The organism is Streptomyces sp. NPDC001970 (assembly GCF_053594115.1).
Genome location: NZ_JBSFDW010000026.1, coordinates 55,582 through 110,274, shown reverse-complemented (window position 1 = coordinate 110,274; position 54,693 = coordinate 55,582). Strand labels below are relative to the sequence as shown.

General features: G+C 70.2%; 57 protein-coding genes and 1 pseudogene (1 of these 58 only partly in view). 28 read left to right on the top strand and 30 right to left on the bottom strand.

Translation table 11 applies throughout. The annotated features are described in order from the left end of the window. The 3 genes from ACWCP0_RS27830 to ACWCP0_RS27820 all read right to left on the bottom strand — a co-directional run. Window positions 1-52 carry the 5' end (the start) of an SRPBCC family protein gene (locus ACWCP0_RS27830; protein ID WP_451081519.1) on the bottom strand. Its footprint begins 407 nt before the window's first position, so 52 of the gene's 459 nt are visible here — the first part of the coding sequence; the start codon lies at window positions 50-52; the stop codon falls past the left edge of the window. A gap of 143 nt (window positions 53-195) precedes the next feature. Beyond that, a complete protein-coding gene (locus tag ACWCP0_RS27825) occupies window positions 196-1,131 on the bottom strand; it encodes an SRPBCC family protein (RefSeq protein ID WP_451081518.1) in 936 nt (311 codons plus the stop codon). 4 nt (window positions 1,132-1,135) lie between these two features. Next, window positions 1,136-1,981 carry a histone H1-like repetitive region-containing protein gene (locus ACWCP0_RS27820; protein ID WP_451081517.1) on the bottom strand — a complete coding sequence of 282 codons (846 nt, stop codon included), beginning with the start codon at window positions 1,979-1,981 and terminating at the stop codon, window positions 1,136-1,138. A 149-nt stretch (window positions 1,982-2,130) separates the two neighbouring features. Between ACWCP0_RS27820 and ACWCP0_RS27815 the strand changes: the two genes are divergently transcribed. From ACWCP0_RS27815 to ACWCP0_RS27780, 8 genes are all read left to right on the top strand, one after another. After that, window positions 2,131-2,424, top strand: coding sequence for a gas vesicle protein GvpO (locus ACWCP0_RS27815; protein WP_451081516.1), 294 nt, complete (start codon window positions 2,131-2,133; stop codon window positions 2,422-2,424). A gap of 31 nt (window positions 2,425-2,455) precedes the next feature. Continuing rightward, on the top strand, window positions 2,456-2,929 hold the full coding sequence (locus tag ACWCP0_RS27810; protein ID WP_451081515.1) for a gas vesicle structural protein GvpA: 474 nt from the start codon (window positions 2,456-2,458) through the stop codon (window positions 2,927-2,929). A 3-nt stretch (window positions 2,930-2,932) separates the two neighbouring features. Further along, window positions 2,933-3,646, top strand: coding sequence for a GvpL/GvpF family gas vesicle protein (locus tag ACWCP0_RS27805; protein WP_451081514.1), 714 nt, complete (start codon window positions 2,933-2,935; stop codon window positions 3,644-3,646). A gap of 10 nt (window positions 3,647-3,656) precedes the next feature. After that, entirely contained in the window at window positions 3,657-3,914 is a 258-nt protein-coding gene (locus ACWCP0_RS27800; protein WP_451081513.1) for a gas vesicle protein GvpG, read from the top strand. Further along, complete coding sequence (locus ACWCP0_RS27795) at window positions 3,907-4,356, top strand: gas vesicle protein (RefSeq protein ID WP_451081512.1); 450 nt, start codon at window positions 3,907-3,909, stop codon at window positions 4,354-4,356. Before ACWCP0_RS27800 ends, ACWCP0_RS27795 begins: the two co-directional genes overlap by 8 nt. Then, complete coding sequence (locus tag ACWCP0_RS27790; RefSeq protein WP_451081511.1) at window positions 4,349-5,167, top strand: GvpL/GvpF family gas vesicle protein; 819 nt, start codon at window positions 4,349-4,351, stop codon at window positions 5,165-5,167. The genes ACWCP0_RS27795 and ACWCP0_RS27790 overlap by 8 nt, the downstream gene beginning before the upstream one ends. Before the next feature lie 74 nt (window positions 5,168-5,241). Continuing rightward, window positions 5,242-5,415 carry a gas vesicle protein gene (locus tag ACWCP0_RS27785; RefSeq protein ID WP_451081542.1) on the top strand — a complete coding sequence of 58 codons (174 nt, stop codon included), beginning with the start codon at window positions 5,242-5,244 and terminating at the stop codon, window positions 5,413-5,415. Next, a complete protein-coding gene (locus tag ACWCP0_RS27780) occupies window positions 5,405-5,821 on the top strand; it encodes a gas vesicle protein K (protein ID WP_451081510.1) in 417 nt (138 codons plus the stop codon). Before ACWCP0_RS27785 ends, ACWCP0_RS27780 begins: the two co-directional genes overlap by 11 nt. Window positions 5,822-5,871: 50 nt before the next feature. Here the strand turns inward: ACWCP0_RS27780 and ACWCP0_RS27775 are convergent, their stop codons facing one another. Further along, window positions 5,872-6,930, bottom strand: a complete 1,059-nt coding sequence (locus tag ACWCP0_RS27775) for an NAD-dependent epimerase/dehydratase family protein (RefSeq protein WP_451081509.1) — start codon at window positions 6,928-6,930, stop codon at window positions 5,872-5,874. Between the two features lie 169 nt (window positions 6,931-7,099). On the opposite strand from ACWCP0_RS27775, the gene ACWCP0_RS27770 reads away from it, so the two are divergent. Next, on the top strand, window positions 7,100-7,276 hold the full coding sequence (locus ACWCP0_RS27770; RefSeq protein ID WP_451081508.1) for a CsbD family protein: 177 nt from the start codon (window positions 7,100-7,102) through the stop codon (window positions 7,274-7,276). A 143-nt stretch (window positions 7,277-7,419) separates the two neighbouring features. On the opposite strand, the gene ACWCP0_RS27765 is transcribed toward ACWCP0_RS27770, so the two are convergent. Next, a complete protein-coding gene (locus ACWCP0_RS27765; RefSeq protein WP_451081507.1) occupies window positions 7,420-8,217 on the bottom strand; it encodes an STAS domain-containing protein in 798 nt (265 codons plus the stop codon). Between the two features lie 144 nt (window positions 8,218-8,361). On the opposite strand from ACWCP0_RS27765, the gene ACWCP0_RS27760 reads away from it, so the two are divergent. Beyond that, on the top strand, window positions 8,362-8,727 hold the full coding sequence (locus ACWCP0_RS27760; protein WP_451081506.1) for a helix-turn-helix transcriptional regulator: 366 nt from the start codon (window positions 8,362-8,364) through the stop codon (window positions 8,725-8,727). 127 nt (window positions 8,728-8,854) lie between these two features. Here the strand turns inward: ACWCP0_RS27760 and ykgO are convergent, their stop codons facing one another. From ykgO to ACWCP0_RS27715, 9 genes and pseudogenes are all read right to left on the bottom strand, one after another. Continuing rightward, on the bottom strand, window positions 8,855-8,977 hold the full coding sequence (gene ykgO, locus ACWCP0_RS27755) for a type B 50S ribosomal protein L36 (protein ID WP_336554702.1): 123 nt from the start codon (window positions 8,975-8,977) through the stop codon (window positions 8,855-8,857). An 80-nt stretch (window positions 8,978-9,057) separates the two neighbouring features. Then, entirely contained in the window at window positions 9,058-9,318 is a 261-nt protein-coding gene (locus ACWCP0_RS27750) for a type B 50S ribosomal protein L31 (protein WP_451081505.1), read from the bottom strand. A gap of 94 nt (window positions 9,319-9,412) precedes the next feature. After that, window positions 9,413-9,577, bottom strand: coding sequence for a 50S ribosomal protein L33 (gene rpmG, locus ACWCP0_RS27745; RefSeq protein WP_451081504.1), 165 nt, complete (start codon window positions 9,575-9,577; stop codon window positions 9,413-9,415). Window positions 9,578-9,824: 247 nt separating this feature from the next. Next, entirely contained in the window at window positions 9,825-10,781 is a 957-nt protein-coding gene (locus tag ACWCP0_RS27740; RefSeq protein WP_451081503.1) for an aldo/keto reductase, read from the bottom strand. 92 nt (window positions 10,782-10,873) lie between these two features. Beyond that, a complete protein-coding gene (locus ACWCP0_RS27735) occupies window positions 10,874-12,058 on the bottom strand; it encodes an MFS transporter (protein WP_451081502.1) in 1,185 nt (394 codons plus the stop codon). Window positions 12,059-12,229: 171 nt separating this feature from the next. Then, window positions 12,230-13,435 (bottom strand): macrolide-inactivating glycosyltransferase, encoded by a 1,206-nt coding sequence (gene mgt, locus ACWCP0_RS27730; protein ID WP_451081501.1) that lies wholly within the window; start codon window positions 13,433-13,435, stop codon window positions 12,230-12,232. 185 nt (window positions 13,436-13,620) lie between these two features. Continuing rightward, a pseudogene (locus ACWCP0_RS27725) lies at window positions 13,621-14,334 on the bottom strand (extracellular solute-binding protein); the annotation flags it as partial. An 81-nt stretch (window positions 14,335-14,415) separates the two neighbouring features. Beyond that, the gene (gene aspA, locus ACWCP0_RS27720) at window positions 14,416-15,864 is read right to left on the bottom strand and encodes an aspartate ammonia-lyase (protein WP_451081500.1); all 1,449 of its coding nucleotides are present in this window, start codon (window positions 15,862-15,864) and stop codon (window positions 14,416-14,418) included. Between the two features lie 233 nt (window positions 15,865-16,097). Then, window positions 16,098-17,120, bottom strand: coding sequence for an asparaginase (locus ACWCP0_RS27715; RefSeq protein WP_451081499.1), 1,023 nt, complete (start codon window positions 17,118-17,120; stop codon window positions 16,098-16,100). A 208-nt stretch (window positions 17,121-17,328) separates the two neighbouring features. Here ACWCP0_RS27715 and ACWCP0_RS27710 point away from each other — a divergent pair, with 208 nt between their 5' ends. Then, window positions 17,329-17,784 (top strand): Lrp/AsnC family transcriptional regulator, encoded by a 456-nt coding sequence (locus ACWCP0_RS27710; protein WP_451081498.1) that lies wholly within the window; start codon window positions 17,329-17,331, stop codon window positions 17,782-17,784. Window positions 17,785-17,959: 175 nt separating this feature from the next. Here the strand turns inward: ACWCP0_RS27710 and ACWCP0_RS27705 are convergent, their stop codons facing one another. After that, window positions 17,960-18,802, bottom strand: a complete 843-nt coding sequence (locus ACWCP0_RS27705; RefSeq protein WP_451081497.1) for an SMP-30/gluconolactonase/LRE family protein — start codon at window positions 18,800-18,802, stop codon at window positions 17,960-17,962. Further along, window positions 18,799-19,569: an IclR family transcriptional regulator gene (locus ACWCP0_RS27700; protein ID WP_451081496.1), complete on the bottom strand. Its 771-nt coding sequence runs from the start codon at window positions 19,567-19,569 to the stop codon at window positions 18,799-18,801. Before ACWCP0_RS27700 ends, ACWCP0_RS27705 begins: the two co-directional genes overlap by 4 nt. Window positions 19,570-19,768: 199 nt before the next feature. Between ACWCP0_RS27700 and ACWCP0_RS27695 the strand changes: the two genes are divergently transcribed. The 6 genes from ACWCP0_RS27695 to mmsB all read left to right on the top strand — a co-directional run bounded on the left by ACWCP0_RS27695 (window position 19,769) and on the right by mmsB (window position 27,018). Beyond that, window positions 19,769-20,932: a mandelate racemase/muconate lactonizing enzyme family protein gene (locus tag ACWCP0_RS27695; protein WP_451081495.1), complete on the top strand. Its 1,164-nt coding sequence runs from the start codon at window positions 19,769-19,771 to the stop codon at window positions 20,930-20,932. Beyond that, window positions 20,929-21,966 (top strand): zinc-dependent alcohol dehydrogenase, encoded by a 1,038-nt coding sequence (locus tag ACWCP0_RS27690; protein WP_451081494.1) that lies wholly within the window; start codon window positions 20,929-20,931, stop codon window positions 21,964-21,966. The genes ACWCP0_RS27695 and ACWCP0_RS27690 overlap by 4 nt, the downstream gene beginning before the upstream one ends. 92 nt (window positions 21,967-22,058) lie before the next feature. Next, entirely contained in the window at window positions 22,059-23,045 is a 987-nt protein-coding gene (locus ACWCP0_RS27685) for a hypothetical protein (RefSeq protein WP_451081493.1), read from the top strand. 5 nt (window positions 23,046-23,050) lie between these two features. Next, a complete protein-coding gene (gene chvE, locus ACWCP0_RS27680; RefSeq protein ID WP_451081492.1) occupies window positions 23,051-24,157 on the top strand; it encodes a multiple monosaccharide ABC transporter substrate-binding protein in 1,107 nt (368 codons plus the stop codon). 42 nt (window positions 24,158-24,199) lie between these two features. Beyond that, window positions 24,200-25,774, top strand: a complete 1,575-nt coding sequence (gene mmsA, locus ACWCP0_RS27675; protein ID WP_451081491.1) for a multiple monosaccharide ABC transporter ATP-binding protein — start codon at window positions 24,200-24,202, stop codon at window positions 25,772-25,774. A gap of 5 nt (window positions 25,775-25,779) precedes the next feature. Further along, entirely contained in the window at window positions 25,780-27,018 is a 1,239-nt protein-coding gene (mmsB, locus tag ACWCP0_RS27670; RefSeq protein WP_451081490.1) for a multiple monosaccharide ABC transporter permease, read from the top strand. A 289-nt stretch (window positions 27,019-27,307) separates the two neighbouring features. On the opposite strand, the gene ACWCP0_RS27665 is transcribed toward mmsB, so the two are convergent. Next, the gene (locus tag ACWCP0_RS27665) at window positions 27,308-27,754 is read right to left on the bottom strand and encodes a nitroreductase family deazaflavin-dependent oxidoreductase (RefSeq protein ID WP_451081489.1); all 447 of its coding nucleotides are present in this window, start codon (window positions 27,752-27,754) and stop codon (window positions 27,308-27,310) included. Window positions 27,755-27,890: 136 nt separating this feature from the next. After that, a complete protein-coding gene (locus tag ACWCP0_RS27660) occupies window positions 27,891-28,379 on the bottom strand; it encodes a carboxymuconolactone decarboxylase family protein (protein ID WP_451081488.1) in 489 nt (162 codons plus the stop codon). A 128-nt stretch (window positions 28,380-28,507) separates the two neighbouring features. On the opposite strand from ACWCP0_RS27660, the gene ACWCP0_RS27655 reads away from it, so the two are divergent. Both ACWCP0_RS27655 and ACWCP0_RS27650 read left to right on the top strand, forming a co-directional pair. After that, on the top strand, window positions 28,508-29,497 hold the full coding sequence (locus ACWCP0_RS27655) for a pirin family protein (protein ID WP_451081487.1): 990 nt from the start codon (window positions 28,508-28,510) through the stop codon (window positions 29,495-29,497). 26 nt (window positions 29,498-29,523) lie between these two features. Then, entirely contained in the window at window positions 29,524-29,874 is a 351-nt protein-coding gene (locus tag ACWCP0_RS27650) for a GNAT family N-acetyltransferase (RefSeq protein ID WP_451081486.1), read from the top strand. A gap of 324 nt (window positions 29,875-30,198) precedes the next feature. On the opposite strand, the gene ACWCP0_RS27645 is transcribed toward ACWCP0_RS27650, so the two are convergent. The 5 genes from ACWCP0_RS27645 to ACWCP0_RS27625 all read right to left on the bottom strand — a co-directional run bounded on the left by ACWCP0_RS27645 (window position 30,199) and on the right by ACWCP0_RS27625 (window position 34,131). Beyond that, window positions 30,199-30,714 carry a PepSY domain-containing protein gene (locus ACWCP0_RS27645; RefSeq protein ID WP_451081485.1) on the bottom strand — a complete coding sequence of 172 codons (516 nt, stop codon included), beginning with the start codon at window positions 30,712-30,714 and terminating at the stop codon, window positions 30,199-30,201. Between the two features lie 451 nt (window positions 30,715-31,165). After that, the gene (locus tag ACWCP0_RS27640) at window positions 31,166-31,855 is read right to left on the bottom strand and encodes a DivIVA domain-containing protein (protein WP_451081484.1); all 690 of its coding nucleotides are present in this window, start codon (window positions 31,853-31,855) and stop codon (window positions 31,166-31,168) included. A gap of 137 nt (window positions 31,856-31,992) precedes the next feature. After that, window positions 31,993-32,790 carry a hypothetical protein gene (locus tag ACWCP0_RS27635; protein ID WP_451081483.1) on the bottom strand — a complete coding sequence of 266 codons (798 nt, stop codon included), beginning with the start codon at window positions 32,788-32,790 and terminating at the stop codon, window positions 31,993-31,995. 275 nt (window positions 32,791-33,065) lie between these two features. After that, window positions 33,066-33,389 carry a cation transporter dimerization domain-containing protein gene (locus tag ACWCP0_RS27630; protein WP_451081482.1) on the bottom strand — a complete coding sequence of 108 codons (324 nt, stop codon included), beginning with the start codon at window positions 33,387-33,389 and terminating at the stop codon, window positions 33,066-33,068. A gap of 271 nt (window positions 33,390-33,660) precedes the next feature. Further along, window positions 33,661-34,131: a hypothetical protein gene (locus ACWCP0_RS27625; protein ID WP_451081481.1), complete on the bottom strand. Its 471-nt coding sequence runs from the start codon at window positions 34,129-34,131 to the stop codon at window positions 33,661-33,663. A 359-nt stretch (window positions 34,132-34,490) separates the two neighbouring features. Between ACWCP0_RS27625 and ACWCP0_RS27620 the strand changes: the two genes are divergently transcribed. From ACWCP0_RS27620 to ACWCP0_RS27610, 3 genes are all read left to right on the top strand, one after another. Next, entirely contained in the window at window positions 34,491-35,354 is an 864-nt protein-coding gene (locus tag ACWCP0_RS27620; protein ID WP_451081480.1) for a universal stress protein, read from the top strand. Between the two features lie 694 nt (window positions 35,355-36,048). Beyond that, window positions 36,049-36,498, top strand: a complete 450-nt coding sequence (locus ACWCP0_RS27615) for a DUF5709 domain-containing protein (protein WP_451081479.1) — start codon at window positions 36,049-36,051, stop codon at window positions 36,496-36,498. 293 nt (window positions 36,499-36,791) lie between these two features. Further along, window positions 36,792-37,433 (top strand): RraA family protein, encoded by a 642-nt coding sequence (locus ACWCP0_RS27610; protein ID WP_451081478.1) that lies wholly within the window; start codon window positions 36,792-36,794, stop codon window positions 37,431-37,433. Window positions 37,434-37,481: 48 nt separating this feature from the next. On the opposite strand, the gene msrA is transcribed toward ACWCP0_RS27610, so the two are convergent. Beyond that, entirely contained in the window at window positions 37,482-37,994 is a 513-nt protein-coding gene (msrA, locus tag ACWCP0_RS27605; protein ID WP_451081477.1) for a peptide-methionine (S)-S-oxide reductase MsrA, read from the bottom strand. A gap of 434 nt (window positions 37,995-38,428) precedes the next feature. Continuing rightward, window positions 38,429-39,424 (bottom strand): thioredoxin-disulfide reductase, encoded by a 996-nt coding sequence (gene trxB / locus ACWCP0_RS27600; RefSeq protein ID WP_451081476.1) that lies wholly within the window; start codon window positions 39,422-39,424, stop codon window positions 38,429-38,431. Window positions 39,425-40,426: 1,002 nt separating this feature from the next. On the opposite strand from trxB, the gene ACWCP0_RS27595 reads away from it, so the two are divergent. The 5 genes from ACWCP0_RS27595 (at window position 40,427) to ACWCP0_RS27575 (ending at window position 47,286) form a co-directional block, all read left to right on the top strand. After that, entirely contained in the window at window positions 40,427-40,795 is a 369-nt protein-coding gene (locus tag ACWCP0_RS27595) for a peptidoglycan-binding domain-containing protein (protein WP_451081475.1), read from the top strand. A 278-nt stretch (window positions 40,796-41,073) separates the two neighbouring features. Next, window positions 41,074-41,295 carry a hypothetical protein gene (locus ACWCP0_RS27590; protein ID WP_451081474.1) on the top strand — a complete coding sequence of 74 codons (222 nt, stop codon included), beginning with the start codon at window positions 41,074-41,076 and terminating at the stop codon, window positions 41,293-41,295. 284 nt (window positions 41,296-41,579) lie between these two features. Next, the gene (locus ACWCP0_RS27585) at window positions 41,580-43,649 is read left to right on the top strand and encodes a DUF4139 domain-containing protein (protein ID WP_451081541.1); all 2,070 of its coding nucleotides are present in this window, start codon (window positions 41,580-41,582) and stop codon (window positions 43,647-43,649) included. 8 nt (window positions 43,650-43,657) lie between these two features. Beyond that, the gene (locus ACWCP0_RS27580) at window positions 43,658-45,229 is read left to right on the top strand and encodes a DUF4139 domain-containing protein (protein ID WP_451081473.1); all 1,572 of its coding nucleotides are present in this window, start codon (window positions 43,658-43,660) and stop codon (window positions 45,227-45,229) included. A 665-nt stretch (window positions 45,230-45,894) separates the two neighbouring features. Next, entirely contained in the window at window positions 45,895-47,286 is a 1,392-nt protein-coding gene (locus ACWCP0_RS27575) for an MFS transporter (protein WP_451081472.1), read from the top strand. A gap of 228 nt (window positions 47,287-47,514) precedes the next feature. On the opposite strand, the gene ACWCP0_RS27570 is transcribed toward ACWCP0_RS27575, so the two are convergent. The 4 genes from ACWCP0_RS27570 to lnt all read right to left on the bottom strand — a co-directional run bounded on the left by ACWCP0_RS27570 (window position 47,515) and on the right by lnt (window position 52,664). Further along, window positions 47,515-49,410, bottom strand: a complete 1,896-nt coding sequence (locus tag ACWCP0_RS27570) for a helix-turn-helix domain-containing protein (protein ID WP_451081471.1) — start codon at window positions 49,408-49,410, stop codon at window positions 47,515-47,517. A 148-nt stretch (window positions 49,411-49,558) separates the two neighbouring features. Beyond that, on the bottom strand, window positions 49,559-50,380 hold the full coding sequence (locus tag ACWCP0_RS27565; RefSeq protein ID WP_451081470.1) for a 3-hydroxybutyrate dehydrogenase: 822 nt from the start codon (window positions 50,378-50,380) through the stop codon (window positions 49,559-49,561). Between the two features lie 55 nt (window positions 50,381-50,435). Continuing rightward, window positions 50,436-50,918, bottom strand: coding sequence for an NUDIX hydrolase (locus tag ACWCP0_RS27560; protein ID WP_351224980.1), 483 nt, complete (start codon window positions 50,916-50,918; stop codon window positions 50,436-50,438). 141 nt (window positions 50,919-51,059) lie between these two features. Continuing rightward, a complete protein-coding gene (lnt, locus tag ACWCP0_RS27555) occupies window positions 51,060-52,664 on the bottom strand; it encodes an apolipoprotein N-acyltransferase (protein ID WP_451081469.1) in 1,605 nt (534 codons plus the stop codon). A gap of 233 nt (window positions 52,665-52,897) precedes the next feature. Between lnt and ACWCP0_RS27550 the strand changes: the two genes are divergently transcribed. Continuing rightward, on the top strand, window positions 52,898-54,079 hold the full coding sequence (locus tag ACWCP0_RS27550) for an O-antigen ligase family protein (RefSeq protein WP_451081468.1): 1,182 nt from the start codon (window positions 52,898-52,900) through the stop codon (window positions 54,077-54,079). A 36-nt stretch (window positions 54,080-54,115) separates the two neighbouring features. Here the strand turns inward: ACWCP0_RS27550 and ACWCP0_RS27545 are convergent, their stop codons facing one another. Then, a complete protein-coding gene (locus ACWCP0_RS27545) occupies window positions 54,116-54,676 on the bottom strand; it encodes a hypothetical protein (protein WP_451081467.1) in 561 nt (186 codons plus the stop codon). Window positions 54,677-54,693 lie beyond the last annotated feature (17 nt).

Here is a 54,693-nt window from a genome sequence, read left to right as displayed (position 1 = left end):
AGGCAGTGCTGACGGGGACCTCGACCTCAACCGATTCCTTCACCGTGCTCATTGCTGCGCCTCCACTCGGTAACTGCCGCACGAGCAGCGGACTGCCGTACGGGACGGGCACAGTTCAGCGGGTACCCCGAACCGTCGGGATCACCGCCTCTCCTGAGGATTCACGGATCACTCCGGCCGCCCCCGCCGCGAGCGTCACTCTTCGTCCTCGTACTCGTCCTCTTCTTCGCCGCCCGCCACGGCCTCTTCCGCCTCGTCTTCGGGCTCCTCGTCGTATTCCTCCTCCTCGTCCCCCTCTTCCTCGCCCGTCTCCCCGCGGTATTCGCCCTCTTCTTCCTCTTCTTCCTCTTCTTCCAGCGCCTCTTCATGGCTGCGGACGACTTCGCCGTCGCGGATCTCTCCGCGCCATCCTTCGGGTTCCTCGTCGGCGAAGGTGACGTGTCGCTGGAAGTGCTTGAAGTCCAGCCGCAGACGTCGTCCTTGAGCCCGCCAGAGATTTCCTGTCTTCTCGAAGAAGCCCGAGGGGTAGTACTCGACGACGAGAACGATGCGGGTGAGATCGGGCGTCAACTCGTGGAAGCTGACACAGCCGCGCGTGGTGCCTTTGGCTCCCTCGGAGGTCCAGATGATCCGCTCGTCGGGCACCTGTTCCTGCACCGTGGCCTTCCAGCTCCGTGCCGAGGGACCGACCTTCACCTTCCAGCCACTGTGGGTCTCGTCTTCCTGGGACACACTGCGCACGCCCTTGGCGAAGTCGCTGAACCGCTCGTACTCCGTCCAGTGGTTGTACACCGTGCGGACCGGCAGGCCCACATCGAGGACCTCCACGATGTTCATGGACTTGCCGCCGCCGGACTTGCGGCCGCCCCCGCCGAAGAGGTTCTTCGTCTTGTCCAGCACGTTGTCCTTGATGCCTTTGACCTTGCCGCCGATGAGGGATTTCACCGCTCCGCCGGGAAGCGGCCCTCCGCTCTCGGCGGAATCGAGCAGTTGGTCGGTGAGATCGGCCACTCTGTCGCCGGCCTTGCCGGCGAGATTCTCGATCTGGGCACCGAGATAGTCCATGAGCTCGTCACGCAGCAGGTCCAGGCCCGAGGCTTCGTCGCTGGTGGCACGATCTGTCTTGGCCATGGCCCTACCTCCGGCGTCCGGCCGTCTTCTTCGCGGCCGTCTTGCGCGCCGTCGACTTCCGTGGCGCCGCTTTCTTGGCAGGGGCCTTCCTCGCGGCGGTCTTCTTCGCAGGTGCCCTCTTGGCGGCGGTCTTCTTCGCGGGCGCCTTCTTGGCGGCGGTCTTCTTGGCAGGTGCCTTCTTCGCGGGCGCCTTCTTCGCGGGCGCCTTCTTCGCGGCGGTCTTCTTGGCAGGTGCCTTCTTCACGGCCGCCTTCTTCGCGGGCTCCCTGGCGGCCCTCTTGGCGGCCTGCTCCCGCGGAGCGGGCTTCCTGGCGCCTCGCGCGGCTGCCCGGCGGCGTGGCGGTGGTTTCTCCTCTTCCTCTTCCTCCTCCTCGTCTTGTTCCTCTCCTTCCTCTTCGCCCTCCTCCGGCTCTTCTTCCGCTTCTTCCTCTTCTTCCGGCTCTACCTCTTCCGGCTCTCCCTCTTCTTCCGGTTCCTCCTCCGGCTCCTCCTCTTCCTCCTCCTCGTACTCTTCCTCCTCGCCCTCGCCCTCGCCCTTCCCCCCGAGGCGGAGCGTGCGCTCATGGAGAGAGTCCGCGAGATCGGCGAGCCGTCGGTCCGCCGCGGCAGTAAGGGCCTTGCGCCCCGCCTCCACCAACTCGCCCCGTATCTGCTCGTTCAGATCCGCGACTTGTGGCACGTCCTTCAGCCTGCGCAGGCCTTCCGTGGCCAGCTGCTGAGGATCGAGCCCGAAGCGGCGCCCCGCGATATAGGTCGCCATGGCGAAGGCGAGTCGCCCCTTCTTCGCGCGTCCGAGCACGTACCCACCCGCGACCGCAGCCGCGAGTGCGATCTTGGTCGTGTCATTCATGAACTGACCCCTTCGCAAAGGGCGTTGGGAAAGCTGGACTTCGCGACACAGTAAGACTGCCCGCGCAGATGGCGAGTATGTCCCTATATGATGAAATTGTAGATTTATGCCCGGCATGCGGCTTCCGTTCCGCTCCTCGGAGAACGACCATGGCCCCAGCAGAGCCCGCCAAGCGGCGGCGCAAGGACAAGGCCGCATGGGTCATGCGCTCCGCGGCGCAGCAGCTGGAGCTGTTGCTCGGCCGGCCGCCGGAATCGGTCTCGGCCCTGAAACCGACAGATGACGGTTGGGAGGCCCATGTGGAGGTAGTCGAACTGGAGAGGATCCCCGAGACCACCAGCGTGATGGCCAGCTACCGGGTGACTCTGGACAAGGAAGGTGACTTGGTCGCCTACGAACGGATACGCAGATACACCCGGGGGCAGATCGACCGCAGGCTGTGACATACGGGCTCGGTCGGCGAAGGGAGGCACCGTGACCGTGGTGCCGCAAGGCGGAGGCACCGTTTCCAGGGGCGGTGGCACCAGCAGCCTGTACGACGTCCTGGAACTCATTCTTGATCGCGGACTCGTCATCGACGTCTTCGTCCGTGTGTCCCTCGTCGGGATCGAGATTCTGAAGATCGATGCCCGCATCGTCGTGGCCAGCGTGGACACCTACCTACGCTTCGCCGAAGCCTGCAACCGCCTCGATCTCGAGGCCGGCCGCAAGGCACCGGCGCAGCTGACCGACATCGTCGGCGACTCGGTCGAGAGCGGAGCCCGCGGCAAGTCCAAGGGCGCGCTCACGGGCGCCGTGGACGCCGTCACCGAGACCCTCAAGGGCGGCGGACAGGAGGACGAAGCCGACGAGGACGACGAGGACGAGAAGGAGGAGCAACCTGTGGAGAGGCGGCGGCGAACGCCTCGGCGGACTTCCCGGCGTGCGAGGGAACGCGAGGAGGAGTGAGACATGGCTGTGTACGTCTACTCCATCGCCGACAAACAGCATCCGCTCCGGCTCGACGGTGTCACCGGGGTCGGGGAACCGCCCGCGAAGTTGCGTACGGTGAATAGCGGACCACTGACAGCGGTGGTCAGCGACGCACCTGAGGACCTGCGTCCCAAGCGCCGCGATCTCACCGCGCATCAGGCGGTCCAGGACAGACTCATGGCCGACGGCACGGTGCTGCCGCTGAAATTCGGTCTCACGGCGCCGGACGACGAGGCCGTCCGCACCGCCCTGGAGGACCGGGAGACTGAGTACACGGAGAAGCTCCAGGCGCTGGATGACTGTGCGGAGTACCACCTGAAGGTGAAGCAGGACGAGGACGCACTTCTCCGCCAGATCCTTGAGGAATCGAGCGTCGCCCGGGAGCTCAACAACTCCATCCGCAACGGGACGGCCGGTCCCGACGCGTCTCTCGCGCTCGGCGAACTGGTCGTCGGGGAAGTCGACGCACGCCAGCAATCCCTGGCCGCCGGCGTCATCGAGGCATTGCGCTCCTTCGCCCGGGACGTGGAGCCCTCCCAGCCGACCGGCGAGGACTTCCTCAGCGTTTCCTTCCTGGTGCCCCATGACCAGGAGGAGCTCTTCCTCACCACCGAGCTGAGCCTCGCCGGCCAGATGGGGGACGACTTCGAGTTCCGGCTCAACGGCCCGCTTCCCCCGTACAGCTTTGTCTGAAGGTGATCCCATGGGCCTGCTCACCCAGATCGTGACCCTGCCCCTGGCACCCGTGCGCGGCGTCGGCTGGGTGATGGACCGCGTGCTGGAGGCCGCCGAGAACGAGTACTACGACCCCGAACCCGTGCAGCGCGAACTGGCGCAGCTCGAATCCCTCCTGCTCGCGGGGCAGATCGACGAGGAGACGTTCGACCGGAGGGAGGACGAACTGCTCGACCGGCTGGAGGAGATCAGGGCGTTCCGGCAGGAAGGCCGCCGCCGTGAATGATCCGCTGGCCAACCGGCTGGGCTCCTATCCCTCCCGGGCCGCGCCGCCGTACGGCCAGGGCTCTTCGGCCAACCTGGCCGACATCCTGGAGCGCGTGCTCGACAAGGGCATCGTCATCGCGGGCGACATCCAGATCAACCTGCTCGACATCGAGCTGTTGACCATCAAACTCCGACTGCTGGTCGCCTCCGTCGACAAGGCCAAGGAAATGGGCATCGACTGGTGGGAACACGATCCCGCACTGTCGTCCCGCGCCCACGGAGAGCGGTCGCTCGCCGACGAGAACCGGCGGCTGCGTGCGGAGATCGAGGCGATGCGCAGGGGCGAGGCCCTGCCCAGGGGCTCCCGCCGCGATGAGACGGCCCGCGAGGACGAGGAGGAGCCCGGGCACGCGGAGAGGCCCGGACCGGTCCGTCGCACAAGGAAGTCGCGCGATGACTGACCGCGTCACCTATGTGTACGCCGTGGCCCGTGAGGCGGGCGGGCTGGCAGGCGCCGTCGCCGCGCTCACCGGCGTCGGCGGCGCCCCCGTACGTCTGCTGGCCCTCGCCCGAGGCAGCGGGCTGGTGCTCGTGGTGAGCCCGGTGCCGTCGCAGGACTTCCGGGAGGACGCCCTCAAGAGGCATCTCGAGGACCTGGAGTGGCTGGAGTCGGTCGCCCGCGCCCACCACGGCGTGGTCGAGGCCGTGTCCGCCCGCACCACGGCCCTTCCCCTGCGCCTCGCGACCGTGTACCTCGACGACGACCGGGCGCGAAGCGTTCTGGACGCCCAGCGGGATACTTTCGCGGAACAGCTCTCGCGCCTCGCCGCGCACGTCGAGTGGGGCGTCAAGATCTACGTCGAGCCGTCGGGTGCCCCTGGCCCCGCCGAGGCGGAGTCACCGGCCGAGGACCTCAGCCCCGGACGCGCCTATCTGCGCACCCGCAGGGCGCAGCGAAGCGTGCGCGACACCGCCTACCGGTCGGCGCAGACGGCGGCGGAGCGGGTGGACGCGGCGGGACGCAGACACGCCGTCGACCGCGCACGCCACCGTGTGCAACAGGGCGAGCTCGCCACCGCACCGGGCGAGAACGTGGCCAACGACGCGTATCTCGTGCCTCGCGAACGGGCGGAGGAGTTCCGGGACGAGGCGAGTCGTGCCGCGGAGGGACTCGAGGGGGTACGGGTCGAGGTCACCGGCCCGTGGGCGCCGTACTCCTTCGCCACCCCCCGGGAGACCTCCGCCGACACCGAGCAAGGAGCGAGCCCGTGACGGCGTCCGACCCGGTCCCGGCGTTCCCGCTCCGGACGCACGAGGCGGCCGGGGCGGCCGGGGCGGCCGAGCCCCTGCCGGAGCGCCAGGTCGCCCTCATCGATCTGCTGGACCGGCTGCTCAGCGGCGGTGTCGTCCTGACCGGCGATGTGGTGCTGTCCATCGCCGACATCGACCTCGTGCGCGTCTCCCTGCGGGCCCTGATCATGTCCATTCGCTCCTCGCCCGGTGAAGACGATGTCCGCTGAGGAGGCGGAACACCGGAACCGCCGCCTCGACCGCCTGGACGAGGTCGCGGATGCCGCTTCGCGTGCCTTCCGTCTGCTGCCCGCCGCTCCGGAGGACCTGCCCGGGGCCGGCAGGAGTTCGTCCGCTCCGGCGCGGAGAATCAGCTCCGATCCCGACACCGTCGAGCGCGACCTCGTCAGGCTCGTGCTCACCCTCGTCGAGCTCCTGCGCCAGCTGATGGAGCGACAGGCGCTGCACCGGGTCGACCAGGGCGATCTCACGGAGGAGCAGGAGGAGCGACTGGGCGCGACGCTGATGGTCCTGCACGACCGTATGAGCGACTTGTGCGCCCAGTACGGCCTGACGATGGAGGACCTCAACCTCGATCTCGGGCCGCTGGGCACCCTGTTGCCGCCCGCCGATTGAGTCGCCCGGTGCTCCGGTCGGCCCGCGCCGGCGACGGCGCGGGCCGGAGTTCAGCCGACCGTCCGTGCGCCCGGCGCGAGCGGCGCGGTGTCCATGCCGGCACGTTCGCGCAGTCCTTCGAGGAACTCCTGGATCGCCTCCACGGCGGTGTACCGCGGCTCCCAGTCCAGCTCGGCCCGTGCCCGGGAGCTGTCCATCAGCGGGAGGCGCAGTACGGCGTCGAACAGATCGGGTGAGGCGGACACCAGCCGCAACCGCCAGGCCGCCGAGAGCGCGGCCCGTACCGGTGACACGGGAATCCGCAGTTGGCGGGCCTCCAGGATCCCGGCGAGCCGAGCGGCGTCCAGGGGCGGGTCGGCGGCGAGGTTGAACGCGCCGCGGACGGGCCGCACGACGGCCTCGCAGTACGCGGCAGCAGCGTCGTCGGTGTGCAGGGCCTGGAATTTCAGACCCGGCAGATCGGGGACCGCGGGGAGCGTCCCCGGCCTGATCAGCTGCAGGGGCAGGAGGGGGCCGGCGAAGATGCGGCGCTGCTGGGACGCGGACTCCCGCTTGAAGAGGAAAGCCGGTCGCATGCGGACGACCCGCACGGCCGGATGAGTCTGTTCGAACGCGTCCAGATACCGTTCCACATAGGCCTTCTCGCGGCAGTAGGCCGCCTGCGGCCAGCCGTGGGTCGGCCAGGACTCGTCGACCGGGGATTCCTTGGGCCCCGGAGAATACGCGGCGACCGACGAGGCGTGGATCAACACCGGTACCCCGGCCTCTGCCGCTGATTCGAAGACACGGATGCCGCCCAGCACATTCGTGCGCCATGTCGTCACCGGATCGTGGGTGGGCTGGAACTTCCAGGCCAGATGGACGACGGCGTCCGCTCCGGTGAAGTGGTGGACGAGGTCCGCGCGGCCGGGGTCGATGTCGGCGGCCGCCCAGGTCGTTCTGTCGGGCTGCCATTCGGGGATCCGACGGGCGATGCCGAGGATCGCCCCGATTCCCGGATGGCCGGAAAGGGTCTGCACCACGCTCGTCCCGACGTTGCCGGTCGCGCCTACGACCACGACCCGCAGCCTCGCTGCGCTCCCTGCCTCTTCGTGCGTCCTGTCGATCATGTCGGTCGCCTTTCACGGGAGGGGACTTCCGGCATCCGTGGAGTACCCGGCCCTCCACCCGATATGCACCGGTTTACGGCGCCCATGGGCGGGTGCACGATGAATTGAGGTGTCGGAGCATCTCTGAGCCCTGGGCACCTCGCCGATTCCGAGAGGACAGCGATTCCCGATGAGCAAAGGCAAGTCGAAAGCGACACAGCTGAAGGGCAAGATGAAGGAGACCTTCGGCAAGGCCACGGGCGACAAGCACACGGTGCGGGAGGGCCGGGGCGACATGCTGCGCGGCAAGGCACACGAGATGGCGGAGAAGGCAGCCGACCAGATCCGGAAGGTGACCAAGCACTGACCGTGTGATGCCGTCGGCGGGGCGGTCAGCGCTCCGATGCCGGTGGACGACACGACGGTGGTCGCGGAGCTGTCCGGCGCCGCGACCACCGTCGTACGCCGGATGTCGGTGCCGGACGGCAAAGACGGCCAACGCCCCCGCAGTTACGTGTCGCAGGGGCCGGGAACGCCTTCACCTGGGGGCGGGCGGCGGGTGGAACCCTCCTGCCATCCGGTCACCACGATCTCCTTGACCAGAGGTGGGTCTTCCGTGCTCTGCGGTGGGTCCTCCGTCGTGAAACCGGCATGCGCGAGGGTGGCGAGGACCGCGGCATGCAGAGCCCTGTCGATCCCTGTATGCCCGCCGGTCCCGTCGCGCCCGTGACCGTGCCCGTCACCGTGCGCGCGGGCGCTCGGCGCGCGCAGTTCCGCCGGCGCCTGCCAGGCGACGACGACTCCATGGGGGCGCGCCCGAACCGTCAGCCCCGTCGCGGCCCCGGTGTGCTGGAAAGAAGCGGGAAGACCGACAGCGACAAGAGCCCGGCAGACATCCGCGGCCAGCGACGAGGCTCGGCTCTCCGCGTCATCGGCACGCGGTGGCACACCGTCGGCACCACGGCCGAGGAGCGCCGTGGTGCCGGTCGTCTCCATGAGGCGGCGGATCTCACGGCCGGCCTTCACCACGGCCACGGTCCGTCCCGAGGCATGCCCCAGGTCACGAATCTCCATGAGAACGTCCAGCCCCGCCGAGTCGCAGAAGGAGACGCCCGCGAGGTCGAGGTCCAGCCCGTTCCCGCACGTGAGGGCCGCGGCGAGAGTCCGGCGCAGCTCGGCGGCGCCGTCCATGTCCATCTCGCCGGCGACAACGGCGAGCGATCGGTCCCGACCGTAGGAACTGACGGTCACGCTGAGTCGTGCGCCGTCCTGCCCGGGCGTGGCCCGGCCGCGAGAACGAGAGGTCATGTGCGGACCCCCTCACTCCTGAGCAATCCGTCCGCTGGAGCAAACCTGCTCCCATGCTCGTACGACACCAAAGACACGTCAAGAGATGCATGAAATTGAATTCGGGCTTTGAAAAGCCTGTATCGATCGCCGTACGATCCCCATATGGATTCGCCCATCCCGCCACGCAGCACATGGACCTTCTTGACCAACCACACCCGTGTGCTCTCGGCCATCGCGCGCGATCCGTGGGTCCGGATCCGTGATCTTGCCTCGATGCTCCAGTTGACCGAGAGAACCGTGCAGGCCCTGGTCGCCGATCTCGAGGAGGCGGGTTACCTCACGCACACACGCGAAGGGCGCCGGAACAAGTACCAGGTGATCACGGGCGGCAAGTTCCGCCATCCCGCAGAGGCCGACCGCGACATCGCCTCGCTGCTCGACATCCTCGCCGGGTCTCCGGACGGGGTGCGAAGGGCCTCGGCAGACAAGCCCGACGAGGGAGCCGACGAGGGCTTCCGGGACCGATGAGCCGGGGCGACGAGCCGCCCGGTGAGCCGCGACGACGAGCCGTCCCCCACGACCTCGGACGGACCGCATGAGAGAGGCCCGGCCACCGCGGTCTCCGCGGTGGCCGGGCCGACCCCCGTCCGCGCCGTCAGCCCTGACGGGCCTTGAAGCGCGGCTCCTTCTTGTTGAGGACGAACGTCGTCCCCCTGCGCCGCACGACCTGGGCACCAGGCCTGGCCTTCAGCGCGCGCAGAGACTTTCGCACCTTCATCGCTTCTCCTCTTCCTTGCCCGCCGGGCGGCGTGCCACCCGACGTCCGAGAACGGCCCTGCCGGTCGACCGCCCTGTGGTTCAGCCCTGGGCCGCGCCCGCCCGGCCGTAGCGGCGCTCGAAGCGCTCGACACGACCGGCGGTGTCCACCACTCGGGAGGTCCCCGTGTAGAAGGGGTGGCTCGCCGAGGAGATCTCGACGTCGATCAGCGGGTAGGTGTTTCCGTCCTGCCAGTCGATCGTCCTGTCGGACCCGGCGGTCGAGCGCGTCAGGAACACGACGTCCGCGGCACGGTCACGGAAGACGACGGGGCGGGAGACGGGGTGGATAGGAGGCTTCACGGTGGGTGTCCTTCCTTGATGCCTTGATGCCTTGCGGCCTTCCCGGACCTGAGGCCCGGATCGGCCGGCCGGCCCGAATGCGGGTCGCAGGCCCTCAGCGCTCTTCGCGGAACAGGACGTGCTCCCCCGCCACGGGGTCGTACTTGCGCAGCACGAGCCGGTCGGGGTCGCTCAGCCGGTTCTTGCGGGTCACGTAGGTGTGACCGGTTCCTGCCGTCGACCGGAGCGTCACGACGGGGCGTGCGTCGTTACGTGCCATCACTTTCCCCTTTCACCGGAGAACCGGGCGGATCAGCCGGGCAGTCCGCCTCCACCGGGTTCGACAGGTGTAACCGAGCTATTGCTCATTACATTCCCGGGGGTGGGAGTGCGCTGCGGGCCGGGCGATCGGCCACTCGACGGACCGTGCTCCCCCGCTCCGCCCCACACGCCGCGCCCGCGCCGTGCGTGCCTTGCGCCCGCGCCGTGCACACCCTGCACCCGCGCCGCCGTCCGGTGGTCGCGACTCAGGGCAGGGGCACACCCCGTGCCGTCAGCCAGAGGTCGTACCACTCGTCGTGGGTGAGGTCCGGCTCCCGCTGTGCCGCGTCGCGGCAGGCGCGGATGCGATCGGGCTGGACGGTGCCGATGACCGGGGCTATGCGGGCGGGGTGGCGCTGCACCCACCACAGCAGGATCGTCTCCGCAGTGGTGCCCTTCTTCTCGGCGAGTGTGGCGATCAGCTCCGCGGTGGCCCGCTCCTGCGGCGTCTCCTGGCGGCCGGTGAAGCGGCCCTGAGCCAACGGGCCCCACGCCTGGAGTTCGATGCCGTTCGCGCGGCAGTATTCGAGCGTGCCCAAAGGGAAACCGTTGGCCGCCGCCGCGGAAGTGTTCACGACGACACCTGCTTCGAGCCAGTCGCGGCGCTGGAGACTCATCTCCAGCTGGTTGGCGACCAGGGGCACGTCCAGGCGCGCCAGCAGCGGCGCGATCTGCTCGCCCGACATGTTCGAGACGCCGAACCGCCGCACCAGGCCCTGCCGGTGCAAGGACGTCAACGCCTCGGCGACGTCGTCGGGGTCGGCCAGCGGGTCCGGCCTGTGCAGGAGGAGCACATCGAGGACGTCGGTACCCAGCCGGGTCAGGCTCTCCTCCACCCGGCGTGCGATGGTGCGCCCGCGCAGGTCGTAGATGCCGGGGCGCTCCCCGTCGGAGAGGCGGATGCCGCACTTGGTCTGCAGCACGATGCGCTCGCGCAGCCCCGGTGTGCGGGCGAGGATCTCGCCGAACACCGCCTCGGACTTGCCGTGGCGGTAGATGTCGGCGTGGTCGAACGTGGTGATGCCGGCCTCCAGGGCCGCGGCGATCGCCGCCTCGGCCGCGGCGATGTCCGCCGCCCCGTAGGGGCCGGGTTCCCAGGCCCCGCCCAGCCCCATGCACCCGTACAACAGGTGCCCGCCGCTCCTACCCGTGTTCGCAGTCACCACGTCACCCTACGGGGGCCGCGAGCCGCCCCCGCGTCCAGGCCTGCAGCCGTGCGGGAGGGCGGGCCGCCGGTCCGGGGTGCCGTGCCCGCTCACTGAACGGTGGGCGGGCGGAGTGCCGCATACGTGCCCGCGCAGGCGGCCACCACCATCACACAGCCGGCGAAGACCAGCCCCGCCCCGCGCAGCCCGAGCCACATGGCCATGGCGCCGACACCGACCACCGGCAGGGAGATACCGGTGTAGGCGACGACGAAGAACGCCGAGATGGTGCCGCCCCGGTGCAGCGCCGGCGCGGCACCGCTGACCAGGCTGAGCGCGGCGCGGAAGGCAAGGCCCTGCCCCGTTCCGCCGAACAGGGCGCCCAGGACGAGCAGGGCCGGCGACTGGGTGATCAGCGACGAGGCCACCAGCATCAGCCCCACGACCAGAACGCCGCAGCCGACGGGGAGCGCGCGGCGCGCGCCGACCTTCTGGGTCAGCGACTGTCCGATCGTCGAGGCGAGGAACACGGAGAAGACGACGGCGCCGGAGACGGCGAGATTGTGGACGCCCAGGGTCGTCGCGACGAAGCTCGGTGCGACCGCCGTGAAGAGACCCAGCAGGGCGAAGCCGGCGAACGCCGCCACGGACGAGGGCACGAACACGCCCTTCACCTCGGGCGGCACGGATACGCCTTGTGGCGTGAGCGGCGGCCATCGCTCAGGGTTCTCGACGGTCTCGGGCAGCAGCCAGGTGATCACGGAGGCCACGGCCACCAGGGCGAGGTGGACCCAGAACGCCAGCATCAGCGGCCAGGGCGCGTACTGCGCAAGCAGTCCGGACAGCAGGGGCCCGCAGCCCAGGCCGCCCATGTTGGCGGCGGTGGCGGCGAATCCGGCACGCGCCTTCTTGCCGGGTCCGGCCAGTTCGATGACGGCGGCCGTCGCCGCGCCGCTCAGCAGCCCTGCGGCAAAACCCGACAGCAGCCGGCCGGCGAAGAGCAGGGGCAGGCCGCTCTCCAGGAGGAAGCAGCACGCGCTCGCGGCGGAGAAGCCCATCGCCGCGAGCAGGACGGGCCTGCGGCCGACCGCGTCGGAGTAGTTCCCTGCCACCAGAAGGGCGGCGATGACCGCGACCGCGTACACGGCGAAGACGACCGTCACCATCAGCTCCGAGAAGCCGATCTGCTGCTGGTAGAGCGCGTACAGCGGGGTGGGCAGGGTCGTCCCGGCCATGCCGATGGCGAACACCGCGGCCGCCGCCGGATAACCGAGCCGCCCTGCCCTCTCTGTCATTCCCCGGTCTCCCCCGCGTCTTCCGGCCGCGCGAACGATCACGCCCTCACGATACGAGCGACGATCCGCCGGTCGCGTCAGGCACGGGGCCGTCGTGCACGTACGGACGCAGACCGGCAGGGCGGCCCAGGACGCCGGACTCCGGCAGGGCCGGGCAGCAACGCGTGTGAATCAGTCGCGGACCGTGTGCAGTTCGGCCTCCACCAGGTCCGCCGCGCGCTCGGTGCCGCCCTCGCCCGCCATGGAGAGCTTGATCCCGTGCAGGCGGCGGGCGACCTCCGGGTCGTCGACCAGGGCGAGTACCGCCTCGCGCAGGGTGTCCGCGGTGGCCTCCTCCATCGGTACGTGGCGGGCCACTCCCAGGGACGCGAGCATGTCCGCGTTGCCGAACTGGTCCACCGCCTGCGGGACGGCGACCATCGGTGTCGCGGTGGCGAGGCCCTCCTGGCTGCCGCCGGCGCCCGCGTGGGTGATGAAGGCGTCCGCCTCCCTGAGGATCGCCAGCTGCGCAACCCAGCCGTGGATCTCGATGTTCGCGGGGATCTCGCCGAGTTCGGCCGGATCGACGAACTTGCCGATCTGCAGCACCACATGCCACCCGGGCAGGTCGCCGAAGGCCTTCACGCACTCCCGGTAGAAGCCCGGCTGCTTGGTGAACGCCGACCCCAGCGACACGAGCAGCACCTTCTCCGCGCCCGCCGGCCGGGTCCAGGTGCCCTGCTCCCCGCGATCGCCCTGGCAGGCGCCGACGAAGGAGTGCACGGACTCGTCGACCCGGTCCGCGTTCGGCTGCAGCACCCTGGGGATGAGGACGATCGACCGGCGAGGGCGCCCGACGAACGGATCGGGATGGGTCGCGATGCCGTTCTCGGCGAGCCACGACTCGAAGCGGGCGTAGTACGCCCTGCCGCGCTCGGTCGCCCTGAGTTCGGCCGTCATCGGCTCGCCGACCTCCTTCTCGTATCCGTCCCAGGCGACGAGGTTCGGCGAGAGCGAGACGGCCGGCACGCCCCAGCGGTGGGCGAGCACACGCGCCGCGTACGAGGTGATGTCGTGGAGGACGAGATCGGGCTCGTCCTCGGTGAACGCCTCGGCCAGCTGCGGCAGCGCCTGGATCGCGTCGCGCAGGAACGGCTCGATGTTGTCGATCAACTCCGTTCCCCATGCCTCCGGATCGTCGTCGGTCGGGAGCGTGGAGGTGTAGAGCACCGGCTCGGCTCCCGTGGCGGCGACCTTCTCGGCGAAGGACGGCGGGATCGCGTAGCTGACGCGATGCCCGCGGGCGACGAGCTCCCGGATCACCTCAAGGCTCGGGTTCACGTGCCCGTGGGCAGCGATGGAGAACATGGCGATGTGGGCACGCGGGGAAGTGGTCATGCCGCCACACTAAACGAGACGATACGTCTCGTGCAACCTCATGCGACGCGACAAGCCGCCGGTCGCTCTCGCACCGGCGCAGACAGCTCCCGGCACAGCGGGGCGAACAAGTGGGTCAACGCCCCCGCCGCGTCCGGCGTGCGCCCCCGCCTGGTCCGGCGCATGCGCCCGCGCCGACGGCGGGTTCACCGGCGCTGATAGCGGGTGAGCACCAGATTGCCGTCGTCGACCAGGCGTTGCTCCAGCCCGGCGCGGTCGATGCCGCCGGAGTAGTGCTCCTGGAATGCGGGCGTCGCCACCCTGTCCTTCCACTCCGGACAGCCCCGCACCGACTGCGCAGGCGCCGAGCGCAGATGCCGCGCCAGCGCCGCGCCCGTCGCCCAGCCGTCCTCGGCGGTGTGCAGGGCGGGGTCGGCGAGCGCCCGCGTGCCGGTCGGAAGCATCCAGTCGCCCTTCGCCGGCCGCACCATGTTCCGCGGCCGGAGCAGGAAGTCGATGAATGCCATCGCTTCCTTCTTGTACGGGCTGTTCTCGGCGACCGACAGCGTCTGCGGGCTGACGCCCTGCGCGAGCCCTTCGCTGCCCGCGGGTGCGGGCAGTACGGTCCACTCGAAGCCCTCGGGCGCCTGCTGCACGATCTGCTGCCGGTCCGAGAAGCCGAGCGGGACCATCGCGTACTTCCCGCCGAAGAAGCCGGGCAGCGCGTCGGATCCGCCTCCGCCGAGCGCGGTCCGCGAGGCCGTGCCGTCCACGTTGACCTGATCGTGGACGGTCTCGGGCACGACCGCGTCCTCGTCCGTGAACTCGATGCGCACCCTGCCGTCCTCGCCGCGCTGGAACATCCGCCCACCCGCCGAGAGTCCGGGGTCGAGCGTGGCCGAGACCGGGTCCCGCAGCGGTCAGGCGACCGCGTGCCACCGGCCCGGGGCCCGCACAGCGGCGGGCCCCTGGGCCGGCACGACCGACGGCGCCCCGAACGGTCAGCCGCCGAGCGCCGCCGGTCCGGCCGCGTGGACGTGAGGGCGGGCGAGATTGTCCGGGAGCAGGATGCGCTGGAGCTCGTCCTCGGTCAGCAGGCCCTTGTCGAGGACGAGGTCCTGGACGCTGCGGCCGGTCCTGAGGGCTTCCTGGGCGACGGCGGTGGCCTGCTCGTAGCCGATGTGCGGATTCAGCGCGGTGGCAAGGCCGATGGAGCGGGCGACGAGATGGGCGAGGTGGTCGCGGTTGGCGGTGATGCCGCTGACACAGCGTTCGGCGAGGGTCAGACAGCCGGCTCGCAGGTGCGTCAGGCTCTTGAGCAGGCTGTGGGCGATGACCGGCTCGAAGGCGTTGAGCTGGAGCTGGCCCGCCTCGGCGGCCATGGTCACGGCCATGTCGTTGCCGATGACTTCGAACGCGATCTGGTTGACGACTTCGGGGACGACGGGGTTCACCTTGCCGGGCATGATGCTCGAACCTGCCTGCACGGGCGGCAGGTTGATCTCGGCGAAGCCGGCGCGTGGTCCGCAGGAGAGCAGCCGGAGGTCGTTGCAGATCTTGGAGAGCTTGACGGCGATCCGCTTCAGCACGCCGGACAGCTGGACGAACGCGCCGGCGTCCTGCGTGGCCTCGACGAGGTCGTCGGCGGTGGTCAGCGGCAGTCCGGTGATCGTCCGCAGATGCCGGGCGGCCAGCGCCGCGTACTCGGGGTGGGCGTTGAGCCCGGTGCCGATCGCCGTTCCCCCGAGGTTGATCTCACGGATCAGCTCGCGTGCCTCGATGAGGCGCTTGTGGTCCTCGCCCAGCATGACGGCGTAGGTCGCGAACTCCTGGCCCAGGGTCATGGGCACCGCGTCCTGCAACTGGGTACGGCCCATCTTCAGGACGTCCGCGAACTCCTCCGCCTTCGCCGCGAACGCGGAGCGGAGCACCTCCATGGCGTCCAGCAGACGCTGGGCCGTGAAGTCGAGGGCGATCTTGACGGCGGTCGGGTAGACGTCGTTGGTGCTCTGTCCCGCGTTGACGTCCTCCAGCGGATGCAGCTGTCCGTACTCGCCCTTGCGGTGACCGAGGAGTTCCAGGGCGCGGTTGGCGACAACCTCGTTGGCGTTCATGTTCGTCGAAGTGCCCGCGCCGCCCTGGATCACGTCGACCACGAACTCGTGGTGCAACTTCCCGGCGCGGATCTCCTCGCAGGCGGTCACGATCGCGTCCGCCCTGCGGCCCTCCAGCAGGCCGAGCTCCCGGTTGGCCAGGGCCGCGGCCTGCTTCACGCAGGCGAGGGCGGCGACCAGGTCCGGGTAGACCGAGATCGGGGTGCCCGTGATGGGGAAGTTCTCGGCAGCCCGAAGGGTGTGGATTCCGTAGTAGGCGTCGGCCGGGACGTCCCGGTCGCCGAGCAGGTCGTGCTCGGCGCGGAACGCGAGGTGGGCGTGGTCGTGCGTGGCCATGGAGGTCGGACTCTCCTGTCGGGTGGATACGCGAAGGGGTGGGGCGAGGGAAGGGGGAGAGGGAAGAAGCGGCGCGGAGCGTCCGAGGCTCGTCGCGAAAACCGACGGCCCGCAGGAGCGTGTCTTCCGGAACGCGCCCCGTACATCGGGCCCTGTATCCGGACGAGGCCTGGAGTCCGGACGAGGCCTTGGGCCTGAAAGAGGCCTGGCGAGCCTGGAGTCCGGACGAGGCCTTACGTCTGGACGAGCCGGACCGCCGGGTCGGCGTCGGCGGACACGGCCTCGCCGAGCGCGTGCCGCAGCACCCGGTCCCGCTCCCTCGGATCGGTGGAGGCGAGCAGGGCGGCGAGCACGGCGATCCGGGCCTGGCCGGCGCGCAACGTGCCGGTCGGCACGGCTCCCGCGGCCACGAGGTCGACCGCGCCGCCATGGGTGTAGAGCTCGGCGACAGGTCCGGCCTGGACCCGGGTGGTCAGGGCGACGAGCACACCGCGGGCGCCTGCAGAGGCGACGGCCTCGACCATCTCGGGGGTCGCGTTGCCCGCGCCGGTGGCCACGAGGACGAGTCCCTGGGCCCCGGCGTCCACGGCCGCGTTCAGCAGCAGCGGGTCGGCGTCGGCATGGTGCATCACCATGTCGACGCGGGGCGGGGTGTCGGGCATACCGGGCAGCGCGAGCGCGGCGGGGCGCCGTGGATGCCGCAGCACGGAGACGCGCCCGAAGCCGACGTTCCCGATACGGGCGCCGGACGGGTCACCGAAGGCGTCGCGGGCGAGCGTCTGCGTCTTGACGGTGCCGCGGGCCGGGTGCACCTTGCCGTCGAAGGCGACCACCACGCCGAGACCCCGCGTCGTGGCGGCGGTCAGCAGCGCGTCGTGGAGGTTCCCCGGTCCGTCGCCGTCGGCCGCGTCGAGGGGAAGCTGGGCGCCGGTGAAGACCACCGGACGGGGGTCGTCGTGGTGAAGGTCGACCAGGAACGCCGACTCCTCCAGGGTGTCGGTGCCATGGGTGACGACGATGCCGTCCACCCCGGGGTCGGCGAGCACCTCGTGCACCGTGCGCAGCAGGGTGAGCTGGTGGGCGGTGGTGAGGCGGGGGCTGTTCACGCTGAAGAGGTCGACGACCTCGATGGTGACGCCTTCGGGCACCGCGGCGGTCGCCATGACTTCCCGGCCGTGCGCGTCGGCGGCGAAACCCGAACCCTGCCAGCGGCTGGCTATCGTTCCACCGGTGCTGATGACGACGATCCGTCCCACAGTGCCCACTCCTCGTCCGTGCCGCAGGTGAGGCGGCGAATCCGACCGGGGCACGCGGCCCGGCCTCGCTCGTGGCCCCGGCCGGGCTGCGCCCCATGGCTGATCCGGGGGTGGCCGGAGCAGTCGACGGCAATGATATGGGTCATTCGTCGCAATTTGATCGCCAATTCCCACGCCTGCGGCCGAGGGCATGGTGGATAATTGCGCGATGGATGAGATCGACCGGGAAATCTTGCGCGAGCTTCAGAACGATGGACGGCTGAGCAACCAGGAACTGGCCCAGCGAGTGGGCCTCACCCCCTCACCGTGCATGCGCCGCGTCCGGCAACTGGAGCAGGACGGGGTGATCCAGGGCTATCGGGCGATCATCGACCCGGAGGCGGTCGGCCGGAGCTTCGAAGTCCTCGTCTCCATCGAGGTCAAGCGCGACCGTGGTGTGGTCGAGGCGTTCGAGGCCGCCCTCCAGGACATCCCCGACGTCATCGAGGCTCACCGGCTCTTCGGCAGTCCGGGATGTCTGCTGCGCATCGCGGTGGCGGATCTGCATGCGTACGAGCGGCTGTGGATCGAGAAGCTGACCGCGCTGTCCGGCGTCACCGAGGTCAACTCACAGATCATCATGAAGCGGATCAAGGAGTCGCGCGGTCTGCCGGTGGACGGCTGACGCTGCCCCGCCGGGCGCGGTGTGTCGTCCATCGCGCCCTGCCTCACAGGCGCCCGCTCCGTCGCCGGCCCGATGGGGCGACTGAACCTGCGGCCGTCGCCGAAGCCGATCGGTGCGGATTAGCGGTGCGGCATGGGGTGCGTGGTCAGCAGGTGGACCCGTGTACGACGCGTGGTCAGCCCCCGAAGGGAGCGCCGGGCAGCCCCTCGCCCGCGTCCCGCAGCACCAGCAGGGAGCCGGAGAGCGGGTGCGGACGGGTCAGGCCGGTGCGGGCCGTGGTGATGTAGAGGTCACGGAGGTCGGGGCCGCCGAAGACGCAGGCCGTCGGGCGCCGCACGGGGAGTTCGATGGTGCGGTCCAGGTCACCGCGCGGGGTGTACCGGCGGATCTGGGCGCCGTCCCAGAGGGCGACCCAGACACAGCCGTCCGCGTCGACCGTGAGTCCGTCGGGGACGCCGGCGGCGGGCTCGACGGCCGCAAACGGGCGCCGGTGGGTGGCGAGTTCGGCTCCGGTCGGGCAGACGTCGATCCGGCGGGTGGGGCTGTCGATGTAGTACATGAGCGTGCCGTCCGGGCTCCAGCCGATGCCGTTGCTGACCGTCACCTCGGGGAGCATCTCGTCGGCGGTCCCGTCGGGGGCAAGGCGGATCAGGTTGCCGCCGCCGGGCGCCTCGTCGTAGCGCATCGTGCCCGCCCACAGCGCGCCGTCGGGAGCGACGGCCGCGTCGTTGCCGCGGCGGCCCGGTACGGGGTCGTGCAGCAGCCAGGAGAACGCCCCGTCCTTGTCGTACCGGCCGATGCCGTCCCTCAGATTCACCACCAGCCCGCCGCCGGCCAGCGGCTTCGCCGCACCGACGTGCTGCTCGGTGGCCATGACGGCGCGGTGGCCGTTCCCCGGGACGTAGGTGTGGACGCGCGAGCCGAGGATGTCCACCCAGATCAGCCGCTGGGCGGCCAGGTCCCAGGTGGGGCCCTCGCCCAGTTCGGCCTGCTCGCGGACCGCGACCTCGGCCCTCATCGGGTGCCCCGGTGGCCGAGCCGTACGGAGAGGTCGGCGGCGCCCTTCGCGGCCAGCTCGGCGAGCTCGGTCTCGCGCTCCTCGCTCCACCGGATCATGGGGACGGAGACGGAGAGCGCGGCGACGACCCGGCCCGCACTGTCGCGTACAGGTGCGGCGACACAGCTCACGTCCGGGTTGGACTCCTGGTGTTCGATGGCGACGCCCCGCTCGCGGATCGCGTCGAGAGCCACGCGCAGCGCGTCGGGATCGGTGATGCTCCCGGGGGTCATCGCGACCAGTTCGCGCCCCTCGATGCGGCTGTCGAGCTCGGCCGGGGGCAAGGAGGCGAGCAGCATCTTCCCGACGGCGGTGCAGTGCGCGGGGAGCCTGCGGCCGGCGGCCGAGACCATACGGACCGCATGGGTGGAGTCCACCTTGGCGATGTAGATGACGTCGGTGTCCTCGAGGAGCGCGACGTGGACGGTCTCGTCGCAGGTCTCGGCGACCTCGCGGGCCACCTGCCGGCCCTCGGCGGCGAGGTCGAGCTGTTCCGCGTACCGGCTGCCGAGCTGGTAGGTGCGGACGCCGAGGCGGTAGCGGCCGGGCTGTTCGGGGACGGGCATCAGGTAGTTGCGCGCCGTCAGTGTGGTGAGCAGCTCGTGCACGGTGGTGCGCGGGAGTTGGAGCTTGCGGATGACTTCCGGTGCGGAGAGTGTTCCGTCGCTCGACAGGAACAGCTCGAGTATGTCCAGCGCCCGGCTCACCGCGGGAACGAGGCGTCCCATGGCCGTCCACCCACCCTCATCGCTCTTGGTGTTCGAAATTCCGGCCAGTGACCGGTATCGCGAACACAGGCTAACCACAGCTCTGTTCACCGGGCAATGGCCGCGCGGACCATTGACACCTCCCGGAACAGCCGCTTACGGTCACGCCTACATTTCGAACGTGTGACGAAATATCGAACAGACTCTGGGGACAACTGCCGTGCGTATCACGGGAATCAGCACTCACGTCGTCGGGACCCCCTGGCGCAATCTCACCTATGTGCTCGTGCACACCGACGAGGGACTCACAGGTGTCGGCGAGACCCGCATGCTCGGCCGCACCGACGCGCTGATCGGCTATCTCCGTGAGGCCGAGGCCAACCACATCGCCGGCTCCGACCCGTTCGCGGTGGAGGACCTCGTACGCCGCATGAAGTACGGCGACTACGGGCGGGCCGGCGAGATCGTGATGTCGGGCATCGCGGTGATCGAGATGGCCTGCTGGGACATCAAGGGCAAGGCGCTCGGGGTGCCGGTCTGGCAGCTGCTCGGCGGCAAGGTGACCGACAAGGTCAAGGCCTACGCCAACGGCTGGTACACGACCGAGCGGACCCCGGAGTCGTACCACAGGGCCGCCCGCGCGGTGATCGAGCATGGATACCAGGCGCTGAAGATCGATCCGTTCGGTACGGGGCATTTCGAGCTGTCGCACCAGGACACTCTGTATGCGATCTCTCTGATCGAGGCGGTACGGGACGCCATCGGGCCGGACGCCGAGCTGATGCTGGAGATGCACGGCCGGTTCTCGCCGGCCACGGCCATCCGGCTGGCCGGGGAGCTGGCGCCGTTCCGTCCGGCCTGGCTGGAGGAGCCGGTACCGCCGGAGAATCTCAAGGCGCTGGAGAAGGTCGCCGCGAAGGTGGACATCCCGGTGGCGACGGGTGAACGCATCCATGACCGGATCGAGTTCCGCGAGCTGTTCGAGAGCCAGGCCGCCGACATCATCCAGCCGGACGTGGGCCACCTCGGCGGCATCTGGGAGACCCGGAAGCTGGCCGCGACCGCGGAGACCCACTACATGCTGGTCGCCCCGCACAACGTCGGCGGCCCGGTGCTCACCGCCGCCTCGCTCCACGTGGGGTTCAGCACCCCGAACTTCAAGATCCTCGAGCACTTCAACGACTTCGCGGACGCGGAGATCAAGAAGGTGGTGAAGGGAGCTCCGCAGGTGGTGGACGGCTACTTCCAACTGTCGGACGCGCCGGGCCTCGGCGTCGAGCTCGACACGGACGCCGCGGCCGAGTTCCCGCAGCAGCAGGCCCGCTTCGACCTGTGGGCGGACGGCTGGGAGCAGCGCGATCCGTCGCGAGGCGGCAGCCGATGACGGGCGCGCCGAGCGGAGCGGGGCACGCCGTCGTACTCGACGCACCCGGACAGCACCGGCTCGTCCCTCACGAGCCGGCCCCGCCCGGACCCGGGGAGGCCCTCGTCCGCGTGCACGCGAGCGGCATCTGCGGCAGCGACCGCGAGATGTACCAGGGCAACCGGCCCGAGGGCTATGTGCGTTACCCGGTCACCCCCGGCCACGAGTGGTCCGGCACCGTCACCGCGGTCGGCGCCGGGGTGCCGCCGGAACTCGTCGGCAGGAAGGTGGTCGGGGAGGGCTTCCGCAACTGCCAGGTGTGCGACCGCTGCCACGCCGGGGAGACCACGCTGTGCACGGCCGGATACGAGGAGACCGGGTTCACCCGGCCGGGCGCGATGGCGCCGACGCTGACCCTTCCGGCACGGCTGCTGCACGCGCTGCCGGATGACGCCGATCTGACGGCCGCTGCCCTCCTGGAGCCCGCTGCGTGCGTGGCGGCCGCCGCGCTCGTGGCGCGACCGCGGCCGGGTGAGCGCGTCGCCGTGATCGGCGCAGGCGCCCTTGGGCTGATCGCCGTCCAGCTGCTGGCCGCCTCGTCCCCCGCCGAGCTGTACGTGGTGGAGCCGAGGCGTGAACGTGCCGATCTCGCACGGAAGTTCGGAGCCACTCCGGTGGCCGAACCGGAGGACTTGGCCGGCTTCCACGTCGCCGGGGGGTGCGATCTGGTGGTGGAGGCCGCCGGGGCGGCCGGCTCCGCCCGCGCCGCCGTGAGGTTCGCCCGGCGTGGCGGGCGGGTCGTCCTGACCGGCATCCCCGCGCCCGGAGCCCTCGGCCTTGATCCGGCATCACTCGTCACCCACCGCCTGTCCGTGCACACCGTCTTCGGCGCGCCACCCGCCGCCTGGTCCCACGCGGTGCGGGCCTTCGGGGCAGGCCTGCTCGACCTCGCTCCCCTGGTCACCCACGAGCTGCCGCTCGCCGAGTTCCCGCACGCGATCGAGCTGGTGGGATCCGGCGATCCCAAGGTCGGCAAGGTACTTCTGCGGCCCTGATCCGCGCGCCGGTACGAGCGCCTGACCGCCCGTGCCGGCGCACCTCCACAGACTCGAACCGCGTCCGAAATATCGAACATGAAGGACTGCCCGTGACCGACGCTCCCCCTTCCACTCCCCGCCGCCCCGGCGAACACGCGCTCGCCTCCCTCGGCCTCGGCACCCCCGCGCTCTCCCCCGCCGATGCCTCCCCGCACTCCTTCCCCGACGGAGGCAGCTGGCGTACCGAGGTTCCCTCCGTGGAGGGACCGGAGGCACTGGACGCGGTCCTCAAGGAATCCACGCGGCTCGATGTGCCGATCCACCGCATCAGCCAGGGCAGCGGCATCTGGATGCTCACCGACGCCGAGATCACCGAGATGGTGGACGCGGCGGCCGAACGCGACATCGAGCTCTGCCTGTTCACCGGCCCGCGCGGCACCTGGGACATCGGCGGCTCGGTACGTACCGACTCGCGCGGCGGCGGTCTGCGCGCCCGCGGCCACGACGCCGTTGCCGGCTGTGTGGAGGACGCCGTCCGCGCCACCGAACTGGGCGTGCAGTGCCTGCTGGTGGCGGACGAGGGCGTGCTGTGGACGCTGCACCAGGCACGGCGTCGGGGGATCATCCCCGCGGACACCACGCTCAAGGTCTCGGCCCTGATCGGCCCGGTCAACCCGGCGGCGTACGCCGTCCACGAGCGCCTGGGCGCCGACTCGGTGAATGTGCCGAGCGACCTGCCGCTCGCCCACCTCACCGAGATCCGCCGGGTCAGTGCCGCGCCGATGGACTTGTACATCGAGGCACCCGACGACCTGGGCGGCTACGTCCGGATGTACGAGGTCGCCGAGCTGATCCGCCGCGGCGCCCCGCTGTATCTGAAGTTCGGGCTGGCGAAGGCACCCTCGATCTATCCGTCCGGCCTGCATCTGCGCGAGACCGTGCTGGCGACCGCCCGCGAACGGGTGCGCCGCGGCCGGCTCGCCCTCGATCTGCTCGCCCGGCACGGCGCGGACGGCGGAATGTCGCCGCTCGGATCCCGGCTGCCGGGCCCCCTGAACCGCTTCCCGGACACCACCCACGAGACCGACAAGGACTGATGATCATGCCAATCCGCAGAGCCGCCACCGCCACCGCCCTCGCGACCTGTCTCGCGCTCGCCCTCGCCGCCTGCGGTCAGAGCAGCGCGGGCGGCAGCAAGGAGGAGAAGGACGCCAAGGACCTCAACGTCGGCATCGCCATGCCCACCAAGTCCTCCGAACGCTGGATCGCCGACGGCAAGAACATGGTCACCAGCCTGGAGAAGTACGGGTACAAGACCACGCTCCAGTACGGCGAGGACGACCCGGACCAGCAGGTCTCGCAGATCGAGAACATGATCACCCAGGGAGTGGACGCCCTGGTGGTCGCGGCCATCGACGGCCGGGCACTCGCCAATGTCCTGCAGCAGGCGGCGGACGCCAAGATCCCCGTGATCTCCTACGACCGTCTGATCCTCGGCTCGCCGAACGTCGACTACTACGCCTCCTTCGACAACGAGAAGGTCGGCGAGCTCCAGGGCGGCTACCTCGTCGACAAGCTGGGCCTGAAGGACGGCAGCGAGAAGGGCCCCTTCAACATCGAGCTGTTCGCCGGCTCGAACGACGACAACAACACCCGCTACTTCTTCCAGGGCGCCATGAACGTCCTGCAGCCGTACATCGACAAGAAGCAGCTGGTCGTCAAGTCCGGCCAGACCCGGCTCAACCAGGTGACCACCCTGCGCTGGGACGGCGGCACCGCCCAGAAGCGCATGGACGACCTGCTCACTTCCTCGTACGCCAAGGACCGGGTGGACGCGGTCCTCTCGCCGTACGACGGCATCTCCATCGGCATCCTGTCGGCGCTGAAGTCCGACGACTACGGCAGCGCGAGCAAGCCGCTGCCCATCGTGACGGGGCAGGACGCCGAGGTCGCCTCGGTGAAGTCGATCATCGCGGGCGAGCAGACCCAGACCGTCTACAAGGACACGCGCGAGCTGGCCAAGGTCGCGGCGCAGATGGTCAATGCGCTGCTCGAGGGCAGGAAGCCCGAGGTCAACGACACCAAGACGTACAACAACGAGAAGAAGGTCGTGCCGGCCTTCCTCCTGGACCCGGTGAACGTCGACAAGAGCAACTACCAGAGCGTGCTGGTCGACTCGGGCTACATCAAGGCGAGCGACCTCGACTAGCCAAGAACTTTCCGCACTCCAAGGAGATTGGTAGGCACGCCCATGGCGGGACCCGTCCTGGAAATGCGTTCGATCATCAAGACCTTTCCCGGCGTCAAGGCGCTGTCCGACGTCTCCCTGACCGTCCGCGCGGGCGAGGTACACGCCATCTGCGGGGAGAACGGCGCCGGCAAGTCGACGCTGATGAAGGTCCTCAGCGGCGTCCATCCGCACGGCAGTTACGAGGGGGAGATCCTCTTCCAGGGTGAGCCGTGCCGGTTCAGGGACATCGGGGCGAGCGAGAAGCGCGGCATCGTGATCATCCACCAGGAGCTCGCCCTGGTGCCGTATCTCTCCATCGCGGAGAACATCTTCCTCGGCAACGAGCACGCCACGCGAGGCGTGATCAGCTGGCACAAGACGCTCCGGCACGCCGCCGCGCTGATGCGGCGGGTGGGCCTGGACGAGCATCCGCAGACCCGGGTCGCCGACATCGGCGTCGGCAAGCAGCAGCTGGTGGAGATCGCCAAGGCGCTCTCCAAGGAGGTGAAGCTGCTGATCCTGGACGAACCGACCGCCGCGCTCAACGATGAGGACAGCGGCAAACTCCTCGATCTGATCGAGGAGTTGAAGAGCCAGGGCATCACCTCGATCATCATCTCGCACAAGCTCAACGAGATCGCCCGGATCGCGGACTCGGTGACCATCATCCGGGACGGCCGCTCCATCGAGACCCTCGATGTGAAGGCCCCGGAGACCACCGAGGAGCGGATCATCCGCGGCATGGTGGGCCGCGACCTGGACCACCGCTTCCCCGAGCGCACCCCGCACCAGGCGGAGACCGGTGCGGCACCGGCGCTGGAGATCCGGGACTGGACCGTGCACCACCCGATCGACCAGCACCGCAGGGTCGTCGACGGAGTCTCGCTGAACGTACGGCGCGGGGAGATCGTCGGCATCGCGGGCCTGATGGGCGCCGGCCGCACCGAGTTGGCGATGAGCGTGTTCGGGCGCAGCTACGGGCGGTACGGGGGCGGCACGGTCCTCAAGGACGGCGTGGAGATCCGTACCCGTACCGTTCCCGAGGCGGTCGGGCACGGGATCGCGTACGTCACGGAGGACCGCAAGCGCTACGGCCTCAATCTGATCGACACCATCAACCGCAATGTCTCGCTGAGCGCGCTGTCCAAGGTCGCCCGGCGCGGCATCGTCGACGAGCACGAGGAGCGCAGGGTCTCCGAGGGCTACCGCCGGACCATGAACATCAAGGCTCCGACCGTCTTCGAGCCGGTCGGCAAGCTCTCGGGCGGCAACCAGCAGAAGGTCGTCCTCAGCAAGTGGATCTTCGCGGGCCCCGATGTCCTGATCCTGGACGAGCCGACCCGCGGCATCGACGTGGGCGCCAAGTACGAGATCTACACGGTCGTCGACCGGCTGGCCGCCCAGGGCAAGGCAGTCCTCTTCATCTCCTCGGAACTCCCCGAGCTGCTCGGCATGTGCGACCGCATCTACACCATGGCCGCCGGCCGGCTCACCGGTGAGGTGGCCCGCGCCGGGGCGACCCAGGAGTTGCTGATGCGGCACATGACCAAGGACACCGTCTCTCACGTTTCCCAGAACGACAGGAACGAGGGGTAGCACCCATGAGCGCCAATCTCACGGCCGAGACCGAGGCCGACCCGGCCGGCAGCCGGTCGGGACCGGGCCCCGGCGTCGGCCGCCTGATCCTCGACGGGCTGCGCGGCAATACGCGGCAGTACGGCATGCTGATCGCCCTCGGCCTGATCGTGGCCCTGTTCGCGGTCTGGACCGGCGGCGATCTGCTGCTGCCGCGCAATGTCTCCAACCTGGTCCTGCAGAACAGCTACATCCTGATCCTGGCGATCGGCATGATGATCGTCATCATCTCGGGCCATATCGACCTGTCGGTCGGCTCGCTCACCGCGTTCGTCGGTTCGGTGGCAGCGGTGCTGATGGTCGAGCACAGGATGGCGTGGCCGCTGGCGGTGGTGCTGGTGCTCCTGCTCGGGGCGGCAGCAGGTGCGATGCAGGGCTTCTTCATCGCGTATCTCGGCATTCCGTCGTTCATCGTGACCCTCGCCGGAATGCTGCTCTTCCGCGGTCTCACCGAGATCTTCCTCAAGGGCCAGACGATCGGGCCCTTCCCGGACGGGCTGCAGACGGTCTCCAACGGCTTCCTTCCGGAGGTCGGGCCGAGCACCAACTACCACAATCTGACACTGCTGCTGGGCCTGGCCCTGATGGTCTTCGTCGTGTGGCAGGAGGTGCGCGACCGCCGGCGCCAGCAGGAGTACGCACTGGAGGTGCCGCCCGCCGGGCTCTTCGCCGTGAAGCTGGGCGCGCTGATCGCCGCGGTCCTGGTCTTCACGCTGCTGCTGGCCAGCTACAAGGGCGCCCCGGTGGTGCTGCTGATCCTCGCCGCGCTACTGGTCGGCTTCGGCTATGTGATGCGCAACGCGGTCATCGGGCGCCATGTGTACGCGGTCGGCGGCAACCTGCCCGCCGCCAAGCTGTCCGGCGTCAAGGACAGGAAGGTCACCTTCGCCGTCTTCCTCAACATGGGAATGCTCGCGGCGCTGGCCGGACTGGTCTTCGCCGCCCGGTTCAACGCCGCCTCGCCCAAGGCCGGCATCAACTTCGAACTGGAGGCGATCGCCGCCTCGTTCATCGGCGGAGCGTCGATGAGCGGCGGCGTCGGCACGGTACTGGGCGCCATCATCGGCGGCCTCGTGCTCGGCGTGCTCAACAACGGCATGAACCTTGTCGGGATCGGCACCGACTGGCAGCAGGTCATCAAGGGCCTGGTGCTGCTGGCGGCGGTCGGCTTCGACGTGTGGAACAAGCGCAAGGTCGGTTCGTAACCTTCGACGCCCGATGAGGGATGGGGCCCGGCGCGAACGTAGCGGCCCTGTTCGTCGTCGGGCTCTCCGGAGGTACCGGAACAGCGCGGCACCTGTGACCGGGTGCCGCGCACCGGCAGCACGTGCACGTCCCTGCCCGGATCGCTTCGGCCATGCGGATCGACGGCTACGCCGCCGTGGAGCCGGGCGCCGATCCGGGCCACCGGCCGTTCGTCGGACCGCCACGTCCCACGGCACGCGATCGTTGAGGGCCGAGATCCACTCACGTGACACACCGCGCCCCGCCTGCTCAGTGCCCGTCGGCCACCGGTTCCAGAACGAAGACCGGGATCTCCCTGTCGGTCTTCTTCTGGTATTCCGCGTAGTCGGGCCATGTCTCGACCGCGCGAGCCCACCACTGGGCCTTCTCCTCGCCCGTGACCTCACGTGCGGTCATGTCCTGGCGCATCGGCCCGTCCTGGAGCTCGACCCTCGGATCGGCCACGATGTTGTGGTACCAGACCGGGTGCTTGGGGGCACCGCCCAATGAGGCGACCACGGCATAGCGTCCGTCGTGCTCCACGCGCATCAGCGGTGATTTGCGGATCCTGCCGCTCTTCGCGCCGCGGGTCGTCAGAATGATCACGGGCCTGCCGCGCAGCGTGGTCCCCTCGGTGCCACCGGAGCTCTCGTACAGTTCGACCTGTTCACGCACCCAGGTCTCCGGACTCGGCTGGTACTCGCCCACCAAAGGCATGAGATCCTCCTCGACTGCGCGTCGTGCCGCTCGTTTCCCCCATCCTCACCCGCTCACCCTCATGCGGCGAACGAGACGCGCTGGCGACACGGGCAGCAGGCGTGAGCCGGCACGGAGCCGAGGCGGGAACGGCAGGTCACTGCTGGGGCTTGTTCCGCACCGGATGCTTGCTCATGATCGAGACCCGGTTGAACGCGTTGATGGTGATCGCCACCCAGATCACCGCGGAGACCTGGTCGTCGGTGAGCGTCCGGCGGGCAGCGTCGTAGGCGGATTCCTGCGCGGTGACGTCAGTGGGGTCGGTGACCACCTCCGCCAGTGCGAGTGCCGCACGCTCCCCCGGCGTGAACAATTCGGTGTCCCGCCAGGCCGCCAGGACCCCCAGCCGCTGCACGGTCTCTCCCCCACGCAGAGCGGCCCTGGTGTGGACGTCGAGGCAGTAGGCGCAGCCGTTGATCTGCGAGACACGAAGGTTGATCAGTTCCACGACGGTACGGTCGAGTCCTGCGTCGGCAGCGACCGAACGAACCGCTTCGGACGTCTGCATCAGTGTGTGATACGCCTTGGGGCTCTGTTTGTCGATGAAGATCCGCCGGGCCGAGGACCCTGCCGTTTCGCTGCTCAACCTGGGACTCCTTCGGGGCCGCCGGCCCCCTTGTTCCGCCCTGCACGCGGTCGGGTTTGCCGTCCGCTCTATGATCAGGGCATGATGGTTGAAAATCAAACCATCTTGGTGGCGGAGGGCGGTTCGCGGTGAGCAACGTCGAAGCGGAATCCATCGAGCTGCGCTGCGGAGCGCCCGCAGACGGCGGGCACGGGACGGAAGTGGCGCAGGTCGACGTGCTCACTCCGCGTGACGTGCCTCTGGGCGGCCCGCGGGCGATGACCGTGCGGCGCACGCTGCCGCAGCGTGCCCGGTCACTGATCGGAGCCTGGTGCTTCGCCGATCACTACGGCCCCGACGACATCGCAGCGACGGGCGGCATGGATGTCGCCCCCCATCCGCACACCGGGCTGCAGACCGTGAGCTGGCTGTTCAGCGGGGAGATCGAGCACCGCGACAGCATGGGCAACCACGCCTTCGTACGGCCGGGCGAGCTGAACCTCATGACGGGTGGGCACGGCATCAGCCATTCGGAGGTCTCGACCGCGCGGACGACGGTCCTGCACGGTGTCCAGCTGTGGGTGGCGCTGCCCGAGGAGCACCGGTACGCGGATCGCGACTTCCAGCACTACGTACCTGAGCCCGTACGCATCGACGGGGCCGAGGTCAGGGTCTTCCTCGGCTCCCTCACCGGGGACAAGTCCCCGGTGAGGACGTTCACGCCCCTGCTCGGCGCCGAGATCGTCGTCGAGCCGCGCGCGACGATCAGGCTCGCTCTGGACCCGGCCTTCGAGCACGGCCTCCTCGTCGACCACGGGAACGTCCACATGGCCGGCGCCCTTCTGGGCCCGGCGGAGTTGGGCTTCGTCCACGCCGGGATCGACGCGCTGACGTTGACGAACGAGTCGGATGACCCGGCACGGACAGTTCTGCTCGGCGGAACCCCGTTCGAGGAAGAGATCGTCATGTGGTGGAACTTCATCGGCCGCAGCCACGAAGACATCGTCCGGGCCCGGGAGGACTGGCAGAACTCCTCCGACCGTTTCGGCACCGTCGAGGGATACGCGGGTGACCGCCTTCCCGCGCCTGCCCTGCCCAACGCCACCATCACGCCGCGCAAGAATCCGTCCCGTCGCTGACACGGCCCAGACCTGAAAGGCACCTGATGAGCCAGCCCTCCCCCACCCCGGTCGTCGAGCGGAACGACGCCCGGCACCGCTACGAAATCCTGGTCGACGGCAAGCGCGCGGGCCTGAGCGCCTACCGCGACCGCGGTGTGCAGCGTGTCTTCTACCACACCGTTGTCGACGACGCCTTCGCCGGACAGGGCCTCGCCTCGCAGCTGGTCCACCACGCGCTCACCGACGTGCGCGACTCCGGGAGGCGGATCGTGCCCGCCTGCCCCTACGTGGCCAAGTACCTGAAGAAGCACGACGAGTACGCCGACATCACCGACCCCGTCACGCCCGACGTCCTGCAGTGGCTGGAAACAGAACTGGCTGACCGCGAAGGCTAGCGTCGCTGACGCCACCTCTCTCATCCGACCGCGCTCTCGCCGGCGTCCCCGCCTGCACCTCACGTCGCGTGGGGAAGCAGGCTCGGGGCGTACCGTCAGAGCGGAGCGGGCGCGGCGAGCGAGGCCGGGCGTGCGGCGAAGGTCGCCCACCGCGCGGTCGACCGAGCCGTGTGGGCGCTGGGGGCCCTGCCTGATCGGCGAGACCGGCGGCCTTGGCGTGCGTTGTCCGGCGCGTCCTCAAAGGCACCGGGTGGGGCCCTCGCCCCTGTCCCGCCCATCGGCGGGAGGGAGCGCATCCCCTTCCCGCCGCGGCGACGCGGCGGCTCAGTCCCGGTCGACCTCCTCGCGCAGGACGTCGCCGTTGGCGGTGTCGATGTCGAACGCGGTCTTGTACCAGTCGTTCGCCGTCACCACGTCGACGGACCAGATCGTGGCACCGCCGTCCGAGTCCTCGAGTCCGACGGCGCTCACGGTGCCCTTCTTCCGGTCCGTGGCGGTCGTGGCAGCCTGCTGTGCGGTGATCTTGGCGCTGCTGAGCCGGCCGGCCAGTTCCTGCTTGTCCTCGGTGTCCTGATCAGGCTCGACCCGGGACTGGGTCACCTGTCCGGAGACGGCGTCGACCTCCACCTCATGGGCCGTTCCGTCCGCCGTGGCGATCTTGCTGTCCCACTCCGGGCCTCCGCCCGCGGAGCGCTGCAACTCGATGTCGACCAACTTGGCGCCTTGCACCGTCGCCAGTGCGGTGTTCGCTGCCTGGTCCCATCCGATCTTCACGGCGCTGAGCAGATCCTTCCGCGCCGTCTGCTCCTCGTTGAGGCCCCCGGTCGTCTGCTGTCCCACCGACTGCGCCGGAGCAGTCGGCGCCGCGGCGGAGGATTCACCCTCCCCACTGTTCCCGCATCCACACACCACGACCGCCGAAGCGGCAACAGCACTCAGCACACCGATGACACGGCCACGGAGACGACCGCCGGGATTCACGGATCCAGAACTCATGCGCCCAGCCTCTCCCCGGAGCAGCTCGTGGCCGTCGCCCCACACCCCGCTTCGCCCGATCAGCCCCAAGGAATCCCCCACACGACTCCCCGCCCGGACCGCAGGGGCCCAGCTCGCGCCGCCGAGATGACCGGCGCGAGCTGCTGCATCAGGCGTGCATCGACACTCCCGGGCCGCCGTCGCGCTCCCGGACGGTGGTGGTGTCCCTCGTGGTGCGGCACCCCTCGTGTCGGCCCTGGCCTGCCATGCCGTCAGGAGGCGGCACGGAGGCCCTCGGGGGTTGCGCACCGGGTGGTCACCCGGTCTTCCAGCTGTTGTCGGCTGCGGCGTCCGAATGGTTCGAGCCCTGCTGGGGGACCTGTGGTTGCCCGGGCCAGACCGGTGGAGCCTGATGGTGGACGAGTCCGGTCGGCTGCGAGGGCACCGTGGCACCGAGATACTCGTCGGCCCGGCGCTCGACCTCCTCGAGCTGGTCGTCGAGTTGGACCGTCATGCGGCTGCGGTACTCGTCGATCAGACTGCGCAGCCCGGCGAGTTGACGCTCCAGGGTGAGCCGGGAGCTGGTCATCGACTCCAGCTCGGAGCGTTTCTCCCGGAGCTTCCTGTCCAAGTCCGCGGCCTGCTCGGCGGCTTCGTAGGTGCCCTGCTGAGCGCGGGCAGTGGCTTCCCGCTCGATCACGTCGGCCCGTGCCTGGGCTTCGCCGATGATGCGACCGGCCTCGGCGCAGGCGGCGGCGATCGCCTGGCCGACGGTCTGATCCGCCAGGGCGACGATGCGCGACGCGCTCCGACTGTCGGAGGCGGCGAGTTGCTGCGCCGAGGAGGAGGCGGCGAGCTGCTGCTGCAGCACCGCGTTGTCCCGGTAGAGACGGTCGAGGGTGAATTCGACGTCGAGCAGAAAGCTGTCGACTTCACCCAGGTCGTATCCCTCACGCAGTCGCGCGGTGGTGAACCACTTGTGATGGACGTCATCGGGGGTCACCATGGGCCTTTCCCGGCCCAGGACTTCCGGATGGCGACAAGGGGCGTCGGCTCGGTCGATTTCCGTTCTGAGGGCTTCATTGCTGCAACATGCGTCACCCACGACGGTGCCTTTCTGTTCTGTGAGATGTCGTCCGGGCGTCAGTGCGCGGCCAGAAGAAGGGCCCCCATCGCAAAGGTGGTGGCAGCCGCGGCAGTGATGTGCCAGCGCGAGAGCCGGCCGTTGCTTCGTTTCCGGGCGGCGAGCTTCAGACCGACGACCGCGATGCGCAGGATGACGCCGGCGACCAGGGCCAGGGCGAATGGCAGGACCGCTGCGGGGAGCGGACGGACGGTGGTCATCAGGACGCCGACGGCCGGGCTCACGCAGGCCACGAGCAGCCAGGGAGCGAGGCGCTGCTTCGTCTCCCGCAGCAGGGCCGCAAGAGCCAGTCCGTCGCTGGCGGATGCCACCACGAGCATCAGGATCACCGGGACGGAGAAGGCCAGGGCCAGCGCGGTCCCCTCGACGACGCGGTGGGTGGACAGTGCGGCTGCCGCCCCCAGACCCACCGACAGCGCACCGGCGCTCTCCTTGAGCCTGCGATGGCGGCCGGGGGCGTGGGCACCTGCCGCCTGCGCAGCCGCTTCCATGTCACAGCCGCAGCCGTTGCGGGTGAAGAACGTCATCACGAGGTAGGCCGTCACCGCCGTCGCGAGGGAGAGCCAGACGGGCATCCCCACCGCGGCGCCCTCGTGCCATGCTTCCGGAAGCAGGTCCACCACGGCTGTGGTGAGCATCATGCCCGAGGCGATCACCAGGATCAGTGCCGCCTGCCGGGAGCCCCTGTTCGCCAGGACCGCTCCCGCAGCAGTGGCGGCCGCCATGAGCGATACGGCGAGCCATGCCCGGAATCCGGGAACCGCCGACAGGAGTTGGAAGAATTCCGTCACAGACATCTGTGCACCCTCCCGTGCCCATTGTCCGAGGCACGCGCGGAACGTAGTGCTCTGTTGCGGTAGTTGAATCGTGATGCCGCATCTGCGGCGGGCTCGGGGAGGGCGAATCGGACCCTCGGGACTATTCGTGCATCGCTTTCGACAATGCCCGCGACTCATGCCGGGAAACCGTCAGAAGGTGACTTGTCGACCAAAGCCCGAGGGACGGGAATTCATATGAGGGGTTGTCTGGATTTCGTATCGTCCGACGAACGAGGGCGCTGCCGCTTCGTGTCCTAGGACGCGCGTGCACTGCCTACGTGGGCCCGGCCGTGGGAGCCGGCGCAGTGTGCGACGTCGGCCCCGACGCGCTCGGACGCGTGGTCGACCTGGAGGGTGAGGTGTTCGATGCCGTACTGGTCGTGCAGCATCCGCTCGGCGGCCCGGCGCACGGTGTGGCAGTCCGCCGTCGGTGTGACGAGGATGTGTGCGGACAGCGCGGTGTAGCCCGAGGTGAGCTCCCAGACGTGCAGGTCACGCACTTCGCTTACGCCGTGGTGGTGCCCGTGGCCGCCGTGTGGGTGGTCGTGATCATTCTCGGCGGTGCTGCGCCGGCTCATGGGCAAAACCCTCTCCTCGCGTCTGCACATGACGGATCGTCACTCACGGCGACGATTCGAGCGGTACATGGATCCATGAATCCATGAAAGGCTGTATCGCTCGATCGAGTGGCAGACGGTCGGCAGGCGCATATCTCCGACTGTTCACGGACAAGGAGGGGGATTCCTGCGGCCTGTTGACGTGAGTACGTCACGGCCGAGAGGCTCCTGGCGACGTACGCGTCGACCTGCCACGGTCCGCTTTCGGTACACGCGGGACCGGGACCGAGGCTCAACTCCTGCCGAACGCAATCAATGAGGCCCTCCTATGAGCGGCGCGTGATTCCCGCGCCGCCCACAGGAGGGGCTCAGCCGAGGCCGCGACAATATCCCGGGTTCGGTGGGTGTTCGTGCAACGTCCTGCGTGGATGCGCCCACACTCGGCCGGCGGACATTCGACCAGGTAAGGAGCCGCCGTCGCCGGCGCGGAGTCAGCGGGCCGGCGAACGTGGACGAAAACGGGGTTCGAGTAGAACCACAGGTCGCCCCAGGGGCTCTCCAGCCCGTCGGCGAGCGGTTCGACCTCGTCGGTGCTGGTGCCGCGCACCCTGGCGTAGAGGTCGCCTTCCACGTCATGCAGGGTGTGCCGGATGACGTACTCCTTGCCCTGCTTGCGCCAGTCGCTCGGGCCGACCCGCGCCACCACCTTCGTGGTCGGGTTGGTGTCGGAGTCGAGCGCGCTCGGGCCGGTGATCTGGCCCACGATCAGGTCGACGCGTCGGAACACGCCGCGTCCAGGGCACAGGCATCTGCCCTGACCATTCGTCGCCTGCACCGGATGGCGCAGTCGTCACCGTCGTCGAAGGCAGCGCCGCCCAGGCCGACGCGGAAGCCCGTGGCTGAAGGGGGTGCTCCCGGGCGGACGGGCCTGCCACGCCTGAGGGTGTCCGGGCGGGCGTCCGACGGCCGATGCACGTGGACAGCACTCACTATCCGTGACGCCCTGAATCGCACTATTTACGGCGACTCGGTAGTTTCCAGATCAGGCGCCCTCGCGCGTGGAATGCCCATGGCGGCCCTCGTGACGGTCCCTTCGCAACAGCCCGAGGCAAGGAGAGCAGCATGTCCCGACCCATCGCCGTGGGAGTGGACGGCTCCGAAGAAGGTCTGGCGGCAGTGGACTGGGCCGCTGACGAAGCGGCCCTGCGCGGTACCGGCCTGCGGCTGGTGAACGCCACGCGGTGGGCGGAGCACCAGTTGCAGGCCGTGAAGGTGTCGCACGATGACCGTGCCGGAGAGGCGGAAAGCGTGCTCGCTGCGGCCGAGAAGCGCATCCGGGCCCGACGGCCGGACCTCGCCATGACCGCGAAGGAGATCGAGGACGCTCCCACCAATGTGCTGCTGGCCGCCGCCTCGGAGGCGGAGCTGCTGGTCATGGGGTCGCACGGGCTCGGCAGCGTCGGCGGCTTCATCATCGGCTCGGTGGGACAGGAGGTCATCGCGGAGGCGAAAGGCCCGGTGGTGCTGGTGCGCCCGGGGTACAGGGCGGCCGGGTCCGGCACCTCCGGCGGCGGGAATCACCAGAAGGTGGTCCTCGGTCTCGACGTGAGCGAGGTGAAGGACGAGCTCATCGAGTTCGCGTTCGACTTCGCCGGGCGGCACGGCGTCCCGTTGCAGATCATGCACACGTGGCACCTTCCGTTCTTCCAGCACCACAGAGCAGCCCACGACACGGGTACGGAGGCGGAGATGGCGTCGGCGCTCTCTGGCGCGGTACGCCCCTTCAGGGACAAGTTCCCGGCGGTCAAGGTGTCCGAGGTATCCGCTCCCGGGCGGGCGGCCGAGCACCTCGTCGAGGCGGCGTCGGACGCGCGTCTCGTGATCGTCGGCCGACGCAGAGCGGCCAAGGGCTCCCATGTCGGATCGGTCACCCACGCCGTGCTCCACCATGCCTCCTGCCCTGTGGCCGTCGTGCCGCACACCTGAAGGGCTGTCCCGTAATGGTTGACTGACCTGCTCGTGCGCGGGGACAGGCCGGCGACAGTGGGGGTGGTGCGCAGGTCGGCGATGCCGAGGGGTCAGTTCTGGTTCACCGGCCGGACTGCGGCCGGGTCGCGGTGGGCCGGGCAAGCCGGCAGATGGACGTCGTTGCCGAGGAAGAGCCCGTAGGTGTCGGCCTCGATCACACCATGGCCGCCGTACTGCCGATCTCCGGGCGGGCCGCATGGCAGGCCCTTTTCGACCACGACCGCCTCACGACAGGCCAGACCGTCCTGATCCCAGGAGGAAAGCCCGACCGAGAAGCAACGCGTTAGCATGGAAAAGCAGAACCCGATCGATTACAAGGCTCTTCTCGCCTTGTCTCGGAGGTCGAAGAGACCGCCACCGCGGCGGGTCTTGACTCGCTCCTGGTCGAGCATGTGAAGATCCGCACGTCCCAGATCATCGGGGGCAGTCCAGGCTGGGACTGCAACAGCACTGGCGAAGAGACCATCATCGGAATCCAGCCCGAACCACGATTGCGCGCGAGCGCGAAGGCTTCGTCGGCGAGGAGCAACAACAGACAGCCGATGGACATCGAGTTCACAGCAGCGTGCTGGGCTCGGAGTGGCAGGGAATGGTGCCTCCATGCCGCCGACGGCGGTCGCCACCACATCCGACCGATTCAAAGGACGCAGCGATGGCATCGAAGAGCGAGTCGCACAGCGCCGAAGCAGCGGGGTTGCTCAGATCGCAGGAGGGTCTGGACAACGAAGAGGTCGGCGACTTCCTGGACGAGGGGTACTCGCCGCCGGAAAGGCCGCTCGCGATCGGGGAGTGGGGCATCACGGCTCGTGAAGCGGCGTCACACGAGGACCTGGGCCATCGGCTTGCCCGAGAAGTGCAGGAGGAGGTCGTCGACGAGGGAGACGGGCTCGGAGATGCCTCGGACACCGACGGCGAACTGATCGACGACGAGGTCGGCAGTGCGCGTGCCGGCCGTCTGGTCGCCTGGGACACGGACGTCGTGCACAAGGACTACGACGGTTACGACTATTGGGCGCGTGACGTGGGCATTGACGGGGGCGCTGCCTCGGCCGAGGAGGCAGCCGTCCATATCGTCGCCGACCCGGACGACCGCGAGCGCTGAGACCTGATCCGCCTGGGCCGGATCCCCGAGAGCGTTTCGCGGATCGGTCAACGGCAGCAGGGGAGGAGGCGGCGTGCGTGGCGCTGTTCCGGACAGGCACGAGATGGCCGCTGATCGCCCATCCGCGTCGGCCCAACCGGTCGTCGGACCGACGCCATTGCGGAGGATGCGCACCCCGATGCGCTGAGCATTCACACCATTTCCACAGGTGGGAGCACATATCGGGGAGATTCCTCGGCGTTCAGCGTCAGCGTCATGGCCCCTGACACCCAGCTCGGCCGGGAGGTACGAAAGTGAATGAAGAGATCCGGCTGCACGATCTGTTGGCGCATCTGAGCACTGCCGACATCGTCGATGCCATGGGGCGTTTCCACCGCCACCGATGCCATCTGATCGACCTGGTGAGCCCCACGCCGCACCGAGTGCTCTTCGGCCCGGCAGCGACGATCTCATACCTCCCCTCGTGCCAGGAGGCACTCCCGACCGACCGGTACAACTTCGCCCGCCTCTTCTACGACGCAACCCGGGACGGCATGGAGGGACGGGTTCTTGTACTCGCGAGCAACGGGCACCCTGGCGTTTCGTTGGGCGGCGGGACGAAACTCTCTCGGCTTGCCGTCCATGGCCTCGCCGGGGTCCTGGCCGACGGCCGCCTGCGGGACTTCGCCACGCTCTCGACATACGGGTTCGCCACCTACTGTCGCGGCGAAACCGTACGGTGGGGCGGCGACACGGTGACGCCTTTCGAAGCCGACCGGCCTGTGGTCGTGGGCGGCGTGGCGGTCCGGCCTGGCGACTATGTGTACGCCGACTCCTCCGGCGCCGCGGTGATCCCACAGGCACACATTCGTGAGGTGCTCGAAGAGGCGCAGCGCGTGGTGAGCGAAGACGCGGCATTCGCCGAGCGCATTCGCCACGAGGACGGCGCACCGTAGAGTGCGAACCCAAGTCGCACGGCAATACCAGGCCACAAAAGCCCGGGGTCAGGCCCTCGCACGCTTGGGCAGCCGCCAGTCGGGACGCACGAAGTGACAGGTGTAACCATCCGGGTAGCGTTGCAGGTAGTCCTGGTGCTCCGGCTCGGCTTCCCAGAATGCGCCGGCCGGCACGACCTCGGTCACCACCTTCCCCGGCCACAACCCGGAAGCCTCGACATCTGCGATGGTGTCCTCTGCGACACGCCTCTGCTCATCATCCAGGTAGAAGATGACAGATCGATAGCTGAGGCCCAGGTCGTTCCCCTGCCGGTCCTTCGTAGTCGGGTCATGAATCTGGAAGAAGTACTCCAGAATGGTGCGGTAGTCGGTGATACCGGGATCGAAAGTGATCTCGATCGACTCGGCATGGCCACCGTGGTTGCGATACGTCGGATTCGGCATCTCGCCACCGCTGTATCCGACACGAGTGGCCAATATGCCCGGGAGTGCCCGAATCAGATCCTGCATGCCCCAGAAGCAGCCGCCCGCCAGCACTGCCTTCTCTTCGCTCTTGGTCATGTCGTTTCACCGTTCTCCCGTGTCTCCGACAAACCGCCGTCGGCTCCGTAGCCTTCACGCGTTCTTGTGCGGCGAAGCGAAAAGGCGCGCGAGCGGAATCCCGACGGATCGGCGCGATTCGGATGGGAGCGTCCAGGAACGCCGAGAGCGTTCAGTCCCGGGGCGGATCCGGGACAGCAAAACTCGACCTCCCCTTCTTGGGCGCCCTGCCGCTCGATGAGCAGTGGCGTCGTCCTGGCCGCCGCAGACGTCCGGCGCGTTTGCCCGACCCGTGCTTTCGCTGTCGTTGGACCCTTTTGAACCTACTCCGCCACCGGACGGGGCGCGCGGTGATCCCGGACAGTACGCGGGCCGGGGGTGAGTCCATCGTCGCGGACCACGTCCGCGGACCACTGGAACCGATTGAGGAGGCACCTGGCACCGCCGGCGGTGGGTCAGTGCACGAGCTCGGCCACGGCCGTGGCCTCGATGCGGGCTTCCTCACAGGTGGTGCAGTCGTCGAGCGCCGCGAGGTACCTCTCGGCGTCCAGAGCCGCCGCGCAGCCGGTCCCGGCGGCAGTGACGGCCTGTCTGTACTCGTGGTCGACGACGTCTCCGCAGGCGAACACGCCGTCCAGATTGGTGCGCGTGGACTGGCCTTCGACAGCGACGTAACCGGCATGGTCGAGAGAGATCTGGTCCTTGACCAGCTCGACCCGCGGATCGAGCCCGATGGCGACGAAGACACCGGCCACCGGTAGGTCGGTCTCCTCCCCGCTGTTCACGTCACGCACGCGGACACCCGTGGCCTTGTCCTCCCCCAGAACGTCGACCACCTCCCGGTTCCACAGAAAGCGGATCTTCTCGTTGCGGCGCGCCCGTTCCTGCATGATCTTCGAGGCGCGCAGGCTGTCACGGCGGTGCACAACGGTGACCGAGCGTGCGAACTTCGTCAGGAAGGTGGCCTCCTCCATGGCGGAGTCGCCACCACCCACCACTACGACGTCCTGGTCTCGGAAGAAGAAGCCGTCACAGGTGGCGCACCAGCTCACGCCGCGGCCGGACAGCCGCTTCTCGTTCGCCAGCCCCAGCTCGCGGTAGTGGGACCCGGTGGCCAGGATGACCGCCCTGGCGCGGTGGGTCTCGCCGGCGCTGTCGACGACCTCCTTGACCCGGCTCTCGAGACGGGCCGCCACAACGTCGTCGGGGATCATCTCGGCACCGAAGCGCTCCGCTTGGTCCCTCATCTTGTGCATCAGGTCCGGGCCCAACACCCCATCGGGGAACCCCGGATAGTTCTCCACGTCGGTGGTGTTCATCAGCGCACCGCCGGCGGAGACGGCCCCCTCGAACACCACCGGGCGCAGAAGTGCTCGGGCTGCGTAGAGCGCGGCGGTGTAACCGGCCGGACCGGAGCCGATGATGATCACTTCCCGGACGGTGTCATTCACGTTGATCACCTACCTGAGTTCAGGGAAAGGAACGAGACCGGCCGGCAGTCACCTTCCATGCCGCCGCGTTGAGCAGGACCACGGTCGTGGACGGCGGGCAGAACCCGCGGCAGCTACCGTGCGGCCTCGGCCGGCATTCCACCGTTGACGACGGATACCTCGGGTCACAGCGGCAGACGACTCCACCATGCACGCGCGAAGACCTGCACGCATCCCAGCGCCACACAGGCGCCACGTGTGCGACGGCATCGACGCCGTCGAACGCCTCGTGGCCGAGACGTCCTGAAGTCACACGACTCCACTCTGTACGGATCAGTGCTTCCTCGCACGAGGCAGCGGCCCAGGCGTCGGGTGCCGCTCGTGTGCTTCCCCTCAGACGCGCGGCGCAGCCGGTCCCGAACGATGCCGGCTTGTCGAGCAGGGCCGTGACCAGGGGCAGTGCGGAGTGCAGCTCCATCACTTCGGCCACCGTCGGGCACACACCATGGCTCCACTCCCCAACAGGGATGACCGGGTCGCGCGTACCACCTGCCCGCCCGGCAGTCCGGGAACGGCGGTGACATCCCCGCCGTTGTTCGTTCGAGGCCATGAAGGGACGCGACGGTCCGTGCAGATGCCACCGCACAGGGGGCATCCCTGCCCCCGTGTTCGGGTCATGGCGCGGTGGACCGGGCCGTGAGGGTCGGCGAAGTGAGCTTCGGACACGGCCGACGCCGGCTCGACAGGGGCATGGTCCACCTCGGGCGTGGCGTGCTTGATGCCGTACTCGGCTGCCAAGTGGAGCTGCAACTCAGCCCGGGTGGAGTGGCAGTCGAACTCCTCGGCGACCAGCACATGCGCGGACAGCACCGGGAAGCCGGAGGTGATGGTCCCCGATGTGCAGGTCGTACACCTCCGCACTCGCGGGCCACGCATCGACCAAGGAGGATGGACGGTGCCCTGCACCCCGGATACCGAGCCGCGCAAGCCGACCGGGGCCGACCGGACAAAAGGGGAGGTCATATGAGGCAGCGCAGGCTCATGGCCTGGGGCGCCGCCCTGTTCACCGCCGCGTCCCTGGGTGCCGCTGTCCCCCAGGCCGCGGCCGTGCCCGCCCAAGGCGGATGTTCCTACACCCCGTCGACGGCTCGCCCCGTCCTCTGGTACGGCCGCACCGGCCACGCGGTCCGGCAGGCACAGTGCCTGAGCAACCGGTGGGGCGGCGAACCGCCCAAGCTCCTCGTCGACGGCGTCTTCGACATCCGCCTGCTCGACAAAATCAGGTGGATCCAGGGCTGCCACGGCTTGCCCAGAAGCGGGGTCGTCGACCCGAACACCTGGCAGGCCCTGTACCACCCGGCCCCGGACTGCTACAACCCATACCCGAGCTGAGCCGCCGGACCACAAGGCTGTTACTCCCATTCACCGAACCGGGCACCACCACCCACACAGTGGTCCCGAACTGCCCGCCACCCTCCCCAACTTCATAGGCGCCGGCCTCGGCCCCATGCGCACACTCGCGTTCTGCACGGCGGGCGTGGAGAAGGCGTCGTTGCAGTTGCCGAGCACGGCGTTGCCGGCGGTGCCCGTGTTGAAGCCGGCCGTAGGTCTGGGCATCGACGACCGGCCGGTCGATGCCGCCCGCACGGCCGTCGTGGACCGAGCCGCGCTTGTCGACCAGGAAGTGGGACGCGCGGCAGGTGCTGCGCTTCGAGCCGGCCGACGGGCATGCGGTCACCCTCCGTCTTCAGGGCACGAGCCGGCACCTGAAGCCCGAGGCCAAGGGCTCGACCGTCGCGTACAAGGACGCGGTGGCGGGCGCGGATCGTACGGCGCCCGACCGACACGACGATCCCTGCTTCGGTGCGCTCATCGGTGACCGCACCGGCTGAGCCCGGATCCTGACACGACGGGGCCCCTGGCCGCTCGCCGTACCCCGGCGAGACGGCGCAGGGGCCCCGTTCGCCTGCCGGAGGCGCGCGACCATTTCGCGGCCTCGGGTGCCTCTTTGCCGGGGCCCGGGGCCGGGGTGGGATTGAGCAGCATGGGCGGAGCCGCCCGGCGCCAGGAGCCGACGACGGTCGCTCGGAACTCGTCCAAGACATGGGGACGGAGTCGGACACGCGGACGACTCGCGTAGGCTTCGCTCAGCATGGACGCGGCGGGGGCGGAGCGCATGACGGCTGATACGGCGCAGACGTGGGGGGCGACCCTCGATTCGGTGGTGGTGTACGCGCAGGGCGCGGTCTGCCGCCGACTGGCCCGGGGCAGCGTGCCGCCGGACGGCCGGGTGCGGGTGACGGGACTGCCCCGCTCGCTGGATGCGGGTTCTCTGCGGGCCCGTGTCCTGGGCACCTCCGGTGTGCGGGTCATCGAGGCCCGGGTGGAGGTCGAGGCCGAGCCGGCCGCCCCCGGCATTCCCGACGCGTTGCGGCGCGAGGTCGAACGACTGCGCGACGAGCACGCGGCGGCGGAGGGGCGCCGGGACCGGCAGCTGGGCCTGATCGAAGAGGTCAGGGCCTTGGGACCGGTCCCACCGGCCCGTAAGCGCGAGGACCCGCACCGCCGCACCCCCGTCGACGCGTGGCTGGAGCTCGCCGACTTCGTCGACGCGCGGCTGACGGACCTTCAGGCCCGGCTCGTCGAGCTGGAGGAGGCGCTGCGCCGGGTGGAGCACGCGCTTCGCGTCGCCGTGGACAAGCTCGAGCGCGCCTCCACCGACGCACCGTCAGCACACGTGGAGACCACGGTCTCCGCGGCCTTGACCCTCCACGGCGCCGGAGACGCGGAGGTGGAGCTGGAGTACGGGGTACCGGGCGCCGTCTGGGTGCCCGCCTACCGTCTCACCCACCGTCAGGGCGACGGCACCGGCCGTCTGCTGCTGCGCGCCTCGGTCGCCCAGCGCACCGGCGAGGACTGGACGGGCGTACGCATCGGTCTGTCCACCGCCGACCTGCGGCGCCGCACCGACCTGCCGAGGCTCCGCTCGATCCGGATCGGACGCCGTCAGCCCGCCCCGGCGCCTTCCGGCTGGCGCGAGCCCCCGGTGGGGCTCGCCGGCCTGTTCGCGGGGTACGACGCGGCAGGCCCGCGCCCTGCCACCGCAGCCGTGCCCGTGGCCGGCACCGCGCGTGTGGCTGCCGGGGCCGCCCCGCCACCGACGCCACCGGCCCCGCAGGGCTACGGCGCGCCGCCTGCAGCGCTCCCGGCACCCGGTAGTGCGGCCGGCCCCTCCCCGGAGGTCTTCGGCGGCGGGGTGCCCGACCTCGCGCAGCCGGTGAGGTCGCGACCGGGCGGCGGGCCACGACCGGGCGGCGGGCCGCGTCCGCGCGGCGCGTCCTTCGCGGCCCCCGCCCCCATGGCACCCGCTGCACCTGGCAGTCCCGCGCCGCCGGAACCGGTGGCCGGTCCGCCGCGGCCGAGCGTTGCCGAGCTCGACTACGCCGCCCTGATCATGAGCGGCCCGCACGAGCAGGGCAGTCGCAGGGGCCGGCTGTTCCCCGCCTCCCCCGACGACCTGGTGGCCGCCGAGTACCGCCGCCGCGCCGAGGCCGTGGCCGCGCTGCCGCTGCCCGGGCACGCCGTGCGGCCCCGCGAGTCGGCGGGCTCCTTCGACCATCGCTTCGACGCCGCCGCCCGTGCCGACATCCCGTCCGACGGCACCTGGCACACCGTCACCGTCGCCGAAATCCCGGTCGGTCTGCGCACCGAGTACCTCTGCGTGCCGTCCGTGGAGGAGACCGTGTACGCGACGCTGGTGCTCTCCAACGCCACCGACCGGGCTCTGCTGGCCGGTCCGGTGGAGGTCACCGTCGACGACGACTTCGTGCTGACCGCCGCGCTGCCCACCCTCGCCCCCGGCGGTGTCCGCCGGGTGGGCCTCGGGCCGGCCGAGGCCATCCGGGTCACCCGCCGTACCGAGCTGCGCGAGTCGACCTCGGGGCTGCGCAACAACACCACCGTGCTCGATCACCGCGTCCACGTGGAGCTGGCCAACCGGCTCGGGAGGCCGGTCACCGTGGAGGTTCGCGAACGCGTCCCGGTCACCTCGGAACCGGATGTCCGGATCGAGGAACGGGCCGACTGGACGGCGCCCGTGGACGGCGAAGGACCCGAGCACCACGCCCCGGGCACCCGCCTCTGGCGGGTGGACCTGCCCGCCGGTGGCACAGGCGCCCTCGACGGCGGCTACGAGATCCGCATCCCGGCCGGCAAGGCCCTGGTCGGCGGCAACCGGAGGAACTGACGCACGCCATGACCACAGCTCCGGAACCGATCCCCCTTCCCGTCACCGCCGTCACCTGCCTCGAGGACCGTGCCCACATCGAGCGCGCCACCGTGCTCGATCTGGAGGCCGGGGTCCAGCGGCTGCGTCTCGGACCGGTCAGTGCGCTGGCCGTCGACCGCACCCTGCACGCAGAACTGACGGCCGATCAACCGGCTCGTCCGGTGACCGTGCTCGACCTGCGGATCGTCCGCACCTGGACTCCGCGCGGGCCGCTGCCGCCCACCGACGACGACTCGGCGCTGCTCCACCGCATCCACGACCTCGAAAAGGAGCGGCTCGCCCTGGGACAGCGGCGCGACCGTCTCCAGGCCCGCCTCGACCTGCTCGGCCGGCTCGCCGCCGATCTGCTGCGGGATATCGGGGAGGGCACCGGTTTCGGCGAGGCCGAGCCGGAGCGCTGGGCCCGCGAACTGGACCGGGTGGATACGGAGCGCGACGCGTACGGCGAGGAACTCCGCACCGTGGAGGCCCGCCTGGCCACCCTCGCGGTCGAGCTCGACGAGACCCGACGGGCCTTGGACCTCGCCGAGGAGGAACCCGCCGAGCTGGTCGGGCACATCGAGCTGACCGTGGAGGCTGCGGTCGCCGGACCGGTCGGGCTGCGCCTGAGCCACCTCACCCCGTGTGCGCTGTGGCGGCCCGCCTACCGGGCCTTGCTCGACGGCGACGCCCTGACGCTGGAGACCGACGCGATGGTCTGGCAGCGCACCGGCGAGGACTGGGCGAACGTGCGGCTGACGTTGTCGACCGCCCGCTCGGCACTGGCCACCGACCCGCCACGGCTGGGCGACGACCGGCTGACACTCAGGGACCGCTCCGCAGCGGAGCGTCGCACGGTCGACGTCGAACTGCGCGAGGAGGAAATCAGGGACCTCGGCCCTGCCCCGGTGCTCGGCCTGCCGGGGATGGACGACGACGGCGAGGTACGGGTGCTGAACTCCCCCGCGCCGGTCTCCGTGCCCGGCGACGGCCGCGCCCACCGGGTGCCGCTCTCCGCCTTCACCACGACCGCGAGCTGCGAGTACGCCTGCTCGCCCGAGTTGTCCCCACTGGTCACCCAGGTGGTGCGGTTCGACAACCGGTCCGGCCATGCGCTGCTCGCCGGGCCCGTGGACCTGGTCCGCGGCAGCGGATTCAGTGGCCGCGGCACGCTGGACTTCACCGCCCCCGGCGCCCCCGCCGAGCTCGCCTTCGGCAGCAACGACGACTACCGGGTGGTCAGGGAGACCGAGGAGTCCCGCGACTCGGCGGGAATCACTCAGCGGACCGTGGTCACCCGTACGGTCCGGCTGCACCTGTCCCGGTTCTCTGCTCCCGGGGAGCACGACGAACGGGTGGTCGTCCTCCGGGAGCGGATCCCGGTCTCAGAGGTCTCGGCGGTGGAGGTACGCCTGCGCAAGGAAGCATGCTCCCCGGCGCCCGACGTGGTCGACGGCGAAGGCATCGCCCGCTGGGACGTCACCCTCCCGCCCGGCAGCCGTCGCACAATCACCCTGGTCTACGAGCTGTCGGCGAGCGCCAAAGTCGGCGGGCTCTGAACCCGGTGGTCCTGCACGCCGGCTGCCAGAGGCCCGATCCGGGCCCCCGCCCCAGCCGGTGGCCGTCTCGGCCACCGGCAGGACATGAGGGCTGGTCACCGCGGGGGTGCCTCTCTGTCGTTCGCCAAGAAGATCGGGCTGCGGTCGGGGGCCGGGGCAGGCTCGCCGGTGAGTCGGCCGGACGCCACCACGGCCGCACGCACTCCGACGAACAGGAAGATCGTTTGCATGGACAGCGCCCTATAGGAGCGGACGCTTCGGAGGTTGCCGAAGCGTCCCGCTGCCGTCGGGTCCGTGACTCGGCGCCGACAGCAGCACGGTCGGTTACGGCGGCGCTCTTGAGCGCAGCTACGCGGCGGCGGTCCTCGGTCCGCTCACTGCCCCGGCCGTCGATGGTCAGCGTCCGGGCAGACCGCCACCACCGCGATCGACACTGTGCACGGGAGTCAGCACCGCGCCACCGAACCAAGACGAACCACCCAATTCCGGCAGATGTCATCCGCGCTCCATTTCGAGGTCGCACCAGCCCCTGCACGTCTCACATAGCGGCTGCACGCACAGCGGACGACTGAAGTATGGTGTCCCACCACATGTGCCACTGACCTGCGTGTTTCTACGGTGTGGCGACACGAAAACGTCCCCGTTCCCGCTCGGAAGTGGTATCCATGACCGCCTCGGCAACCGCTCCACCCGCCCCAGGCTCGCTCAAGCGCATCGTCGCCGCGAGCCTCATCGGCACCACCATCGAGTGGTACGACTTCTTTCTCTACGGATCGGCGGCGGCGCTGGTCTTCAACAAGCTGTTCTTCCCTGATTCGGAGCCGCTGGTCGGAACCCTGCTCGCGTTTCTGACGTACGCGGTCGGGTTCGCCGCGCGGCCGCTCGGCGCGCTGGTGTTCGGGCACTACGGTGACCGGCTCGGGCGCAAGAAGCTGCTGGTGCTGAGCCTGCTGCTGATGGGCGGGGCGACGTTCGCGATCGGGCTGCTGCCGACGCATGCGACGATCGGGGCCGCCGCTCCCGTGCTGCTGACCGTGCTGCGACTGGTGCAGGGATTCGCGCTCGGCGGTGAGTGGGGCGGCGCCGTGCTGCTGGTGTCGGAGCACGGCGATGCCCGCAGGCGTGGGTTCTGGGCCTCGTGGCCGCAGACAGGCGCGCCGGCCGGCCAGCTGCTGGCGACCGGTGTGCTGTCGGCCCTGACGGCACTGCTGTCGGACGCCGCGTTCTTGTCGTGGGGCTGGCGCATACCGTTCCTGCTCTCAGGTGTGCTGGTGATCGTCGGCTTGTGGATTCGTCTCTCTGTCGATGAATCGCCCGTGTTCAAGGCGGCGATGGCGCAGGCCGAGGAGCGGAAGGCCGCCGCGGGGCAGATCGAGAAGATGCCGCTCGTGGCGGTTCTGCGGCACCACTGGCGCGACGTGCTGATCGCGATGGGTGCGCGGATGGCCGAGAACATCAGCTACTACGTGATCACCGCCTTCATCCTCGTCTACGCGACCACCTCGGCCGGGCTCAGCAAGCAGACCGCGCTGAACGCGGTGCTCATCGCCTCGGCCGTGCACTTCGCGGTGATTCCCGCGTGGGGCGCGCTCTCCGACCGGATCGGGCGGCGGCCGGTGTATCTGATCGGGGCCGTCGGCGTGGGTCTGTGGATGTTCCCGTTCTTCGCGCTCATCGACTCCAAGTCGTTCGGCAGCCTGCTGCTGGCCGTCACCGTCGGCCTGGTGCTGCACGGGGCCATGTACGCACCGCAGGCGGCGTTCTTCTCCGAGATGTTCGCGACCCGCATGCGCTACTCCGGCGCGTCGATCGGCGCGCAGTTCTCGTCGGTGGCCGCCGGGGCGCCGGCCCCGCTGATCGCGACCGCGCTGCTCGCCGACTACGGCAGCTCGACGCCGATCGCCCTGTACGTCATCGCCGCCGCGCTGGTGACGGTCGTCGCCATCGTCTGCGCCCGGGAGACCCGGGACCGCGATCTGGCCGATATCACGGCAGGGCCGGAGACCCGTGAGGCACGGGACGCGGTGGCAACCGCCGACGCGCCGACGACCGCCTGAGCCCGAGCCTGACCGCGACGAGACCCTCCGGCCGTGTGGGCCGCTGCGCAGCGCACTGTGCAGCGGCCCACACGGCCCGCTTCGTGCCGTCGTCAGCGGGAGACGGCCGTCGATGTCGTGCCGTCGTCAGCGGGAGACGGCCGTCGATGTCGTGCCGTCGTCAACGCGAGACCGCCGCCGACATCGTGCCGTCGTCAACGCGAGACCGCCGCCGACATCGTGCCGTCGTCAACGCGAGACCGCCGCCGATATCGAGTGCAGCCGGAGCGCCAGCTGAAGCTCCAGGGCGCGGGCCGGCGACTGCCAGTCCTCCCCGAGGAGCCGGCCGATGCGCTCGAGCCGCTGCGCCACCGTGTTCACATGGACGTGGAGTGCGTCCTTCGTACGGGCAGGGCTCATGCCGCTGGCGAAGTACGCGTCCAGCGTGCGCACCAGGTCCGTGCCGCGCCGCTCGTCGTAGTCGGCGACCGGGCCGAGGGTGCGGTGGACGAAGCCCTCGATGTCGCGTGTGTCGGCGAGGAGGAGACCGAGGAAGCCCAGGTCCGCAGCCGCCGCGCCCTCTCCGGAGCGGTGCAGGAGCCGCAGGGCCTCGACACACCGCCGCGCTTCGGCGTAGGCGGTGGCTATGGCACCCCGGTCGGTGACCGGAGCCTGGACCGTGGACGAGGCCCCGACCGTGACGGGCTCACGGAGGGTGCCACCGAGCTGTCTGGCGGTCTGACGGGCGATGTCGGTGGCGCTGTCCGCGGGGCCGAGCGGCAGCAGCAGGACCGCGCCGCCGTCGCGGGCCGCGGCCAGGCCCTGCCGGGTGGCCGCGAGGTGGGCGGCGGCGGAGGCGAGGCGCTGACGATCGGCGGTGGCCCGCTCGGCGCTGTCCCCGGTGGGATGGGCGTCGATCCGGGCGGCGAGCACCACGTGCGGAGCGTCGAGGTCGGCCTGGAGCCTGGCCGCCCGTTCCCGCAGCAGCCGGGGGTCGCGACCGGGAGAGTCCAGGAGATCGTCGAGAAGTTCACCGCGCACCCGCTGCTCGGCCTCGCCCGCGGAGCGCCGGGCCAGCAGCAGCAGGGACGTCACCATCGCGGCCCGCTCCAGGGTGCGTCGGTCGACGGGGTCGAGGGACGGGTGGCCGTGCAGGACCAGCGCGCCCAGCAGCTCACCGCCTGCCGACACCGCGGCCACCCAGTCGTCATCGTCCCGGATCGCGTGGCCGTCGGTGCCGTCCAGCTGCAGCGCGGCGAGCGAGGGTGCGGCGGGGTCGACGAACTCGACGGTGCCGTCGAGGATCTCGGAGAGCGCGCCGGCGACGTCGTGGACACCGCCGCCGTGCAGCACGAGCTCGGTGAGCCGGTCGTGCACGTCCGACGCGCGCTCGATGACGGCGCTGTGGTCACGGATGATCTCGTTGGCCCGCTCGAGCTCGGCGAGCGCGGTGCGCGTCTCGGCGAGCAGATTGGCGGTGTCGATGGCGACGGCGGCGTGTGCGGCGAGCGAGCCGAGCAGCGCGACCTGCTCGCGCTCGAAGACACGGGCGCGCCGGTCGGCGGCGAAGAGCACACCGATCACCTGGCTGCCGAGCGACAGCGGTACGCCGAGGATCGCGACGAGGCCCTCGTCCCGGACACCCGAGTCGATGGCGCGGGTGTGCTGGAAGCGCTCGTCGTCGAAATAGCTCTCCGTCACGTACGGCCGTGCGGTCTGGGCGACGAGTCCGCCGAGCCCCTCCCCCATGCCGAGCCGCAGCTGCTGGAAACGCGCCGATACCGAGCCTTCCGTCACGCGCATGTACGTGTCGCCCGCGACGGGGTCGTTGAGGCTGAGGTACGCCACCTCCGTGCCGAGGAGCGAACGGGCGCGCTGCACGATGGCCCGGAGCACCGCGTCCAGGTCGCGCAGACCGGACAGGTCGTGCGCGGTCTCGAAGAGCGCCGACAGCTCGGCCTCGCGGCGCCGCCGGCCCTCCAGCTCCGCGCGCACGCGCAGCGCGAGCTGCTTGGCGTGCTCCAGGCCGGCCAGCGTCTCGGGGCCCGAGCCGCTCGCACGGGCGAGCAGCACGGGCCGGTCGTACGCCTCCGCGGCGGCGCCGCGGGCGAGGAGCTCCAGGTAAGAGGCCTGATCGTGGGACATGGACACAGGGATACCTGCCGTGCGGGGGGTCGCACCAGCCCCTGTGGACGACGCGGCCCCTGTGGACAACTCCGTCACCCCCCCGCCCCGCCCGGTGTCGCCCGCCACAGGCGGACGGCGCAGGGCGCGGCTCACGGGACGACGCGGGTCAGTGCGCCGTCCAGCCCCCGTCCATCGCCAGCGACGTGCCGGTGATGAAGGACGCCTGTGGCGTGCAGAGGTAGGCGACCGCCTCGGCCACCTCCTCCGCCTCGATGAGCCGCTTGAGCGCCGAATCCTTCAGCAGGATGTCGGCGACGACACGCTCCTCGGGTACGCCATGAGCCGCCGCCTGGTCGGCGACCTGCTTCTCGACCAGTGGGGTACGCACATAGCCGGGGTTGACGCAGTTGGAGGTCACCCCGTGAGAGGCACCCTCCAAGGCCGCGGTCTTGGAGAGTCCCTCCAGACCATGTTTGGCCGCCACATAGGCGGACTTGTAGGCCGACGCCCGCAGCCCATGCACGGAGGAGATGTTCACGATCCGGCCCCAGCCCTGCCCGTACATGTGCGGCAGCGCGCCCCTGATCAGGCGGAACGGCGCCTCGAGCATCACGGTGAGCACGGTGCGGAAGACGTCCGGCGGGAACTCCTCGATGGGCCGCACCAGCTGCAGCCCGGCGTTGTTGACAAGGATGTCGGTGCCCGCTGCCGCCGCCTCCGCCGCGTCGAGGTCGGTCAGGTCCAGCACATGCGGCTCCACGGAGCCCGCCACCCCCAGCCCCAGGGAACGCTCGGCGAGCGCGTCGAGGCCGCCCGCCTCCCTGTCCACGGCCCTGACCTTGGCCCCGGCAACCGCGAGCCGCAGCGCACAGGCTCGGCCGATGCCGCTCGCCGCTCCGGTGACGAGAGCCGTACGGCCGCCGAGGTCGAGACCGACGGAAGGGGTGGACGCCAGGGCATGGGGGGCGGGACCCGGATTCATGGTCATGTTCCGCACCCTAGGCAGCCCTCAGGCACCGACCGATGTGGGCAGCGCCCACAGTTCACTCAGGCAAGGTGGAGTCGAACCACGTCGGATCGTCGCTCATGGCTTGCTTGATCCGGAAGAGGGCGAACTCCTGCAGCTCCGGCAGCGCGTCCACGGAGAACCAGCCCACCTCCAGCGACTCCTCGTCGTTGACCCGCGCCTCACCACCGACGGCGCGGCAGCGCAAGGAGACGTCCATGAACTGGCACTGGTCGCCGTTCGGGTACGTCACCGGCTTCGACAGCGCCTGGACGAGCACGACCCGCTCGACGACACAGCGCACGGCGGTCTCCTCGTACACCTCACGCACCGCCGCCGCCGCGGGCTGCTCCCCCGGCTCCGGAATACCCCCGATGATCGACCACTTGCCCGTGTCGGCCCGTCTCCCCAGGAGTACCCGTCCTTCGTCGTCGAAGACGACCGCGCTGACACCCGGCAGATAGAGCAGCTGCGAGCCCGCACTGGCCCGGATCCGGCGGATGAAATCAGGAGTACCCATACCGCCGACCCTATGTGGTGATCCCGCGCGCCGCCCCAAGGCCCTTCCATGCCTCCAGGGCCCTCAGGGCCTCCGGCACCTCGTCGGACGCCCTCGGCCGTCCGCGACCCTCCTCGACCGGCGGCGGCCTCAACGTTCCGATCAGGCTTCCCGTCGGCGGCGTCCGCGGACCGTGACGTAGCCGACCCAGCCCAGCGCCCCGGCCGCGAGCGCGACCAGGACGCCCTCGGGCAGGGTGCCCATGCGGGTCGCGGGGGTCAGCGTGGAGCGCAGCGGGACCTCGGCGACCAGGGCGTCCGGGGTGAACATCTCGGTCTGCTGGACGATCTTCCCGTCCGGGCGGATCACCGCGCTGACGCCGCTCGTGACGGGGACGACGACGGCCCGGCCGTGCTCGACGGCGCGTACCCGGGACATCGCCAGCTGCTGGTAGGTCATCTCGCTGCGCCCGAAGGTGGCGTTGTTGCTCGGTACGGAGATGAGCTGGGCGCCGTGCGTCACGGTGTCGCGGACCGCCCAGTCGAAGGCGGCCTCGTAGCAGGTCGCCAGGCCCACCTTCGTGCCGGCGAGGTCGAAGACGCCCACCTTGTGGCCGGGGCCGAAGTCGCGGCGGACCCGGTCGACGTCCGAGTTGACGATCCGGACGAAGGACCGCATCGGGATGTACTCGCCGAACGGCTGGACGTGCCGCTTGTCGTACGTGGCGACGGGGCCGCGCGCCGGGTCCCATTCGATCAGGGTGTTGCGGAGCTTGCCGGTCTCCGGGGCGACGACCGCGCCGATCACGGTGGGCACGCCGATCTTCCGCACGGCCTCGTCGATCACGAGGCGCGCGTCGGCGTTGCGGTACGGGTCCAGGTCGGAGGAGTTCTCCGGCCACAGCACGAAGTCGGGCTTGGCCACCTTGCCCGCGGCGACGTCGTCGGCGAGCTGCTCGGTGCGGCGCGCATGGTTGTCGAGGACCGCGCGGCGCTGGGAGTTGAAGTCGAGTCCGAGGCGCGGCACATTGCCCTGGATCGCGGCGACGGTCGCCGTGCCGTCCTCGGCCGAGTCGTCGACGAGCGGCAGCGCGGCGAGCGCGGCGGTGACGGGCACGAGGACGGTGAGCGCCGCTGCCGCGAGAGGGCCGCGGGGCAGTTCGCCGGTTCTCCTGTACGCACGGATCAGGCGCATGGTCTCGTACAGCCCGAAGCCGCACAGGGCGACCCCGAAGCCGAGCACCGGCGTGCCGCCCACCGCGGCGAGCGGCAGGAAGACGCTGTCCGCCTGGCCGAAGGCGATCTTGCCCCAGGGGAAGCCGCCGAACGGCACACGCGCGCGGACGGCCTCGCCGAGGATCCAGACGGCCGCGCCCCACACCGGCCACCACGGCAGCCGGGAGACGAGGGCGATGCCCACACAGGTGACGGCGATGAAGAGGGCCTCGACGGCCGCGAGCGCGAGCCACGGAACCGCTCCTACCTCCTCGCCGGTCCAGACGAGCAGCGGGAGCAGGAAGCCGAGCCCGGAGACGTATCCGAGGCCCAGCGCCGCACGCGCGCGGCGGCCCCGGAGGCACCAGCCGAGCAGCGCGAAGCCGGGCAGGGCCAGCCACCACAGGGGGCGGGGCGGGAAGCTCAGAAAGAGCAGTACGCCGGACGCTGCGGCCGCACCGGGCCGTACGAGCCACCGCAGCAGCCGGTGGGTCCGGCCTCGGGGGGCTTGGACGGGCTGCTGGGTGTCGACGGAGGTCATGGTCGCGCTCACGTGCCGGAGTCTACGGGCGCGCGGCGGACGCACGGCAGTCCCGCCCGGCTCGGGCAGCGCAGACAGGGCGCCGGATCCGGCGATGCCCCGAGGACCGATGCCCCAGGGGCACAGTTCCTGCGCAATCCATCCCCAAACCACCGCCCCTGCCGTTACCGTGTGCGCCAGCCCTCTCCGCCTGCCCGTCCGGCAGACCGCGGACGGGGCCCGTCACAGGTCGGGGGGTCGACGGGATGGCAACAGTGCCGGGCCGGTCGCCGGCCGTACGGGAGCGGCAGGAGCGGGAGCGGCAGGAGCGGGGCAGTGCCCCCGACGCCGTCGGCGTCGTCGTGCTCGGCTGCTGCGCCGCCTGGGCGCTGATCAGCGCCGCCGGCCGGGACGCGCGGCCCGAGGGGGTGCTGCTCGCCGTGCTGGCCGTCGCCGCGGGATACGCGTGCGGGCGGATCTGCGGAACGCTGCTGCCGGTGACCGCCGCGGCCGCCGCCGCGCTCGGCGGGCTCGGGCTGGCGATCGCCTCGCCGCACGGGGTGCCGGGCGTGACGACCATGGCGCCGGCCCCGCCGGGACATACGGGCGCGGCCGCCGCACTGCTGGTCCTGGCGACGGGAGCGGCGTGCCTGGCCGCGTCGGCGGCCGGGCCCGTGTCCGTACGGCTCGTGCTCCGGCTGCTGGCCGTCGCCGTCGTCTGCACCTCGCTCGTGCTCGGCTCGGTCGCGGGGTTCGCTGCCGCCACCGGCGTACTGCTGTGTTCGCTCGCGGCGGCCCGTGTGCGCCACCGGCTGCCGGGGCTTGCGGGGTTCGCGCTGGCCACGGCGCTCGTCGCCGGCGGCTCGTGGGCGGTGGCGCAGGACGCACTGCCGGACGGGCTGACCGTCTCGCTCCAGGGGCAGCTCACCCAGCACCGGATGCAGCTGTGGCACGACGCGGCCGCCCTCACGGAGCAGCATCCGGTGCTCGGTGCGGGTCCCGACCGGTTCGGCGATCTGAGTCCCACGGTGCAGCAGTCGCTGTACTCCGACGGCAAACCGCACTCCGCGCCGCTGCAGCAGGCGGCGGAGCAGGGGTTCGTGGGCGCTGGGCTGCTGGGTGCGCTGTACTGCTGGCTGCTGTACGGCCTGTGGCGCTCGTCGCGCTCCACGGCAGTGGTGCTGAGCGCGGGGGCCGCGCTGACGGCGCTCGCCGCGCTGGCAAGCGTCGGCAATCCCCTGAGCTTCACCCCGGTCACGGCGGGCGCGGGTCTTCTCGCCGGGCTGGCCACGGCACGCCAGGCCGGTGACCCGTCGTACCCCAGCGCGGACCCGTACCCCACCGCGGAAACGTTCCCCCTGGGCCCCTTGCCGGCGGTCGCCCCGTTGCCCCCGGCGCGGGCCGCCGGACCGAGGGGCACCCCTCCGGACACCCGGCACCGCGCCTGAGGACGCACCGGCCCTATGTCGCGGCCCCCGGGCCCTTCAGGCCCCCGCCGCCGTCCCCGTCGAGGCCAGGCGCAGCCGGTCGCGGATCACCCGCACCGCCGCCTCGGCGTCGTCGACGGTGACCGTGAAGGTCCGGCCGTCGCCGAGGCGGAGGGCGATGCCCTCGCCACGGCGGACGATGACGGCGGTGCCCATCTCCGGGCGCCAGCGATAACCCCAGCCGCCCCATTGCCGTGGGCAGACCCTGGGGACGAACTCGGCGCCCACCACGGACGCGAGCGGGATTCTCCGGCGGGGCACGCCGATGTGGCCGCAGCGCACCTCCATGGCGTCGCAGTCCACCGTGACCGCGACATGGACGAAGGCGAGGGTGCCGAACAGCATCAGCAGTCCGGCCGCGACGCAGCCGATCACCGACATCAGGAGGGCGATGATTCCCGAGGTCCACGGTGAGTCGACGGCGAGTTCGATGCCGAGCGCCATGCAGCCCGCTCCGGCGGCCGCAAGGACCCATTGGATGCGGTTCGTGGCGCGACCGGTCCAGATTTCGGGCAGTGGCTCAGCGGCCTGCCCCCCGGTACGAGGCTGGTCCGTCATGCGTAGCAGCGTACTCA

What these genes read in the sequence shown, in the direction of transcription:
- ACWCP0_RS27825 (WP_451081518.1), bottom strand. Translation starts at nt 1,131, where the DNA reads ATGGCCAAGACAGATCGTGCCACCAGCGACGAAGCCTCGGGCCTGGAC.
- ACWCP0_RS27820 (WP_451081517.1), bottom strand. Translation starts at nt 1,981, where the DNA reads ATGAATGACACGACCAAGATCGCACTCGCGGCTGCGGTCGCGGGTGGG.
- ACWCP0_RS27815 (WP_451081516.1), top strand. Translation starts at nt 2,131, where the DNA reads ATGGCCCCAGCAGAGCCCGCCAAGCGGCGGCGCAAGGACAAGGCCGCA.
- ACWCP0_RS27805 (WP_451081514.1), top strand. Translation starts at nt 2,933, where the DNA reads ATGGCTGTGTACGTCTACTCCATCGCCGACAAACAGCATCCGCTCCGG.
- ACWCP0_RS27800 (WP_451081513.1), top strand. Translation starts at nt 3,657, where the DNA reads ATGGGCCTGCTCACCCAGATCGTGACCCTGCCCCTGGCACCCGTGCGC.
- ACWCP0_RS27790 (WP_451081511.1), top strand. Translation starts at nt 4,349, where the DNA reads ATGACTGACCGCGTCACCTATGTGTACGCCGTGGCCCGTGAGGCGGGC.
- ACWCP0_RS27780 (WP_451081510.1), top strand. Translation starts at nt 5,405, where the DNA reads ATGTCCGCTGAGGAGGCGGAACACCGGAACCGCCGCCTCGACCGCCTG.
- ACWCP0_RS27775 (WP_451081509.1), bottom strand. Translation starts at nt 6,930, where the DNA reads ATGATCGACAGGACGCACGAAGAGGCAGGGAGCGCAGCGAGGCTGCGG.
- ACWCP0_RS27770 (WP_451081508.1), top strand. Translation starts at nt 7,100, where the DNA reads ATGAGCAAAGGCAAGTCGAAAGCGACACAGCTGAAGGGCAAGATGAAG.
- ACWCP0_RS27765 (WP_451081507.1), bottom strand. Translation starts at nt 8,217, where the DNA reads ATGACCTCTCGTTCTCGCGGCCGGGCCACGCCCGGGCAGGACGGCGCA.
- ACWCP0_RS27760 (WP_451081506.1), top strand. Translation starts at nt 8,362, where the DNA reads ATGGATTCGCCCATCCCGCCACGCAGCACATGGACCTTCTTGACCAAC.
- ykgO (WP_336554702.1), bottom strand. Translation starts at nt 8,977, where the DNA reads ATGAAGGTGCGAAAGTCTCTGCGCGCGCTGAAGGCCAGGCCTGGTGCC.
- rpmG (WP_451081504.1), bottom strand. Translation starts at nt 9,577, where the DNA reads ATGGCACGTAACGACGCACGCCCCGTCGTGACGCTCCGGTCGACGGCA.
- ACWCP0_RS27735 (WP_451081502.1), bottom strand. Translation starts at nt 12,058, where the DNA reads ATGACAGAGAGGGCAGGGCGGCTCGGTTATCCGGCGGCGGCCGCGGTG.
- mgt (WP_451081501.1), bottom strand. Translation starts at nt 13,435, where the DNA reads ATGACCACTTCCCCGCGTGCCCACATCGCCATGTTCTCCATCGCTGCC.
- aspA (WP_451081500.1), bottom strand. Translation starts at nt 15,864, where the DNA reads ATGGCCACGCACGACCACGCCCACCTCGCGTTCCGCGCCGAGCACGAC.
- ACWCP0_RS27710 (WP_451081498.1), top strand. Translation starts at nt 17,329, where the DNA reads ATGGATGAGATCGACCGGGAAATCTTGCGCGAGCTTCAGAACGATGGA.
- ACWCP0_RS27705 (WP_451081497.1), bottom strand. Translation starts at nt 18,802, where the DNA reads ATGAGGGCCGAGGTCGCGGTCCGCGAGCAGGCCGAACTGGGCGAGGGC.
- ACWCP0_RS27700 (WP_451081496.1), bottom strand. Translation starts at nt 19,569, where the DNA reads ATGGGACGCCTCGTTCCCGCGGTGAGCCGGGCGCTGGACATACTCGAG.
- ACWCP0_RS27690 (WP_451081494.1), top strand. Translation starts at nt 20,929, where the DNA reads ATGACGGGCGCGCCGAGCGGAGCGGGGCACGCCGTCGTACTCGACGCA.
- chvE (WP_451081492.1), top strand. Translation starts at nt 23,051, where the DNA reads ATGCCAATCCGCAGAGCCGCCACCGCCACCGCCCTCGCGACCTGTCTC.
- mmsA (WP_451081491.1), top strand. Translation starts at nt 24,200, where the DNA reads ATGGCGGGACCCGTCCTGGAAATGCGTTCGATCATCAAGACCTTTCCC.
- mmsB (WP_451081490.1), top strand. Translation starts at nt 25,780, where the DNA reads ATGAGCGCCAATCTCACGGCCGAGACCGAGGCCGACCCGGCCGGCAGC.
- ACWCP0_RS27665 (WP_451081489.1), bottom strand. Translation starts at nt 27,754, where the DNA reads ATGCCTTTGGTGGGCGAGTACCAGCCGAGTCCGGAGACCTGGGTGCGT.
- ACWCP0_RS27650 (WP_451081486.1), top strand. Translation starts at nt 29,524, where the DNA reads ATGAGCCAGCCCTCCCCCACCCCGGTCGTCGAGCGGAACGACGCCCGG.
- ACWCP0_RS27640 (WP_451081484.1), bottom strand. Translation starts at nt 31,855, where the DNA reads ATGGTGACCCCCGATGACGTCCATCACAAGTGGTTCACCACCGCGCGA.
- ACWCP0_RS27635 (WP_451081483.1), bottom strand. Translation starts at nt 32,790, where the DNA reads ATGTCTGTGACGGAATTCTTCCAACTCCTGTCGGCGGTTCCCGGATTC.
- ACWCP0_RS27630 (WP_451081482.1), bottom strand. Translation starts at nt 33,389, where the DNA reads ATGAGCCGGCGCAGCACCGCCGAGAATGATCACGACCACCCACACGGC.
- ACWCP0_RS27620 (WP_451081480.1), top strand. Translation starts at nt 34,491, where the DNA reads ATGTCCCGACCCATCGCCGTGGGAGTGGACGGCTCCGAAGAAGGTCTG.
- ACWCP0_RS27615 (WP_451081479.1), top strand. Translation starts at nt 36,049, where the DNA reads ATGGCATCGAAGAGCGAGTCGCACAGCGCCGAAGCAGCGGGGTTGCTC.
- msrA (WP_451081477.1), bottom strand. Translation starts at nt 37,994, where the DNA reads ATGACCAAGAGCGAAGAGAAGGCAGTGCTGGCGGGCGGCTGCTTCTGG.
- ACWCP0_RS27595 (WP_451081475.1), top strand. Translation starts at nt 40,427, where the DNA reads ATGAGGCAGCGCAGGCTCATGGCCTGGGGCGCCGCCCTGTTCACCGCC.
- ACWCP0_RS27585 (WP_451081541.1), top strand. Translation starts at nt 41,580, where the DNA reads ATGACGGCTGATACGGCGCAGACGTGGGGGGCGACCCTCGATTCGGTG.
- ACWCP0_RS27580 (WP_451081473.1), top strand. Translation starts at nt 43,658, where the DNA reads ATGACCACAGCTCCGGAACCGATCCCCCTTCCCGTCACCGCCGTCACC.
- ACWCP0_RS27575 (WP_451081472.1), top strand. Translation starts at nt 45,895, where the DNA reads ATGACCGCCTCGGCAACCGCTCCACCCGCCCCAGGCTCGCTCAAGCGC.
- ACWCP0_RS27570 (WP_451081471.1), bottom strand. Translation starts at nt 49,410, where the DNA reads ATGTCCCACGATCAGGCCTCTTACCTGGAGCTCCTCGCCCGCGGCGCC.
- ACWCP0_RS27565 (WP_451081470.1), bottom strand. Translation starts at nt 50,380, where the DNA reads ATGACCATGAATCCGGGTCCCGCCCCCCATGCCCTGGCGTCCACCCCT.
- ACWCP0_RS27560 (WP_351224980.1), bottom strand. Translation starts at nt 50,918, where the DNA reads ATGGGTACTCCTGATTTCATCCGCCGGATCCGGGCCAGTGCGGGCTCG.
- ACWCP0_RS27550 (WP_451081468.1), top strand. Translation starts at nt 52,898, where the DNA reads ATGGCAACAGTGCCGGGCCGGTCGCCGGCCGTACGGGAGCGGCAGGAG.
- ACWCP0_RS27545 (WP_451081467.1), bottom strand. Translation starts at nt 54,676, where the DNA reads ATGACGGACCAGCCTCGTACCGGGGGGCAGGCCGCTGAGCCACTGCCC.